The 57671-nt window shown below is 70.2% G+C and carries 37 protein-coding genes (1 of these 37 running past the window's edge); 15 read left to right on the top strand and 22 right to left on the bottom strand.

Annotated features, from left to right (window positions below; all coding sequences use genetic code 11):
* Positions 1-1542, top strand: a 1542-nt coding sequence (locus A5705_RS13215) for a serine/threonine-protein kinase PknH/PknJ (protein ID WP_068277989.1), incomplete at its 5' end; no start/stop codon positions are given.
* Between the two features lie 23 nt (positions 1543-1565).
* Here A5705_RS13215 and A5705_RS13220 read toward each other — a convergent pair.
* From A5705_RS13220 to A5705_RS13230, 3 genes are all read right to left on the bottom strand, one after another.
* Positions 1566-2147: a hypothetical protein gene (locus A5705_RS13220; RefSeq protein ID WP_067882934.1), complete on the bottom strand. Its 582-nt coding sequence runs from the start codon at positions 2145-2147 to the stop codon at positions 1566-1568.
* Between the two features lie 240 nt (positions 2148-2387).
* Positions 2388-3506 carry an adenylate/guanylate cyclase domain-containing protein gene (locus A5705_RS13225; protein WP_068277992.1) on the bottom strand — a complete coding sequence of 373 codons (1119 nt, stop codon included), beginning with the start codon at positions 3504-3506 and terminating at the stop codon, positions 2388-2390.
* 130 nt (positions 3507-3636) lie between these two features.
* Positions 3637-5028: an amidase gene (locus tag A5705_RS13230; RefSeq protein WP_082956453.1), complete on the bottom strand. Its 1392-nt coding sequence runs from the start codon at positions 5026-5028 to the stop codon at positions 3637-3639.
* Positions 5029-5075: 47 nt separating this feature from the next.
* Here A5705_RS13230 and A5705_RS13235 point away from each other — a divergent pair, with 47 nt between their 5' ends.
* The 3 genes from A5705_RS13235 to A5705_RS13245 all read left to right on the top strand — a co-directional run bounded on the left by A5705_RS13235 (position 5076) and on the right by A5705_RS13245 (position 10080).
* The gene (locus A5705_RS13235; protein ID WP_068278059.1) at positions 5076-5510 is read left to right on the top strand and encodes an HIT family protein; all 435 of its coding nucleotides are present in this window, start codon (positions 5076-5078) and stop codon (positions 5508-5510) included.
* Between the two features lie 4 nt (positions 5511-5514).
* The gene (locus A5705_RS13240; protein WP_068277999.1) at positions 5515-5964 is read left to right on the top strand and encodes a nitroreductase family deazaflavin-dependent oxidoreductase; all 450 of its coding nucleotides are present in this window, start codon (positions 5515-5517) and stop codon (positions 5962-5964) included.
* Between the two features lie 126 nt (positions 5965-6090).
* Positions 6091-10080, top strand: a complete 3990-nt coding sequence (locus tag A5705_RS13245; protein WP_082956454.1) for a bifunctional diguanylate cyclase/phosphodiesterase — start codon at positions 6091-6093, stop codon at positions 10078-10080.
* Positions 10081-10084: 4 nt separating this feature from the next.
* On the opposite strand, the gene A5705_RS13250 is transcribed toward A5705_RS13245, so the two are convergent.
* The 3 genes from A5705_RS13250 to A5705_RS13260 all read right to left on the bottom strand — a co-directional run bounded on the left by A5705_RS13250 (position 10085) and on the right by A5705_RS13260 (position 13173).
* Entirely contained in the window at positions 10085-11116 is a 1032-nt protein-coding gene (locus A5705_RS13250; protein ID WP_068278002.1) for an LLM class flavin-dependent oxidoreductase, read from the bottom strand.
* Positions 11117-11230: 114 nt separating this feature from the next.
* The gene (locus tag A5705_RS13255; protein WP_068278005.1) at positions 11231-12349 is read right to left on the bottom strand and encodes an FAD-binding protein; all 1119 of its coding nucleotides are present in this window, start codon (positions 12347-12349) and stop codon (positions 11231-11233) included.
* A complete protein-coding gene (locus A5705_RS13260; protein WP_068278008.1) occupies positions 12346-13173 on the bottom strand; it encodes a uracil-DNA glycosylase in 828 nt (275 codons plus the stop codon). Before A5705_RS13260 ends, A5705_RS13255 begins: the two co-directional genes overlap by 4 nt.
* A gap of 61 nt (positions 13174-13234) precedes the next feature.
* Here A5705_RS13260 and A5705_RS13265 point away from each other — a divergent pair, with 61 nt between their 5' ends.
* The 4 genes from A5705_RS13265 to A5705_RS13280 all read left to right on the top strand — a co-directional run bounded on the left by A5705_RS13265 (position 13235) and on the right by A5705_RS13280 (position 17864).
* Positions 13235-14476, top strand: coding sequence for an MFS transporter (locus A5705_RS13265; protein ID WP_068278075.1), 1242 nt, complete (start codon positions 13235-13237; stop codon positions 14474-14476).
* Between the two features lie 15 nt (positions 14477-14491).
* Entirely contained in the window at positions 14492-15847 is a 1356-nt protein-coding gene (locus tag A5705_RS13270) for an FAD-binding oxidoreductase (protein WP_068278073.1), read from the top strand.
* Positions 15848-16044: 197 nt separating this feature from the next.
* Positions 16045-17286: a cytochrome P450 gene (locus tag A5705_RS13275; protein ID WP_197521266.1), complete on the top strand. Its 1242-nt coding sequence runs from the start codon at positions 16045-16047 to the stop codon at positions 17284-17286.
* On the top strand, positions 17283-17864 hold the full coding sequence (locus tag A5705_RS13280; RefSeq protein ID WP_231982428.1) for a TetR/AcrR family transcriptional regulator: 582 nt from the start codon (positions 17283-17285) through the stop codon (positions 17862-17864). Before A5705_RS13275 ends, A5705_RS13280 begins: the two co-directional genes overlap by 4 nt.
* Here A5705_RS13280 and A5705_RS13285 read toward each other — a convergent pair.
* From A5705_RS13285 to A5705_RS13300, 4 genes are all read right to left on the bottom strand, one after another.
* The gene (locus A5705_RS13285) at positions 17861-18922 is read right to left on the bottom strand and encodes a bifunctional 2-polyprenyl-6-hydroxyphenol methylase/3-demethylubiquinol 3-O-methyltransferase UbiG (protein ID WP_068278016.1); all 1062 of its coding nucleotides are present in this window, start codon (positions 18920-18922) and stop codon (positions 17861-17863) included. The genes A5705_RS13280 and A5705_RS13285 overlap by 4 nt on opposite strands.
* A gap of 215 nt (positions 18923-19137) precedes the next feature.
* Positions 19138-22026, bottom strand: a complete 2889-nt coding sequence (locus A5705_RS28530; RefSeq protein ID WP_068278018.1) for a PE family protein — start codon at positions 22024-22026, stop codon at positions 19138-19140.
* 162 nt (positions 22027-22188) lie between these two features.
* Positions 22189-23328, bottom strand: a complete 1140-nt coding sequence (locus A5705_RS13295; RefSeq protein ID WP_068278021.1) for an acyltransferase — start codon at positions 23326-23328, stop codon at positions 22189-22191.
* Complete coding sequence (locus A5705_RS13300) at positions 23325-25007, bottom strand: DEAD/DEAH box helicase (RefSeq protein WP_068278023.1); 1683 nt, start codon at positions 25005-25007, stop codon at positions 23325-23327. The genes A5705_RS13295 and A5705_RS13300 overlap by 4 nt, the downstream gene beginning before the upstream one ends.
* Before the next feature lie 107 nt (positions 25008-25114).
* Here A5705_RS13300 and A5705_RS13305 point away from each other — a divergent pair, with 107 nt between their 5' ends.
* Positions 25115-25687 carry an LppP/LprE family lipoprotein gene (locus A5705_RS13305; protein ID WP_369829599.1) on the top strand — a complete coding sequence of 191 codons (573 nt, stop codon included), beginning with the start codon at positions 25115-25117 and terminating at the stop codon, positions 25685-25687.
* A 13-nt stretch (positions 25688-25700) separates the two neighbouring features.
* On the opposite strand, the gene A5705_RS28875 is transcribed toward A5705_RS13305, so the two are convergent.
* The 4 genes from A5705_RS28875 to A5705_RS13325 form a co-directional block, all read right to left on the bottom strand.
* Positions 25701-30182: a PE domain-containing protein gene (locus A5705_RS28875; protein ID WP_068278026.1), complete on the bottom strand. Its 4482-nt coding sequence runs from the start codon at positions 30180-30182 to the stop codon at positions 25701-25703.
* Between the two features lie 414 nt (positions 30183-30596).
* Positions 30597-34826 (bottom strand): PE family protein, encoded by a 4230-nt coding sequence (locus A5705_RS13315; protein WP_068278028.1) that lies wholly within the window; start codon positions 34824-34826, stop codon positions 30597-30599.
* A gap of 517 nt (positions 34827-35343) precedes the next feature.
* Positions 35344-36405: a bifunctional 2-polyprenyl-6-hydroxyphenol methylase/3-demethylubiquinol 3-O-methyltransferase UbiG gene (locus tag A5705_RS13320; RefSeq protein ID WP_068278029.1), complete on the bottom strand. Its 1062-nt coding sequence runs from the start codon at positions 36403-36405 to the stop codon at positions 35344-35346.
* Positions 36406-36491: 86 nt separating this feature from the next.
* Positions 36492-36854, bottom strand: a complete 363-nt coding sequence (locus tag A5705_RS13325) for a hypothetical protein (RefSeq protein ID WP_067882918.1) — start codon at positions 36852-36854, stop codon at positions 36492-36494.
* A 110-nt stretch (positions 36855-36964) separates the two neighbouring features.
* Between A5705_RS13325 and A5705_RS13330 the strand changes: the two genes are divergently transcribed.
* Positions 36965-40363 (top strand): TM0106 family RecB-like putative nuclease, encoded by a 3399-nt coding sequence (locus A5705_RS13330; protein ID WP_068278031.1) that lies wholly within the window; start codon positions 36965-36967, stop codon positions 40361-40363.
* Here A5705_RS13330 and A5705_RS13335 read toward each other — a convergent pair.
* Positions 40360-42102 carry an MFS transporter gene (locus tag A5705_RS13335; protein WP_197521267.1) on the bottom strand — a complete coding sequence of 581 codons (1743 nt, stop codon included), beginning with the start codon at positions 42100-42102 and terminating at the stop codon, positions 40360-40362. The genes A5705_RS13330 and A5705_RS13335 overlap by 4 nt on opposite strands.
* A 165-nt stretch (positions 42103-42267) precedes the next feature.
* On the opposite strand from A5705_RS13335, the gene A5705_RS13340 reads away from it, so the two are divergent.
* Both A5705_RS13340 and A5705_RS13345 read left to right on the top strand, forming a co-directional pair.
* Positions 42268-43032, top strand: a complete 765-nt coding sequence (locus tag A5705_RS13340; protein ID WP_068278033.1) for a hypothetical protein — start codon at positions 42268-42270, stop codon at positions 43030-43032.
* A 170-nt stretch (positions 43033-43202) separates the two neighbouring features.
* The gene (locus A5705_RS13345; RefSeq protein WP_068278035.1) at positions 43203-46898 is read left to right on the top strand and encodes a multifunctional oxoglutarate decarboxylase/oxoglutarate dehydrogenase thiamine pyrophosphate-binding subunit/dihydrolipoyllysine-residue succinyltransferase subunit; all 3696 of its coding nucleotides are present in this window, start codon (positions 43203-43205) and stop codon (positions 46896-46898) included.
* Between the two features lie 80 nt (positions 46899-46978).
* Here the strand turns inward: A5705_RS13345 and A5705_RS13350 are convergent, their stop codons facing one another.
* From A5705_RS13350 to A5705_RS13360, 3 genes are all read right to left on the bottom strand, one after another.
* Entirely contained in the window at positions 46979-48199 is a 1221-nt protein-coding gene (locus A5705_RS13350; protein WP_068278038.1) for a bifunctional 2-polyprenyl-6-hydroxyphenol methylase/3-demethylubiquinol 3-O-methyltransferase UbiG, read from the bottom strand.
* 18 nt (positions 48200-48217) lie between these two features.
* Positions 48218-49447: a bifunctional 2-polyprenyl-6-hydroxyphenol methylase/3-demethylubiquinol 3-O-methyltransferase UbiG gene (locus A5705_RS13355; RefSeq protein WP_068278039.1), complete on the bottom strand. Its 1230-nt coding sequence runs from the start codon at positions 49445-49447 to the stop codon at positions 48218-48220.
* Between the two features lie 138 nt (positions 49448-49585).
* The gene (locus tag A5705_RS13360) at positions 49586-50815 is read right to left on the bottom strand and encodes a bifunctional 2-polyprenyl-6-hydroxyphenol methylase/3-demethylubiquinol 3-O-methyltransferase UbiG (RefSeq protein ID WP_068278045.1); all 1230 of its coding nucleotides are present in this window, start codon (positions 50813-50815) and stop codon (positions 49586-49588) included.
* A gap of 162 nt (positions 50816-50977) precedes the next feature.
* Here A5705_RS13360 and A5705_RS13365 point away from each other — a divergent pair, with 162 nt between their 5' ends.
* Positions 50978-51805, top strand: coding sequence for an SDR family oxidoreductase (locus A5705_RS13365; RefSeq protein WP_067882911.1), 828 nt, complete (start codon positions 50978-50980; stop codon positions 51803-51805).
* Positions 51806-51893: 88 nt separating this feature from the next.
* Here A5705_RS13365 and A5705_RS13370 read toward each other — a convergent pair whose 3' ends face one another.
* Genes A5705_RS13370 through A5705_RS13380 form a run of 3 tightly spaced genes read right to left on the bottom strand, consistent with a single transcriptional unit; the run spans position 51894 to position 54947 of the window.
* A complete protein-coding gene (locus A5705_RS13370) occupies positions 51894-52739 on the bottom strand; it encodes a glycine betaine ABC transporter substrate-binding protein (protein ID WP_068278047.1) in 846 nt (281 codons plus the stop codon).
* On the bottom strand, positions 52736-53908 hold the full coding sequence (locus tag A5705_RS13375; protein WP_156763115.1) for an NADP-dependent malic enzyme: 1173 nt from the start codon (positions 53906-53908) through the stop codon (positions 52736-52738). Before A5705_RS13375 ends, A5705_RS13370 begins: the two co-directional genes overlap by 4 nt.
* A 49-nt stretch (positions 53909-53957) precedes the next feature.
* Positions 53958-54947: a malate dehydrogenase gene (locus A5705_RS13380; RefSeq protein ID WP_068278051.1), complete on the bottom strand. Its 990-nt coding sequence runs from the start codon at positions 54945-54947 to the stop codon at positions 53958-53960.
* 176 nt (positions 54948-55123) lie between these two features.
* Here A5705_RS13380 and corA point away from each other — a divergent pair, with 176 nt between their 5' ends.
* Both corA and A5705_RS13390 read left to right on the top strand, forming a co-directional pair.
* Entirely contained in the window at positions 55124-56227 is a 1104-nt protein-coding gene (corA, locus tag A5705_RS13385) for a magnesium/cobalt transporter CorA (RefSeq protein ID WP_068278078.1), read from the top strand.
* Positions 56228-56366: 139 nt separating this feature from the next.
* Entirely contained in the window at positions 56367-57260 is an 894-nt protein-coding gene (locus tag A5705_RS13390) for a hypothetical protein (RefSeq protein WP_156763118.1), read from the top strand.
* A gap of 98 nt (positions 57261-57358) precedes the next feature.
* Here the strand turns inward: A5705_RS13390 and A5705_RS13395 are convergent, their stop codons facing one another.
* On the bottom strand, positions 57359-57671 hold the 3' portion of the coding sequence (locus tag A5705_RS13395; protein WP_156763116.1) for a suppressor of fused domain protein. It continues 272 nt past the right edge of the window; the window shows 313 of its 585 coding nt (coding positions 273-585); its start codon lies off the right edge, out of view; the stop codon is at positions 57359-57361.

The raw sequence follows: 57671 nt of genomic DNA on the forward strand, positions 1-57671 counted from the left end.
GTGGCCATCATCACCCAGATCGCCTCGGCGCTCGACGCCGCCCACGCCGCCGGGGTGATGCACCGCGACGTCAAGCCGCCCAACATCCTGGTCACCCGCGACGACTTCGCCTACCTGGTCGACTTCGGCATCGCCAGCGCGACCACCGACGAGAAGCTCACCCAGCTCGGCACCGCCGTCGGCACCTGGAAATACATGGCGCCCGAACGCTTTTCCAACGACGAGGTCACCTACCGCGCCGACATCTACGCGCTGGCGTGCGTGCTGCACGAGGCCCTGACCGGGTCGCCGCCGTATCGCGCCGACAGCGCGAGCACCCTGGTCACCGCCCACCTGTTGGACCCCATCCCGAAGCCCAGCGAGATGCGTCCGGGCGTGCCCAAGGCCTTCGACGCCGTGGTCGCGCGCGGCATGGCGAAGAAACCGGAAGACCGCTACGCCAGCGCCGGCGATCTCGCGCTGGCCGCCCACGAGGCCCTCAGCGACCCCGATCAGGACCACGCGTCCAACATCGTGCGCCGCAGCCAGGAAGCCACCCTGCCCGCGACCGCCGAGGCCTCCACCGACGACAGCGGTGGCGCCACGCTGGCCGCCAGCGCCGTCGGCGTCCCGCAACATCAGGCCACCGCCCCACCGCCCGCGCCGGTTCCGGGTTCACCGGCGCCCTACCCCACGGCGCCCAGCTCGGGCCCGATGCCACAGGCCCCCCAGACCCCGCGGCCATGGCCACCCGACAGCGGCCCCGTGCCGTCCGCACCTCCGGGCTATGGGGGCGGCGGCGGCAACTGGGGCGGCCCGCCGCCCCAGTTCACCGGCCCGGCGTCCTGGAATCAGCCGCCGGCCAAACCCAAACGCAGCGCGTGGCCCATCGTCGCCGCCGTCGCCGCCGTGGTCGTCCTGGCCGGCGGCGGCGCGGGGATATGGCTGCTGACCCGGCCGGCACCCGCGCCGCCGCCCCCGGATCCCATACCGCCCGGCCGGCTCAACGCCCTGCTGCTGGATCCGTCGGGCATCAACTCGATCATGGGGTCGTCCACCATGACGCCCGGCAAGCCCATCACGTCGATGGACACCTCGTCGGTGACGCTGTCGTCGCCGAACTGCCTGGGCGCGCTCTACACCAGCCAGGACCCGGTCTACGCGGGCACCGGCTACACCGGGATCAGCGGCCTGGTGTCGTCCGAACCCGGCGACGATTACGACCACTGGGTCAACCAGGCCGCGGTGGCCTTCCCGTCGGCCGACAAGGCCAAGGCGTTCGTGCAGACGTCGGCGGACAAGTGGAAGAACTGCGCCGGCAAAACAGTGACCGTGACGAACAAGAACGACAAGGTGTTCAGGTGGTCGTTAGCCCAAGTCGGTGGCGGGCCACCGAAGATCACCATGCTGGAGACGCAGGAGGGCGCCGACGGCTGGGAGTGCGAGCGCGCCATGGGGGTGGCGAACAACGTGGTGGCCGACGTCAACGCCTGCGGTTACCACATCAGCGATCAGGGCGGGCAGGTAGTCGACAAGATCCTCGCCAAGGTTGACAACGAATAACCAACGCGCACTGCGTCATTGGCTTACGACTGGAGGTCGGGCCCCTCGGCGCGCAGGTCGTCGACCGCCGACATCGCGTCGCGCAGCTTGGCCAGCCATTCCTCGGTGTGCTCACCGACAAGCTTGACCGTCCACGCGAGCGCGTCGGCGCGGGACCGGGCGACCCCGGCGTCGACCAGCGTGTCGAGCACCTGGCGCTCGGGTTGCTTCAGGCGCGTCATCACCGGTACGGCGATGTGGGTGAACAGGATTCGCTCTACCCCGTCTTTGGACGGGATCTCCACGCCCCAGGAAACCTTGCGCCCATAGCGATCCTGCGCTTCGTCGGCAATGCGCATCCGCTCCGAGCGGGTCTCCTCGCGGAACCGCGAGATTCGGCCCTCCGCGCGGGCCTCGCTCTCGTCGCCGGAGTTCGCGGGCTCGGCCAGCTTGCCGATGACGGTGATCTCTTCGCGGTCGACGATGACGGTGGGGTCCCCGTCGAACCAGGCTTCGGGTAGGCGTCCGGCGAACCATTCGGCCGCGCCGCTCGCGTCGGGCTGCTGGGCCTGCTGCCAGCCGCCGGGGCGGCCGTACCGCCGGGAGTGGGTGTGGTGTGATTTCATAATTACATGATTACACCGTTACAGCTGTAATGGAATGCCGTTCGCCGCGGGCGAACGATCCCGCGCGGTCGCCGGACGTGGCGGCACCCTCTGCGACCCTTGTTCAGGGCTGTGCAGAGTTGTATTTTTGGTAGCGAAGCAGGCCCGGAAGCGACCGATTCGAAGCGCTGGGAAACGGGGTAGGAAACCAGCCGCGTGCGACCTAAGCGTCAAACGCCCCCTAGAGTCGCCCGGGCCTGCCTATGCGGACCGGCGGATCCGGAAAACCTTGACCTCGTTCTTGATGCCCTTGAGGCGGCGCGCGCCGGCGAAGGACCCCTCGTACTCCCCCGTCCCGTCCAGGGCTTCCCAGACCGAATCGGCGACCAGGACGGTGCCGGGGCGGGCCACGCCGGTGACCCGGCTCGCCACGTTGACCGGGCTGCCGAACCAGTCGCCGGCCCTGCTGACCGCCATGCCGGAGGCCGCTCCCGCGCGCAACCGCGGGAAGTCGTTGTCGGTGTCGACGGTCTCCACGAGCTTCAGCACCACGTCCAGGATGGGTTGCGGCTCGGGACAGACGAGCATCACCGCGTCGCCGATGGTCTTGATGAACCGCACCGGCGGGACGGTCATGTCGCGGGCCAGGTGGGCCAGCCGGTTGGCCAGGTGGCCCAGTTCTTCGGCGGACACCACTTCGCCGAGCCGGGTGAAGCCGACGAGATCGGCGAAGGCGACGGTGATCTGGCGCGCCCCCGGTAGCGGCTTGCCGGCGGCCCGCTCCGCGGCGTTGACCGCTTCGGTCTCCATCATGTGCCGCAAATGCATGAACAGGGTGTCCTGGATCATCGGGCCGAGAATCGGCGCGATCTGGCTTACCAACTCCTTCGAGGCCTTCGCGATGTCCACTTCGGTGGCGCCCGGGCGCATGATCGCCGAGAGCGCGGTGTACCTCATCACCTCCGCGGCGTTCGACAGCCCCTCGGAGAGCACCCGAACCACGAGCAGCACCTGGTCGGGATCCAGGCCCAGCTCGACGAACCGCTGGGCGTAGGCGGCGGCCTCACCGTCGGCGCGCATGTGGACGACCGCATCGGGGTCGTCGACCCGGGCCAGGCCGATGGCGCGCTGGACGCGCTGCAGCAGCGCCAGGTCCATGCCGTAGGTCTCGGCGATCTCCCGGGTGGACACGTAGGTGCCGTCGTCGCCGATGAGGTGGCGGGTGGCCAGCAGCAGCGGCGGGCTGGTGGTGCGGATCTCGTCGGCGGTGACGCCCTGCTCCAGCAACCACCTGACGAGCTCGGCCCGCTCGGTGCGCGCGGCGCCCTCGAGGCCCTCGAGCAGATCGTCGATGTCCCTCTCGGCCGCCCCGTCCTCCACTGGGCCAAGGTACAACGCGCCGATCGCGAGCGCGGCGCAGCCGGGCGAAGCGGGTCGGCGCCAGGCGATCCAGCCGATCGCGAGCGCGGCGCAGCCGGGCGAAGCGGGTCGGCGCCAATCGAACGCGCGGTTAGGACACCGGCGGTTGCCGCTGGGCCCAGGGCCGGGCGGTCTCGATCTGCGCCGACAGCGACAGCAGGGTCGCCTCGTCGTACGGCCGCCCGACGAGCTGGATCCCGAGCGGCAGCCCGTCGCCGTCGAAGTCCCACGGCACGGACGCGGCGGGCTGTCCGGTCAGGTTCCAGACCTGCTGGTAGGGCACCCGTTGCGCCACCGCCAGCAGCGTCCATATCGCGCCGCGGCGCTGGTAGGCGCCGATGCCGGAGGGACCCGTGGCGTTGCCCGGCGTGACGACGACGTCGACGTCGTCGAAGATCGACTGGATCCGGGCGGTCACCGCCGCCTCGGCGTCACGCAGGGCGGTCATCCGCCGGTCCGAGAACAGCGCCCCGGCGCGCGCCAGGTTCCGGGTGCGCGCCTCGAGGCGTTCGGGGTGGGCCAACGAGTCCGCGTCATCGCTGATGCCGCGCAGGTAGCGGGGCAGGTAATTGGTGATGATCGCCGACGGCGGATAGTCGGGGTCACGCGTGATGACGTCGTGGCCCAGGTCGCGCAACAGCGCGCCGGCCTCGTGAACCGCCGCCAGGTACGCGTTGCCGACCCGGACGGGCAGCGGCGTCGGGCCCTTGGTGCTCAAGGCGATTCGCAGCCGGCCGGGGTGGCGCGCGGCGGCGGCCACGAACTCGCCCTCGGGACCGGGGATCGTCGAGGTCGCGTCGAGGAACAGCGCCGCGTCCAGCACCGACCGGGCCAGCGGGCCGTTGACGCTCAGCCCGTACCACGCGTCGTCGTGCGGCTCCAGCGACACCCGATCGCGTTGCGGCTTCAGGCCGAATACGCCGCACCAGGTCGCCGGGATGCGGATCGAGCCGCCGCCGTCGGACCCGAGCGCCAGCGGGGCCAGGCCGGCGGCCACCGCGGCCGCGCTGCCGCCGCTGCTGCCGCCCGGCGTGCGCTTGGGATTCCACGGGTTGCGGGTGGCCCCGAACGTCAGCGACTCGGTGTAGGGAAACATCATCAGCTCGGGCACATTGGTCTTGCCGAGGATCACCGCACCGGCGGCGCGCAGCCGGCGGACCGCCTCCCCGTCGGAGGTCACCGCGGGGCGGTGCCCGCCGCTGCCGTACGTCGTCACCTCGCCGGCGACGTCGACGTCGTCCTTGATCGCGACCGGCACGCCGAGCAGCGGCAGCCGCTCGCCCGCGTCGAGGCGGTCCTGCGCCACGGCCGCCTCGTAACGCGCGCTGTCGGACAGCACCGCGCGGTAGCAGCGCAGCTCGCTGTCCAACCGGGCGATCCGCTCCAAATAGATTTCGAGCAGCTCCGGTGCGCTCAGTTCGCCGTCGGCCAGCATCCGGGCCTGTGCGGCCGCTCCTGCGTAAGCCACGTCGCGAGCGTCCACTGCGGCAGCGTATCCCGCGGCTCGGGGCAGTCAGTACCGTGGGCGACATGCCCTGTGTGTTCTGTGCGATCGTCGCCGGGGAGGCCCCGGCGTGCAAGATCCACGAGGACGACGACTACCTCGCGATCCTCGACATCCGCCCGTTCACCCGGGGCCACACGCTGGTGATCCCCAAGCGGCACACCGTCGACCTGACCGACACCCCGGCCGAGACCCTGGCCGGCATGGTCGCCATCGGCCAGCGGATCGCCCGGGCCGCCCGCGCGACGGAGCTGGCCGACGCGACCAACATCGCCATCAACGACGGCCGCGCCGCCTTTCAGACCGTGTTCCACATCCACCTGCACGTGCTGCCGCGGCGCAACGGCGACAAGCTCTCGGTGGCCAAGGGCATGCTGGTGCGCCGGGATCCCGACCGGGAGGCCACCGCGCGGATCCTGCGCGAGGCCGTGGCACGCATCGACGCGAGCCAGCAAGATTGAGGCCATGAGCAACCTGACCCCGCTGGAACAGTTCGTGCTGATACCGTTCCTGCGCCTGCACGACACGATCTACCGCACGACCGACGGCCGGATCGGTCACCGGATACCGGGCATGCCGCCCAGCCTGCTGCTGCACACGACCGGCGCGAAGACCGGCCGGCAGCGCACCACGACCCTGACCTACGCCAAGGACGGCGACTCCTACCTTGTGGTCGCCTCCAAGGGCGGTGACGACCGCAACCCCGGCTGGTACCACAACCTGCGCAAGCGTCCCGACTGCGAGATCAACGTCGGCCCGAGGCGCACCGCGGTGACGGCGCGCGCGCTCGGCCCCGACGACCCCGACTACCCGCGGCTGTGGGACCTCGTCAACAAGAACAACGGGAACCGCTACACCGGCTACCAGAGCCGTACGTCCCGCGCCATCCCGATCGTCGTACTGACTCCGCGCTGAATCGGCGACACCGCATACCATCGGCACGTCTTCGAGCCCGAGGTCAATGCAGCGGTTTATTCTCCTGTAGCGCACGGTGAAGTTACGATTCGCTCACCGCAAACCGCGGGATCGGCTGGAGCGGCTATGACACGCTGGACGGGGAATCCGTGGCGGCGGTTCGGGCTGTCCGCCCGCGCCGGATGGTTCGTCGTCGGCGGCTATGCCGCCGGAGCGGCGACGATCCTGGCTTCCTCCATCGGGAAGTGGCAGGACGCCCACGGGACCCGACCGGTCGACCAGCTCGTGCAGGTGCTGTGTGTCGGGGTGGCGGCGGCATGTGCCGTCGCCGCGACTCGCCACGCGGTCGGCCGCTTCAGATTCGGCTGGCTGGCGCTGGCAGTGGCACTGCTGGGGGCAGCGGGCGGTCAGGTCATCTGGGCGATCTATCACGTGCATTCGGAACTGAATAACGCCAGTGGCCGGGGCGTCGCTGAGATTGTCTTCAGCTCCTATCCGGCCGGCGCCATGGCGGCTTTGGTGCTGTTGTCGCGGGCCTCGCGCCACAGTCCCCGGCGCCTGGTGCTCGACGGTCTCATCGTGGCGACGTCGCTGTTCGTGGTCTCCTGGGTGTCGGTCATCGACAAACAACTGCGCGAGAACAGCGGCCTGCGGCTGGTGACGCTCGGCCAGGTGCTGGCAGACATCGTCCTGACCACCAGCGCACTCCTGATCCTGTCGCGAGGTCGCCCGGGCGACCGGCCGAGCCGAAGCCTGGTTGCCGGTGGAGTCGCAACGATCGCCGTTGCCGACCTCGCGACCGTGTTCCACGCCGGGGTGGGCAGCTATCAATTCAACGACCTGGCGGACCTCGCCCGCGTCGGCGGATTGGGCATGCTCGCGATGGCCGCCCTGGCCAGTGTCAACGAGCCGCCCACGGAGCCCTCGGGTGACGACCAGTCTTTGTCGCGCACCCGGATGTGGCTGCCTTACCTGCCCTTGCTGGTGGCGGCCGCGGTCGGGCTGGGCAACGCAGTGGGCCCCATGGCCCACCAACCGATGGCTGGCGCGCTTGGGATCCTGGTCGTCGCGGTGCTAGCTCGCCAGTTCGTGGTGCTGCTGGAAAACCGGAGGTTGTTGTCCGAAGTCGCGCGGGAGGCGTTTCGCGACAGCCTCACCGGCCTGGCCAATCGGGCCCATTTTCTGCATCGCCTGGAGCAGGCCATCGCCCGGCAACGTCGCGACAATATTCCTGTCGCGGTGTTGTGCCTCGACCTGGACAATTTCAAAGCGGTCAACGACGCCCTGGGCCATCCGGCCGGCGACGAGCTGCTCGTGCGGGTCGCAGGCCGGCTCACCGCCGCGCTGGGCGACACGGGCACCATCGCGCGCCTCGGGGGCGACGAATTCGCGGTCCTCATCGAGGCTTCGGTCGAGGAATCGCGGGCCGCGGCGGACCGGGTCCTCGACGCGTTCGGCACAGAGATCGTGATCGACGGTGTTCCGATCGACGTCAGGCCCAGCATCGGCTTCACGGTGGCCACCGCCGCGTCGAACAGCACCGTCGACCAGCTGCTCCGAAACGCCGACCTGGCCATGTACGCCGCCAAACGCGAAGGCGGCCAATGCATTCGGGCTTACGTGCCCGATCTGCCCTTCCCCTACACCTTCCCGCAAGTCGCCGAGCCGGCGGAGCCGGCCTCGACCGAAGGACGGGCGGGCGTGGACGCGGATGTCACCTCGGTCCCGGCGGGCGCCTTCGGCACCCAGACCAAGCTGGCGCGGTCACTGCAGCCGATCGCGGCGGCCGCGACGTCGGTGCGGGAACTGACGCGCGAAGCACCGGACGGCATTCGGTGGCCCCCGATCACGATCCGGATTGCCCTGGCGGCGTTGGCAATCGGCGTGGTTACCTACACGATGACAAGCGTCGTCGCCCCCGGCACCGCCCACCACCCGTTCTTCGTCAAGATCGTCTACCCCGCGCTGAACCTGTCGGCCGCGGCGCTGATCGCCGCTCGCGCCTACCGCGTGACCGCCGACCGCCTCGCCTGGGCGTTGATCGCGGTCGGCATGGCGGTCTCGGCAGTCGGGGACATCGTCTATGCCATGTGGGTGCGGGAGGGCCAGTCCCCCTCGGTCGCCGATCCGGAGTACCTGGCGTTCTACCCGTTCGTCTATGCCGGGCTCCTGCTGCTGATGCGGTCGCGGCTGAAGCGGGTGCCGCTGCCGATCCGACTCGATGCACTGGTGTGCGCGTTGGCCGCCGCCGCGGTGGGCGTGGCGCTGCGGGCCGGACCCATCCACGCGGCCGCGGAGCGCGTCCCCGCGACCGTCCTGGTGGGGCTGGTCTACCCGTGGGGCGACCTGATCCTGTTGGCCGTCACCGCCGGCATGCTGCCAATCCTGGGCTGGCGCAACGAATCCCGCTGGGGTCTCCTCGTCGTGGGGTTCCTCGGGTTCGCCGTCGCGGACACGGTGTATCTCTTCGAGACCGCCGAAGGCTCCTACCGGGTGGGCACCACACTCGACGCGCTGTGGCCCGCCGCGTCGCTGCTGGTGGCCATGGCCAGCTGGGCGCCTTCCCGGCCGTCCAACGTGCCCCGGGCCCCGCGCGGACTCGGCTCCTACACCGTGCCGGTGGTGTGCACTGTCGTGGCGCTCGCTGTTGCCGTCGTGGGCCACAACTCAACGCTGGCAACGGCTCTCGCCGCCCTGAGCCTGGTTGCGGTCGCCGCCCGATTCTCGGCGACCTTCCGCGATGTGAGCATGCTGGCCGAGAGCCATAAGCAGGCCATGACCGACGAGCTGACCAACCTGCCCAACCGGCGGTCGCTGGCGACCGCCCTGACGGGGCTGCCGGATTCGGCGCCGGCGGGGCCCCTGTCGGCCGCCGCGGCCCCGTCGCGCCGGGCGCTGCTGTTGCTGCATCTGTACGAGTTCGAGGAGATCAGCGATTCGATCGGCCGCCACTTCGGCGACGACCTGTTGTCCCATGTCGCGAACAGGCTGGCGCACTGCGTGCGCCACGACGACCTCCTTGCGCGCGTGAGCGACGACGAGTTCGCGATCCTGCTCACCGAGGGGTCCGACCTCATCGCCGCCCGCGCCCAGGCGGGCCGGCTGCTCGAGGCCCTGAGCGAACCGTTCGCGCTCGACCCGATCACCGTGCAGGTCGACGCCCGCATCGCCATCGCGCTCTACCCCGACCACTGTGACCATCCGCAGGAACTGTTGACCCGCGCCGAGATGGCGATCCCGCACGCGAAATCGGCCACCAGCAAGATCGCGGTCTACGACTCGGCGTACGAGATGTACCGCGACAACGACCCCAACCTCATCGAGGAACTGCGCGTCGCGCTGCTCGATGACACCCAGCTGACGGTGCATTACCAGCCCAAGATCAACGCGAGCGACGGCAGCGTCCACAGCGTCGAGGCGCTGCTGCGCTGGCGGCATCCCAGCCGCGGGCTGCTGCTCCCGGAGGAGTTCCTGTCCGCCGCCGAACGCGCCGGGCTGATGCGCCAGGTGGCCAACCGCGCCATCAACCTCGCCCTCAAGCAGGCCCGGGCCTGGCGCGATCACGGCATGCCGCTGCCCGTCGCGGTCAACCTGTCGACCACCAACCTGCTCGACCTCGACCTGGTGAGCACCGTGGAGGGGCTGCTCCGCACCCACGGCCTGCCCGCCCACTCGCTCATCGTCGAGATCACCGAGAGCGCTTTGGTCGACTCGGCGCGCTCCCGCAACACCGTCGCGGCGCTGCAGCAGCTCGGCGTGCGCATCTCGCTTGACGACTACGGCACGGGGTGGTCTTCCCTGGCGCGCCTGCAGGACGTCTCGGTCGACGAGCTGAAACTCGACCGGGTATTCGTGTCGCGGCTGGCCCAGGACCCGCGATCGGTCGCGATCGTGCGCTCCACGGTGGCGCTGGCCCGCAGCCTGGGCGCCGATCTGGTCGCCGAGGGGGTCGAAGACGAGGTCACCCTGCGCGCGCTGCGTCGGTACGGCTGCACCATCACCCAGGGATTCGTGCACACCCCGCCGCTGCCGGCGGACGACCTGACCGAGTGGATCGCCGTGCACGCGCCCAGCACGAATGCGCGCCGGTCGCAGCAGGCGGGGGTGAAAGACTGACCGATCAGAACAGCTCTTTGGCCAGCAATTCCAGGGTGTTGACGCGCGCGGGCGCGGTGGCCGGGTCCGTGCCGAGGTGGGCCGACGCTACCGGGTGGACCATCACCTCGTCGACCCCGAAGCGTCCGGCGAGGGCCCGCACCTGCTCGGCGGCCTCGGCGGGCGTGCCCAGGACGGCACGCTTGAGTCCGCTTTCCACGATGCGCTGCTGATCCGGCCCGAGCTGGGCCACCTCGGCCTCCTCGACCAGCGGCACCGGGCCGAGCGGCTGGCCCGTTCTCAGTTTGGCCATCATTTGCAGGTTCGGCAGCATCAAAGCCGTTGCCTCGTCGCGGGTTTCGGCCACCGCGGCGTTGACCGTCAGGAACGTCAGCGGCTCGGGGGTCAGCTTGCTGGGCTTGAACCGGGAGCGGTAGACCTCGAGCGCCTCCTCGGTGCCCTGGCCCGAGAAGTGGTGCGCGAACACGTACGGCAGTCCCTTCGCCGCGGCAAGGTGCGCGGAGTACATCGACGAGCCCAGCAACCACAGCCGCGGTTCGCTCGCCGCGGCCGGGGTGGCCTTGAGCCGGTAGTCCCCGGAGCGCAGCGGCACGATCACGCCGCGCGCGCTCATCAGCGCGGCCACGTCGTCGAGGTAGTCGGGGAAGCGCTCGATGTCTTCGTCACCTCGGCTTCCGCGCATGGCGTACGACGTCACCGGGTCGGAGCCGGGCGCGCGCCCGATGCCCAGGTCGATGCGGCCGGGCGCGGCCGCTTCCAGCAGGGCGAACTGCTCGGCGACGGCCAGCGGCGCGTGATTGGGCAGCATCACGCCGCCCGAGCCCAGCCGTACCTGAGTGGTCTGGGCCGCCAGGTAGGCGATCAGAACCGGCGGGCTGGTGGCCCCGACGGACGGCATGTTGTGGTGTTCGGCGACCCAGTAGCGGGTGAAGCCCAGCCGGTCGGCGGCCTGCGCCAGCTGGACGGTGGCCGCCAGCGCGTCCGCGGTGGTCTGGTCGCTGCGCACCGGGACGAGGTCAAGGACGGAAAGTCGCACGATGGCGTCAACGCCTTTTCGCGGGCGAACGTTCCCTATCTACGGCGAGCAGACGCAAAAGCCCCCGGCGGCTCGGCGTGTCGGGGGCTTTTGCGTCTGCTCGGCGAAAGGCGCTCAGTAGTCCTTCAGGGTGATCGAGTTGACGATGCGGTCGAACACCTCCTGCGGGATCGGCGCACCCCCGGGGATGTTGTCGATCACCAGCCACTGATTGCGCTTGACGTAATCCTGAAATTCCTTCTGGTAGTTGGCGAAACCAGCTTCATGGTCGTCGCCCGCGGCGGCCAGCTCGCCGGCCAGGATGTAGGCGCCCAGCAGCGCGACGCTGGTGCCCTGGCCCGACAACGGCGAACAGCAGTAGCCGGCGTCGCCGACGAGCGCGACCCGTCCCTTCGACCAGCGGTCCATCTTGATCTGCGACATCTCGTCGAAGTAGAAATCGGGCGAGGTCCGCATGTACTCCAGCAGCTGCGGGCGCACCCAGCCGTCGTCGGCCATCCGTCGTTCCAGCTCGGCGAACTGGGCCTCGGTGTCTTGATAATCGATGCGCAGGTCGGCGTCCACGAAGCCGACCATGGCCCGCGCCTCGGTGTTGTTCCGCGCGCTGTAGACGCCGGCCATGGTGTTGTCGCCGTAATGCCAGGTCTGCCAGCGGTCCAGGTCGAGGAAGTTGGGCACGGTGAAGATCGCCGCGTAAGTGCCCAGCCGCTCGATGAACTGCGCCTCCGGGCCGAACACCAGCCGGCGCACGTTGGAGTGCAGGCCGTCGGCGCCGATCACCAGGTCGAAGCTGCGCGCGGCGGAGCTCTCGAACGTCACCTTGACCGAACTGCCGTCGTCCTCCAGCGCGGCGATGCTGTCGTCGAACACGTATTCCGTGTTCAGTTTGGTTGCGTCGTAGAGCAATTCGACGAGGTCATCGCGCAGCAGCTCGATGTCGGGGCTGGCGATGAGCCCGCCGGTGGGCGTCAACGTGGTGTCCTGCGACAGCTCGTTGCCGTCGCGGTCCACCACGGACGCGCCCCGGATCCGGGTCCGCACGTGGTCGGCGGCCGCCCGCAGCATCATGCGCTCCAGCACCGTCAGCGCCGGACCCCGCACGTCGATGGCCTGGCCACCCGGCCGCAGCCCCGGATGGCGCTCCACCACGGTCACCGAATACCCATGGCGGACAAGCCAATACGCGACCGTCGTGCCGGCCACGCTGGCACCGGAAACCAGAATATCGGTCACGCGATTCCTGCCAGCCTCTTTGCGTTGGTGAAGACGTCGTCGAGCATTGCCGGAGTCAACCTACCCGTGAACATATTCTGCTGGCTCGGGTGGTAGCAGCCGAGCAATCGCACGCCGGGGTCCAGGTCGGCCACCACGCCGTGGCCGAACCGCGGCTTGCGCGGGCCGGGCACCCCGGTGAGTCGGAGCGCGATCTGCCAGGCGAACCCGCCCAGGGCCACGATCACGCGGACATGCTCGGACACCAGCCGCCATTCGGCCTCCAGCCAGGGCCAGCAGGTGTCGCGCTCCGCCGGCGTCGGCGCGTTGGCCGGCGGCGCGCAGCGCACCGGCGCGGAGATCCGAATCCCATTGGCGTGCAACCCGTCCGCGGCGTCCACGCTGGTCGGCTGGTTCACCAGCCCGGCCCGGTGCAGCGCCGCGTACAACTGGTCGCCGGAGCGGTCACCGGTGAACATGCGACCGGTCCGGTTGGCGCCGTGCGCGGCGGGCGCCAGCCCGACGATCAGCAGCCACGGCCGCTCGGATCCCCAGCCCGGCACCGGCCGCCCCCAGTAGGGCTGGTCGGCGAAGGCCCGTCGCTTGACCGTCGCCACCTCCTCGCGCCAGGTGACCAGCCGCGGGCAGGCCCGGCAGACGCTGATCAGGGCGTCCAGTTCCGGGATCGACCGGACCTGGCCGCTGAGCGCGACCACGTGGGCGGCGTCGGCGGCCACCGGGGTCCGCGGCGTGGCCGGATCGTCCGGCCACCCGGTGCCGGGGCCGACCGGAGATCCGAACGTCTGACCGGTACGCGGGTGTGCGAGCACATGAACATCGTGCATGAGCGGCGAAATTCGGTGGTTTCGGCCGTCGGTTTGGCGCTACATTCAGCCGCGATATCCCATGAAAAGCGGCGGCCCGGCATTCCTGATCCTGTTCGCCACGTTGACGGCGACCGCCGGTACCGGCATCTCGATAGTCGCTTTCCCGTGGCTGGCCCTGCAGCACCACGACAGCGCCAAGGACGCGTCCCTCGTCGCCGCCGCCATGACGGTGCCGCTGGTGTTCGCCACGCTGGTCGCCGGGACCGCCGTCGACTTCTTCGGGCGCCGCCGGGTATCTCTGGTGTCCGATTCGCTGTCGTGTTCGGCGGTGGCCGCCGTGCCGCTGACCGCCTGGTTCTTCGGGGCGGCCGCGATCAACGTCGCGGAGTTGGCCGCGCTGGCGTGCTGCGCGGCCGCTTTCGACCCGGCCGGGACGACGGCGCGCCAGTCCATGCTGCCGGAGGCGGCCGCCCGCGCGGGCTGGTCGCTGGACCGCACCAACAGCGTCTACGAGGCGGTGCTCAACCTGGCATACATCCTGGGCCCCGGCATCGGCGGGTTGATGATCGCCGCGGTGGGCGGCATCAACACGATGTGGGTCACGGCCGGGCTGTTCGGGTTGTCCTTCCTGGCGATCGGGGCGCTGCGCCTCGAGGGCATCGGCAGGCCGCACCACGCAACCCGGCCCGACGGCTTGGCGTCCGGCATCGCCGAGGGGCTGCGGTTCGTCTGGAACCTGCGGGTGCTGCGCACGCTCGGCCTGATCGACCTGGCCGTCACCGCCCTCTACCTGCCGATGGAAAGCGTGCTGTTCCCCAAGTACTTCTCCGACCACCACCAACCCGCGCAGTTGGGCTGGGCGCTGATGGCGCTCGGGGTCGGCGGCGTGGCGGGGGCACTCGGCTACGCCGTGCTGTCCAAACGCCTGCGGCGGCGGACGGCCCTGCTGGCCGCGACGCTGACCTTCGGGGCGGCGACGGCCGGCATCGCGTTCCTGCCGCCGCTGCCGGTGATCCTGGCGCTGTGCGGGGTGACCGGCCTGGTGTACGGGCCGATCCAGCCGATCTACAACTACGTGATGCAGACCCGGGCGCCGCATCACCTGCGCGGCCGGGTGGTCGGCGTGATGACGGGGCTGATGTACGCCGCGGGCCCGCTGGGCCTGCTGGTGGCCGGACCGCTGGCCGACGCCGCCGGGCTGAGGGTCACGTTCCTGGCGTTGGCCGTTCCCATTGTGGTGATCGGGGCGGTGTCCTGCGGCCTGCCGTCGCTGCGCGAACTGGACCGCGCGCCGGAGTTGGCGGTCGATTCGGGGCCTTAGGATCGGGGGGTGGACATGTTGGCCAGCCTGATCGCCGACCTGCCCGACGGGATGGTGGTCACCGACCCGACCGTCACCGAGGGCTACCGCCAGGACCGCGCCTTCGACCCGTCGGCGGGCAAGCCGATGGCCGTGGTCCGGCCGCGGCGCACCGAGGAGGTGCAGACCGTGCTGCGCTGGGCCAGCGCCCACCGGGTGCCGGTGGTGACCCGCGGCGCCGGTAGCGGGCTGTCGGGCGGGGCGACCGCGCTGGACGACGGCATCGTGCTGTCGACGGAAAAGATGCGCGACATCGCCGTCGACCCGGTCACGCGCACGGCGGTATGCCAGCCGGGCCTGTTCAACGCCGAGGTGAAGAAGGCCGTCGCCGAGTACGGGCTGTGGTATCCGCCCGACCCGTCGTCGTTCGAGATCTGCAGCATCGGGGGCAACATCGCCACCAACGCCGGCGGGTTGTGTTGCGTGAAGTACGGCGTCACAACCGATTACGTGCTGGGCATGCAGGTGGTGCTGGCCGACGGCACCGCGGTGCGGCTGGGCGGCCCGCGGCTGAAGGACGTCGCGGGGCTGTCGCTGACCAAGCTGTTCGTGGGCAGCGAGGGCACGCTGGGGGTCGTCACGGAGGTGACGCTGCGGCTGCTGCCCGCGCAGAACACGTCGAGCGTGGTGGTGGCGTCGTTCGGTTCGGTCCAGGCCGCCGTCGACGCGGTGCTGGGAACCGTTGCGCGGCTGCGCCCTTCGATGCTGGAGTTCATGGATTCGGTGGCGATCAACGCCGTCGAGGACACCCTGCGCATGGACCTGGATCGCTCGGCGGCCGCGATGCTGGTGGCCGGCTCCGACGAGAGGGGCCGGGCGTCCGGGGAGGACGCCGCGGTGATCGCCGAGGTGTTCGCGGAAAACGGTGCGACCGAGGTCTTTTCGACCGACGACCCGGACGAGGGCGAGGCCTTCATCGCCGCCCGGCGGTTCTGCATCCCCGCGGTCGAGGCCAAGGGCTCACTGCTGCTCGAGGACGTCGGGGTGCCGCTGCCCAGGCTGGGCGAGCTGGTCGGCGGGATCGAGCGCATCGCCGCGAAGCGGGATCTCATGATCTCGGTGATCGCCCACGCGGGCGACGGCAACACCCACCCGCTGATCGTGTACGACCCCGCCGACGCCGCCATGACCGAACGCGCGCATCTGGCGTTCGGCGAGATCATGGACCTTGCCGTCGGTCTGGGCGGCACGATCACCGGTGAACACGGCGTCGGCCGGTTGAAGCGGCCCTGGCTGGACGGCTACCTGGGCCCCGAGGTGATGGAGCTGAACCAGCGCATCAAGCGCGCGCTGGACCCGCTCGGGATCCTCAATCCGGGTGCGGCGATCTAGCCCTTTTCGGCTTTGCGCGTCGAGTGTGCGCTGACGGCTTTGGATGGGAGCTGACGGCGCGATTTCCTGCGTTTTCCGCGCCCTGGACGCACACTCGAAGCCGTCAACGCACACTGAATGAAGCCAGGTGTGACGTGGTGTGACCCGCATCTGGCGCGGTCTTGACAACTCACCACCTTATGTCCTACGAATGAGACATGCCTGCGGTGATGTCTCACGACGCGCCGGTCGCGTTCCGGCTCGCCACCGCCGAGACCTGGCCGGATCCCTGGCCGATGTACCGGGCGCTGCGCGACCGCGACCCCGTGCACCACGTCGTCCCCACCGGGAGACCCGACCAGGATTACTACGTGCTGTCCCGGCACGCCGACGTATGGGCGGCGGCGCGCGACCACGAGACCTTCTCCTCCGCGCAGGGCCTGACCGTCAACTACGGCGACCTGGAAATGATTGGGCTGCAGGATAATCCGCCGTTCGTGATGCAGGATCCGCCGGTGCACACCGAGTTTCGCAAGCTGGTGTCCCGCGGTTTCACGCCGCGACAGGTCGAGGCGGTCGAGCCCAAGGTGCGCGAGTTCGTCGTCGAGCGCATCGAGAGGCTGCGCGCCGACGGCGGCGGCGACATCGTCACCGAGCTGTTCAAACCGCTGCCCTCGATGGTGGTGGCGCACTATCTCGGTGTGCCCGAGCAGGACCGGGCGCAGTTCGACGGCTGGACCGAGACGATCGTCGCGGGAAACACCGCGGACGGCGGGATCGGCGCGGCGCTGGAAACCGTCGGCGAAGCCGTCGGGTCGATGATGGCCTACTTCACCGGGCTCATCGAGCGGCGGCGGACCGAGCCCGAGGACGACACCATCTCGCATCTGGTCGCCGCCGGGGTGGGGGCCGACGGCGACATCGCCGGCACCCTATCCGTGCTGGCGTTCACGTTCACGATGGTCACCGGCGGCAACGACACCGTCACCGGAATGCTCGGTGGCTCAATGCCTTTGCTGCACGAGCGCCCCGACCAGCGGCGGCGCCTGGTCGACGATCCGGGCCTGATTCCCGACGCGGTCGAGGAGCTGCTGCGGCTGACGTCGCCGGTGCAGGGACTGGCGCGAGCGACGACTCGCGACGTGACTCTGCACGACACCACCATCCCGGCGGGCCGCAAGGTTTTGCTGCTGTACGGCTCGGGCAACCGGGACGAGCGCCAATACGGCTCGGGCGCGGGCGAACTCGACGTGACCCGCTGCCGCCGCAACATCCTGACGTTCAGCCACGGCGCGCATCACTGCCTGGGCGCGGCGGCGGCCCGCATGCAGTCCCGGGTGGCGCTGACCGAATTGCTCTCCCGCTGCCCGGATTTCGAGGTCGACGAGTCCGGCATCGTGTGGTCGGGCGGCAGCTATGTGCGCCGGCCGCTGTCGGTGCCGATCCGGGTGAACTCCTGATGGCGACCGATTGGCTGGCCGAGCGTCGCACCGAGGTGGCCGCGGACCGGATACTCGACGCGGCCGGGCAGCTGTGGACAGAACGGGACCAGGCTGCCATCGGCATGAACGAAATCGCCAGGGCCGCAGGCTGTTCCCGCGCTACGCTGTACCGGTACTTCGAGAACCGCGACGCGCTGCGGACCGCCTACGTACACCGGGAGGCCCGCCGGCTCGGCCGCGCGATCGGCGAGCGGATCACCGGCATCGACGACCCTCGCGAACGGCTCGTCGCCAGCATGACGGCCGCCCTGCGGATGGTTCGCGAAAGTCCCGCGCTCGCTTCGTGGTTCGCCGTCAACCGCCCCCCGATCGGCGGAGAGGTGGCCGAACACTCGGAGGTGATCACCGCGCTGGCCGCGGCCTTCGTCGGTTCGCTCGGTCCGGAAGATCCGGCCGTCGTCCAGCGCCGGGCCCGCTGGATGGTGCGGGTGCTCACATCGCTGCTGATGTACCCCGGCCGGGACGAGGCCGACGAACGGGCGATGATCGAGGAGTTCGTCGTCCCGATCGTGACGCCGGTTTCCGCTCGCGGCTAGGCGTGTCCGCCGTCCCACGTCGGCTTCTCGTAGACGAGCCAGCGCATCTCGATCGGGCACACGTCGCGTTCGACGTCGAACACGTCGAGGCCGCTGACCCAGTCGGCGTACCAGTACGTCGGCGGCCAGCAGCCCGGAGGCAGATAGGTGCTCTCGTAGTCATAGACCGAGTCGTCGGCGATCAGATTGAGCGGGAGCAGCGCCACGGCATTCGTCATCTCGTACCAGGTGAAGATCGTGCTGCAGCACTGCTGCCCGAGCTCTCGCGTGGCATCGTCGGGGGTGTAGCCATCACGCGCCAGGAAGGCGTTGAACACCAGGCGTCCGCCGGGAGCCAGGCAACGGGCGGCGAGTTCGAACATGCTGCGCAGCTGGCGCGTCGTCCGGAAGTCCGACACCACCTGCGAGAGCACGATCATCTGATAGTCCCAGCGCAGCTCGTCCGTGGCCGCGAAGACGTCGCGCTCGATGACGCGTACGTCGAGCCCCTCCTGTGCGGCGTCGGCGCGAATCGTCTCGGCGAAGCAGGGCGTCATCTCGACCGCGTCCACCGGGTGGCCGCGCCGCGCCAGGGGCAGGGCGTTGCGCCCCGTTCCGGCGCCGACGTCGAGCACCCGATGGGTCCTGGGGTCGGCCACCTCCCAGGACAGCGCCCACACCCGCGCGTCCGGCTCGAAGCCGAACAGGGGCGGTTGCCGGACGGTGGCCAACGCCTCGTAATAGTCGGCGAGCGTTTGCCATTCGGCCCTGACGTTGTAGTTCAGGGACATCCCGACCGGGCGGTCGTAGGAGATGACGATGCTCGACCGCGGCGAGGCCGCGTAGGCGTCGGTCAATTCGCCCTCCAGCACGGTGCGGAGATGGGCCAGATCTGTTGTGTTGAACCGGACGCCGAGGTCGGCGAAGACGGCCTCACACATGCTGACGTACTCGTCGATCATGCTGGGAACGGCCGGCAGCGTGATCTGCCCGGTGGCCATCGCTCGGCGGTACAGGCGCCGCGCCGACGCCTCGTGCAGCAGTGCGGGGGTGATCGATCTGCGGGGCGAATTGTTCATCAGGTCTCCTACGCAAGGCGATTCGCGTTCCCCCGGCGAGCATGCGCAACCACAGACCGACCAGAGCGACTCAGGAAAAAGGCTAGCGGGCAGGGAAGCCTTGTGTCAGCACTTTTGACGCGGCGCAGCCCGCACGCAACAACGGATCCGTGTCACTCCCCGGGGCGGCGATCGAGCAGCCTGTCACCGCGAAATGTGACGCGTTCGGCGCGCGGCTAGCCATTGGCTCCAGGCGTTCCGGGTGTTCCGTCGACGGTGACGCCGGAGGTGTTGGTCACCGTGGCGGGCCCACCGGGTCCGCCGGGGCCGCCCGGGCCCACACCACCGTTGCCGCCGTTGCCTCCGACGCCACCGAAAGCGGTCGAGTTGGCCGAGATGCCGCCGCTTTGGGCGTAGACGGCGCCCTTCGCGCCGGTGCCGCCGTTACCCCCATTGCCGCCGGCACCGTCGACACCGCCGGCACCACCGTTGCCGCCGGTCGCGCTGCCGTTGATCACCTGGCTGCCCAAGGCGCTGGTGTCGTTGTTAACGGCAACCCATCCGTCACCGCCCGCGCCGCCGTTACCGCCGTTGCCCGCACCACCGGTGCCACCGGTCGCGTCGCCCGTAGCGCTGCCCCACAAACCGGTGACCTGCGCTTGGCCGCCCTTCCCGCCCGTAGCGCCGGCAGCACTGGCCGCGCCGCCGTCACCGCCATGGGCGATGCCGGTGGCCGAACCACCAGTCTCGCCCGCCAACACCAGCCCTTGGTTACCGTTCCCGCCTTGGCCGCCCCCAGAGGCGTCACCGCCTGCGCCGCCGATACCGGTGCCGTTTGCCGTGCCGCCTGTGCCGGTGTAGGGCGCGCCGTGGGGATAGCCCTGCTGAACTGATCCCGTCGCTCCGTTGCCGCCGACGCTGTTGGTGCCGGTGGCGGTGCCGCCGTTGCCACCTTGGCCCGTCCCGCTGGCGACGCCGCCGCCATTCGCGATGATGTCCCCCTGGCCGCCATTACCGCCGACACCCCCGTCGATACCGGCGCCACCGTTGCCGCCGTGCACGATGCCACTGGCCTGGCTGTTCGGTCCGAAGGTGACGATGGCGCTCAGCAGCGCGCCGTTGCCGCCCGTGCCGGTACCGGTGGCATTGCCTCCGTCGCCGCCTGTGGCGGTCCCGCTCGCGAAGCTGTTTGACGCCGTGGCCAGGATCTCACCGGCGCCACCGCTGCCGCCCTGGCCTCCGGCCGCGGTGGTGGTGCCGTCACCGCCGTGGCCGCCGGCACCACCGGTGGCCGTGCCGCTGGCGACGCCACCGTTGGAACCCTGGACGACGGCGCCGCCGCCGCCACCGCCACCGCCACCTCCGTAGCCGGCCAGAGCGCTGGTGCCCGCGGCCCCTGCGCCTCCGGCGCCGACGGCGCCGGAGGTCGCGCCGGTACCGATCTGGGCACCGGTCCCGCCGGCGCCGCCATGGCCCCCGGCGCCGAACGCGCCGCCCTGGGTGCCGTTACCGCCCATGCCGCCGGCACCGCCGGCGCCGCCGTTCTGCGCCAACTCGCCGCCGGCCACGAGGCCGTTGCCGGTACCGCCCTGACCGCCGACACCGCCCTGGCCGCCGGCACCGCCATCGATGCCGCCGACGCCGACGCCGCCGTTGCCACCGGTCCCGCCGTCACCACCCTGGGCGGCGTAGAACGCGGTGCCTCCACCGGCGCCGGTTCCGCCCGTGCCGCCGGTGCCGCCGGTGCCGCCGTGCCCGACGCTGCCGCCGCTGCCGCCGGTGCCGGCCGCCGCACCGGCACCGCCGTTACCACCGGTGCCGCCCCCACCGCCAATGCCGTTGTTGACCGCGAACGTTGAATCGCCGGCGCCGCCCTGGCCGCCCTGGCCGCCCTGGCCGCCCTGACCGCCGGAACCGTTGACGCCGCCAGCGCCGGAGTTACCACCCATCCCGCCGTTGCCGCCGTTGCCACCGGTGAAACCGGTGCCGCCCGCCGCGGCCGCCACATCCCCCGTCCCGCCGTTGCCGCCGACGCCGCCGTTACCGCCGTTTCCGGCGGCACCCGCCGCTCCGCCGATGCCGAATAACGCCGCGGCCCCACCGGCGCCGCCATGGCCCGCATTACCACCGGCCGCGCCGTTGCCACCGGTGCCGACGGTCGCTCCGGCGCCGATGCCGCCGGTACCGCCGTCACCGCCCTGCCCGCCGTTGCCGCCCACACCGCCGGCGCCGCCGAAGCCGAAGGCACTGGAGCTGCTACCACCGGCACCGCCGGCACCGCCGACACCGCCCGGCGTGCCGCTGACTCCGGTGACGCCCGGCGCCGGCGCGGCCGCGTCGGTCCCGTTGTAGCCGTTTCCGCCGGTCCCGCCGGCACCACCGTGCCCCGCGGCGAAGCCGAATGCCTGGCTCGCACCGCCGACGCCACCGTCGCCGCCGTGACCGCCCGGCAATGTGGCGGTGCCGGCGCCGCCGAGGCCGCCCATACCGCCGGCCCCACCGAACCCGGCGAACAACCCGCCGGCGCCGCCGTTACCGCCGAGCCCGCCGGTCCCGCCGGGGCCGCCCATCCCGCCGGCCCCACCCATGCCGCCATTGCCGAACAGGCCGGCGGCACCGCCGGCCCCACCGGGCCCTCCGGTCTGCCCGGGCAGGGTGCCGTTAACTCCCGACCCGCCGTTGCCGCCGTTGCCGATCAACAGGCCGCCGGGGCCACCGGCCTGCCCGGTCCCGGGCGCGCCATCGGCGCCGTTACCGATCAGCGGACGCCCGGTCGCCGCGGCGGCGGGGGCGTTGATCGCACCCAGAATGTCCTGCTGCAGCGTCTGCAGCGGCGAGGCGTTGGCGGCCTCGGTGGCCGCATACGCCAGCCCTCCGCCGTTCAGCGCCTGCACGAACTGACTGTGAAACTGCGCCGCCTGCGCGCCCAGCGCCTGGAACTCCTGGCCGACGTTGCCGAACAGCGCCGAAACCGCCGCCGACACCTCATCCTGAGCGGCCGTCGCGATCTGCGTCGTCGAGCCCGCCGCCGCCGCGTGGGCTTGCTGGATCGACGATCCGAGATTGGTCAGGCTCGCGGTCGCCGCGGCCAGGTTTTCAGGAACGGTGAAGACGAAGGACGACATGGGTTGCTCCTGTCACAGACGGCTCGTTCGGCTATCGGTGGTCAGAGGAGACCCGAAGTCCTCAGATCAGCTCGGGACATTACGCCCGGCCCGTTGGGAATGTCGACGAAAATATCCAATCTCGATTGGATCAATTCAGCGGGCCCCGGCCGCGGGCTGAGCTCAGTCGCGCACGCGGGTGAAGCGGTGCAGCAGCCAGGCCAACGGGATGGTGATGACCATCGTCGCGACGAACAGGTACAGCATCGGGCCGGTGTAGACGTGGGCCCGGACGATGTAGACCATCGCGAACTCCATGGTGATGAGATGGATCAGGAAGATCTCGTAGGAGATCTCACCCAGCCACACCATCGGCCGGGTCGCCAGCAGCCGCGAGTACAGCCCCTGGTCGCCCAACGCCAGCGGCGCCACCGCGAGCGTGGCGATCACGGCGTAGAACACCGTCTTGACCACCGCCTCGCTCACCGTGGCGGGCGACGTCGTCGGCGCGCCGGCGATCGGCGTGGAGACGATGAAGTAACAGATGACCGCCAGCGGTATCGCCATGAACGCGTAGCAGCGCACGCCCATCGCCTGCAGCACCGTCAGCGCCATGCCGCCCAGGAACCAGCACAGGTAGGTGGGCAGCCACAGCCGGGCGCCGTCCGGAAACCAATGGTCGACATGCACCAGGACCAGCCATCCCGGGCTGATCAGCGCCATCGCGGCCAGCGCGGCGAGCACCAGTCTTGGCCGCCACTGCCGGCGGGAGATGAGCACCAGCAGCAGGTAGGCAAGCAGCGGCAGCGAGACGTAGAAGGCGGCCTCGACGGCCAGGCTCCACATCTGGGTCAGGCCCTGGTGCAGGTATTTGCCCAGGTAGCCGTTGCAATAGATCTGGGTCAGCGTGAGGTTGCGAATCAGTCCCAGCCAGGTATGCCCGGGGTTGGGTCCGGCCTGGCGGAAGTGGTAGAGCACGTAGGCGAACAGCACGGTGATGACGTATGCGGGCATGATGCGCCGAACCCGGTGGTACGCATAGCGATTCAGCGACGGCGGCGGGCCGCCGGTGGCCGCCGACTTCACCCACGGGCGAAACAGCAGGAACCCCGACAGCACGAAGAAGATCGGCACCCCGATCTCGAGGCGGGCCCCGACCAGCCCCCAGTAGCCGTGCGTGTACTTGCCGGTGGTGTAGGCCGCGTGGGTGCCGACGACGAGCAGGGCGGCGACGGCGCGGATTCCGGTAAGCGACGCGACGCGGTCCACGTGGGAGGTCTGCTCGAGCCCGCCCTGGGCGTCTTGCTCCTCGGACAGCGTCATCCGGCGTGTCTCTTGCGCGGCTTGGCCTTATTCGGTGACCGGTCCGGCCGAAGGTCGATCAGCACGCCCGAGATCCGGGTCTGCTCAAGCTTTTTGAGCGTCGCCCGCGGCAGTTTGGCCGGCAGCTCCACCAGCGAGAAATCCGGCCCGATGGCGATGTGGCCGAAGTCGCTGCGGTGCAGGCCGCCCTCGTTGGCGATGGCGCCGACGATCGCGCCGGGTCCGATCTTGTGCCGCTTGCCCACCGAGATCCGGTAGGTGGCGAAGTTCTTTGGCTGCCTTGATCTTTCGTGAGGCCTTTCGGGACGTTCCCGGCGCTCGCGCCGTTCGGGGAGCGGTTCCGGCGCCATCAGGAACGCCTCACCGTCGCGGGACTGCACCGCCAGCGCCGCGGCGATGTCGGCCATCGGAACGTCGTGCTCGCGTTCGTAGTCCTGCACCAGCTTGCGGAACAGGTCGATTCCCGAGGCACTGAGGGCATCGGTGATGGAATCGGCGAACTTGGCGACGCGTTGGGCGTTGACGTCCTCGACCGTCGGGAGTTCGGCCTCGGTGAGCGTTTGCCGCGTCGCCTTCTCGATCGCCTTGAGCAGGTGGCGCTCGCGCGGGGACACGAACAACACCGCGGTCCCCGAACGTCCGGCCCGGCCGGTGCGCCCGATGCGGTGCACGTAGGACTCGGTGTCGTGCGGGATGTCGTAGTTGAGCACATGCGAGATGCGTTCGACGTCAAGGCCCCTGGCCGCCACGTCGGTGGCGACCAGGATGTCGATGCCGCCGTCCTTGAGCGCCGCGATGGTGCGCTCGCGTTGCGCCTGAGGGATGTCGCCGTTGATGGCGGCCGCGGAAAAGCCTCGGGCCCTCAACTTTTCGGCGACCTCCTCGGTGGCCTGCTTGGTGCGGACGAAGACGATCATCGCCTCGAACGGCTCCACCTCGAGGACCCGGGTGAGCGCGTCCATCTTCCGCGGGCCCGCGACCTGGATGTAGCGCTGCGAAATGTTCTCGGCGGTGGCGGTTTTCGCTTTTGCCGTGATCTCGACGGGATCGTGCAGGTACTTCTTGGTGAGCTTGCGGATCGCCGGCGGCATGGTCGCCGAGAACAGCGCCACCTGTTTGAATTCCGGCGTTTCGGACAGGATGCGCTCGACGTCCTCCGCGAAGCCCATGGTGAGCATCTCGTCGGCCTCGTCGAGCACCAGGTAGTCGACGTGGGACAGGTCTAGGGTGCCTCTCTCGAGGTGGTCGATGACCCGGCCGGGGGTGCCGACCACCACCTGCGCGCCGCGCCGCAGCCCGGCCAGCTGCACGCCGTAGGACGACCCGCCGTAGATCGGCAGCACGTGGATCTGCGGCAGGTGCGCGCCGTAGCGGCTGAACGCCTCGGCCACCTGCAGGGCCAGCTCGCGGGTGGGCGCCAGCACCAGTGCCTGGGTCGCGGTGCTCTTGACGTCGATCTTGGACAGGATCGGGATCGCGAACGCCGCCGTCTTGCCGGTGCCGGTCTGCGCCAGCCCCACGACGTCGGAACCGGCCATCAGCGGCGGGATCGTCGCCGCCTGGATGGCCGTCGGTGACTCGTAGCCGACGTCGGCGGTCGCCCGCAGGACCGCAGGGTGAATCTGCAGGTCGGCGAACGTGGGAGAGGCAGCCTCGGGCGGGCTGTCGGGGAGGGTCATCGCACCTTGGAGTGTAGTGGGTGGCCGCCCACCGAGTGGTGGAGCACGCGGCCACGCCTGCCGCACCCGCGGGCCCGATAACGGTACGGTTTGGCGATGTGTGTTCGCTGACTTATCGCGCGCTGACGGGCGTGGTCGTCGTCGTGTCCGTCTCCTCGGCTTTGACCGCCTGCGGTTCCGGGGATTCCACCGTCGCCAAGACGCCCCAGGCGACGACGACGAGCGAGACGGCGTCGATCACGGCCCCCGCCACACCGAGCCCGGCCGCCGCCCCGCCCGCCACGAGCGCGGCGCCGGCCGACCCGTGCGCGGTCAACCTGGCCTCGCCCACGATCGCGAAGGTGGTCTCGGAGCTGCCGCGCGATCCGCGCAGTCAGCAGTCCTGGAATCCCGAGCCGCTGGCCGGCAACTACAACGAGTGCGCTCAACTGTCGGCGGTGATCATCAAGGCCAACACGAACGCCGGGAATCCCTCCACCCGGGCGGTGCTCTTTCATCTCGGCCAGTTCATCCCGCAGGGAGTCCCAGACACCTACGGGTTCAACGGGATTGACGCCGCACAAACCACCGGCGACACGGTCGCGCTGACCTACCCGAGCGGCATCGGCCTGGCCACCACCGTGAAGTTCCGGTGGAACGGCAACGGGGTCGAGCTGATCGGCAACGCCCCGGGCCGCTGAGGCAACCACGTCGCTAGCCGATGACCCACACCGTGCCGTCGCCGGAATTGGTGACATACACCGCACCGGCGTGGGGTCCGGTGGGGCTGACCGCCACCCCATACGGCTTTGAACCGACGGGGATGGTGCTGACCACGGTGTCGGTGCCGGGGTCGATCACCATCAGCGTGCCCGGTGGGTTGTTGGGGCTGGCATTGGCGAGGTAGACGGCGCCGGTGGGGCCGACCGCCACCGCGGATGGTTCGCTGCCGACGGGCACGGTGGCGATGACGCTGTTGGTGGTCGGGTCGATCACCGACAGCGTGTTGCTGCTTTGATTGCCGACGTAGATGTCGCCGGCCTGGGGGCCGGCCCCGCTGACCGCCACATACTCCGGGTTGGCCCCGACGGGGACGTTGGCGATGACGGTATCGGTAGCTGGGTTGATCACCGACACGGTGTCGCTGCCGCGGTTGGCAACAAAGATATCGCCGGCCTCGGCGCCCGTGGGGCTCACCGCCACCCCGTACGGCTGTGAGCCGACCGGGACGTTGGCGATGACGGTGCCGGTGCTCGGGTCGATGACCGACACCGTGTTGCTGGTTTGATTGGCGACGTAGATGTCGCCGGCATGCGCGCCGGTGGGGCTGACGGCCACCCCGAACGGGTTGGTGCCGACGGGGATGGTGGCGATGACGGCGTTGGTGGAGGGGTCGATCACCGACACACTGTTGCCGTTCACGTTGGCGGCGTAGACATCGCCGGCCTGGGGCCCGGTGGGGCTGACGGCCACCTCGTTCGGCAAGGCGCCCACAGTGATGGTGTGGGTGACGGTGTTCGTGGCGGGGTCGATGACCAGCACCGTGTTGTTGCTTTGGTTGACCACATAGATGTCGCCGGCGTGCGGGCCGGTGGGGCTGACGGCCACCCCGACCGGCGAGCCGCCGACCGGGATCTTGGCGGTGACGCCGGCGGATTGGCCGTCGCTGCCGTTGCCTTTGCCGTTGACGCCATGACCGGCACCGCCGCCCCCTCCTCCGCTGGCGCCGCCGTCGCCTCCGCTATTGCCGAAAGCATTTGCATTGGCCCCCAGACCGCGGGTTTGGCCGACGGCGGGGTTGCCATCGCCGACGAGGCCAGCGCCGGTGGCGGCGTTGGCGCCTCCGCCGCCGCCGCTGCCGTAGTCGGCACCGACATCCGCGTGCAGGCCGCCAGTGCTCGTCACGGCGGGGGTGGTCTCGACGGCGTTACCGCCGTTGCCGCCAGCCCCGCCGTCACCGGTGGAGTGCGCGCCGCCGGCCGCGCCGCCACCTGCGCCGCCGCCGCCGGCCGCGTCGGTGCCTGAGGCGTAACCGCCACCGCCGCCACCGCCGCCACCGCCGCCGATCCCGCCGATCGCGCCAGCGGGTAGGGCGCCTGCACCATGCCCGCCGCCTTGCCCGCCGTATCCGGTGGCCTGGCCGACGCCGGTCGTCTGGGCCGTGCCGCCGTCGGAGCCGTACCCGGCGAGACCGCCGGTCCCGCCGCTACCGCCGGTGCCGATTCCGCTGCCGGCGTTGCCGCCGGTGCCGCCGGCGCCTCCGCCACCTCCTCCGCCGCCATAGACTGCGTCGCCGGAAGCCACGGTTGTCGAGTTATCGCCACCGTTACCGGGATTGCCGCCACCGCCGCCGTTGCCGCCGTTCCCGTTGGTTCCACCGCTCGGGGTGCCACCGCCGGTGCCGCCGTCGCCACCACGGCCACCATTGCCGCCTTGGCCGCCGACGCTGTCATTGAGGCCGCTCCCGGCGCCGCCGGTGGCGCCGTTGCCGCCGGTGCCACCGGTGCCGCCATTACCGGCCAGGGCGCCTGTGCCACCGGCGTTGCCGCCATTGCCGGCGGTGCCGCCGGCGCCGCCAGAGCCACCGCTGCCGCCGCCTGCCGCGCCGGTGGAGGCGTTGCCGCCGGTACCGCCGTTGCCGCCGGTACCGCCATTGGCGTTGGTGCCGACCCCGGTGCCGCCGGCGCCGGCCGCCCCGCCATTACCGCCGGCGCCGCCGGCTCCGGCGTTACCACCAGAGACACCCGTTGCCGCACCAGTGGACGCGTCGTAGCCGGGGCCGCCGGTGCCACCGTTGCCGCCCAGACCGCCAGAGCCGTTGGCCACCAGCGACCCTCCGGCGTTACCGCCGCGACCGCCCGCACCACCGCTGCCCCCGGCGCCACCGTCGTGGCTGGCCGCATCACCGCCGGCGCCGGCACCACCGTTACCGCCGAACCCGGCGTTACCGCCGCTGGCGTTGGTGCCGGGCGTGCCGCCGTTGGCCGCCCCGGCGACCCCGCCGTTACCGCCGTTACCGCCGGCGCCGCCCTTACCGCCGGCGGTGCCCGCCGTTCCAGCGGACTCGTCGAAGCCGTTGGTGCCGTTGCCGCCCACGCCGCCGGAGGCGCCGTTACCGGCATGGGCGCCCACCCCACCTGCCGCACCACCGGTACCACCCGTACCGCCGTTACCGCCGGCGCCGCCGTCCGGAGTGGTGGCGTCACCGGCAACCCCGGTGCCACCGTCACCGCCGGACCCGGCATTACCGCCGCTGCCGTTGGTCCCGACCCCGGTGCCGCCGGTGCCGGCCGCCCCACCATTACCGCCGTTGCCGCCGGCCCCGCCGTTACCGCCCGGGGTGCCCGCGGTCGCGCTGGTGAAGCCCAGGCCACCCCGGGCACCGTTACCGCCGCTACCGCCCGAGCCGTTGGCCAGCCCCGCGCCGCCGGCGTTACCGCCGGTGCCGCCGACACCACCGTTTCCGCCGGCGCCACCATCGTGGCTGGCCGCGGTACCGGGCAGACCGGCTCCGCCATTACCGCCGCTGCCGGCGTTACCGCCGGCCGCCGCGAGGCCGGGGGTGCCGCCGTTGGTCGCCCCGGCCGCCCCGCCGTTGCCGCCGTTGCCGCCGGACCCGCCGTTACCGCCGATCGCGGTCGCGCTGCTGCCACCGGCGCCGCCGTTGGCGCCCACACCACCAGCGGCGCCGTTGCCGGCGTGCGCGCCGACCCCACCGGCCGCACCACCCTTACCGCCGGCACCGCCGTTACCACCGGCCCCGCCCTGCGGGGAGACGACGTTCCCGGCAGCACCACTGCCGCCGTTGCCGCCGGCCCCGGCATTGCCGCCGCTGCCGTTGGTCCCGCCGACGCCGCCGGTGCCGGCCGCCCCACCGTTACCGCCGTTGCCGCCGGCCCCGCCGTTACCACCCGGGGTGCCCGCCGCCGCGCCGCTCGCGTCATTACCGACACCGCCGGAGGCGCCGTTGCCGCCGCTGCCGCCATTGCCGTTGGTCCCGCCGGCACCGGCGTTACCGCCCGCACCACCGTCGCCGCCGTTACCGCCGCTCAACCCGGAGCCGCCGCTGGCACCGGCCGCGCCATTACCGCCGACACCGCCGTTGCCGCCCACACCCGCAACACCCGCGTCACCGCTGGTCCCGAAGAACAACCCGCCAGACCCTCCGGCACCCCCGACCCCGGCGTTCCCACCGGCCCCGGCGTCACCGCCGTTACCGCCCACCACGCCATGCCCCACCCCGGTGCCACCGTCACCGCCATTACCACCGGCCCCGGCGTTGCCGCCGGCACCGCCGTCAGCGCCCTGACCCAACGGCCAGAAGTGCGCGCCACCAACTCCGCCATTGCCGCCATTGCCGCCGGCAAAGCCATTAACACCGTTGCCCGTAGCGGCCCCACCGCCGACAATGCCCGCCCCGCCCGAGGCACCATTACCGGCATTACCGCCGGCACCGCCGTGCCCGGGCGTCCCGAACAGCGGGGCGCGATCGGCACCACCGAAACCACCGCCGCCGCCGGCCCCGCCGATGCCCGTCAGGCTGGTCGCACCGACGCCGCCGGGTCCGCCGGAACCGCCACTGCCCAACAGAAGCCCACCGGCACCACCGTGACCGCCGGCCCCACCGGCCGCCCCGCTGTCGGCGAAGGCGTTCCCACCGGCCGCGCCGGAACCGCCAGTGCCGAACAAGAAGGCCGAGCCACCGGCCCCACCGGCCCCACCCGCGGGGTTGGCGGCCGTACCGGCGGCACCCGACCCGCCACTGCCGCCGTTACCCCACAGCCAGCCGCCCGGACCACCGGCCTGCCCCGTCCCCGGTGCCCCATCGGCGCCGTTGCCGAACAGCGGGCGCCCGAAGATCTCGAACTGCCCCGCGCTCTGGGCGGCGCTCGCCAACGCCGCCAGCGGGCTCGCGTTGGCCGCCTCGGCGGCGGCGTACATCAACCCAGCCGAACTCAACGCCTGCACGAACTGCTCCTGAGCCGCCGACATCTGCGCGCTCAGCGCCTGAAACTCCCGCCCGTAGCCACCGAACAACGCAGAAACCGCCGTCGACACTTCATCCTGGGCCGCGGCCACGATCGACGTCGTAGGGCCTGCGGCCGCCGCATGGGTCGACCTCAAGGCCAACTGGATGCCGGTCAAATCCTGGGCCGCGCCCGCAAAATAATCCGGTACCGCGATCAGATACGACATTGCAGTCCTCCGCCCAGTCGTCATCGACGTAATCGGCGGCAAACTCCAGCATCGCGAGACGACGTTGCGTCCACTAGGGCATTTAGCCCCTATTTCTCGCGTGTCGCTACGGCATCCCTGGCGGCGACCGCGTAGGAGCCCCTGTGCAACTTGCGCGACGAGTTGTGCTCGGTCCAATCCGAGACACCCACGTTTTCAACGGAGTTGACGCCGCGCAGTGCAGCGGGCGACCCCAGCCGCGTTGACATACCCCAGCGGTGTCGACCTGGACACGATGGCGAAATGGCAACAGGGTGGAGCTGACAGCTAACACCCCGGCGTTCGAGCATTCACGCCGCACAGCAAACCAGCTCAATGCCAAACACAAGAGAGGCCCGCCGAAGCGGGCCTCTCCCGTGTTGTTGTTGCCGTGGGCTAGGCAGGCGCCCCGGTGCCGCCGTTGCCACCGCCGCCGCCTCCGCCGCCGTTGCCGCCGGCCGGGCCGACATGCGGGTTGCCCGCCGCCCCGAGGGCTCCAACTTGGCCGGCCTGACCGCCGGTGCCGAGGCCGTTGGCGCCGCCGTTGCCGCCGGCCGCGCCGTTGGCGCCGTTGGCGCCGTTGCCGCCGGTACCGGCCAGGTTCCCGGCGGTGCCACCGTTGCCACCGGTGCCTCCGGTGCCGCCGACGTTCCCGTTGGCGCCGGCCCGGTCGGCCCCGACGCCGGCGCCGCCGTTGGCACCTGCGCTCCCGCCGTTGCCGCCTTGGCCGCCGGCGCCCGCCGCCCCGGCCGCCCCGCCGTTCCCGGAGAGGCCAACCCAGGAGTTGCCGCCGAGGGCACCGTTGCCGCCGTTACCGCCCGTGCCGCCAGCCTGGGCGACGCCGCCTTGGCCGCTAGCGAAGAAGGCAGAGCCCGCACCGCCGGTGCCACCCGAGCCGCCGGTCCCGCCGACGCCACCCGACCCGCCGGCCCCGCCGGCCCCGGCGTTGCCGGTGCCGCCGTTGCCGATGTTGCCACCGACCCCGCCGATGATGCCAGCGCCGGCGTTGCCCGCGGTGCCGCCGTTGCCGCCTTGACCGGCGCCCGCGGTGGTCGAGGCCGCGCCGCCGGCGCCGCCCTTGCCGCCGGACCCGCCGTTAGCGCCGTTGCCACCGGCCCCGCCGGCGCCGCCGTTCCCGGCCCCGCCAGCGGTGTTGTTGCCGCCGGTGCCGGCAACGCCGCCGGTGCCGCCGCCGCCGGCGTTGCCGCCGAGGCCGCCGGCCTGGCCCGCATTGGCCGCGTTGGCAGCGGCACCGGTGCCGCCGGCTCCGCCATTGGCGCCAGCGGTGGCGTTGCCCCCGCTGCCGCCGGCCCCACCGGACCCGGTCGCGGAGGTACCGCCGTTGCCGGCGGCGCCGCCATTGCCGCCCGTGCCGCCCTGGCCACCGATGCCGCCCTGGCCGCCGACGTTTGAGCCAGCGGAGGTCTGGCCGCCGGCGCCGCCGGCGCCGCCGACGCTGGCGGTCCCGGCGTTACCGCCGTTGCCGCCCTGGCCGCCGTTACCCGACCCGGCGGCATTGCCGCCGCCGCCGCCGACGCCGCCCTGGCCGCCGTTGCCGCCGACGCCGCCCTGGCCGCCAGCGGTGCCGTTGACGCCGGGGCCAGCCGGACCGCCGGTGCCACCGGCGCCACCAGCGCTGGCGTTGCCACCCGCACCGGCGTTCGCGCCGGCACCGGCGTTGCCGGTAGACGCGAGGTTGAAGACGTTACCGCCGGCACCACCGTTGCCGCCCAGACCACCACTGGCACCGTTACCGCCGGTGCCGGCGGCCCCGCCGACGCCGCCGTTACCGCCGGTGCCGGCGGTCCCGGCGTTTGCGCCGTTGGTCGCGCTACCACCGGCACCCGCGTCGCCTGCTTTCCCGTTGGTGTTGCCGCCGTTGCCGCCCGTGCCGCCCGCGCCGCCCTGGCCGGCGTTACCGCCGTTACCCGCGGCGAGGTTGCCGGTGGAGTTGCCGCCGTTAGCGCCGTTGCCACCCGCGCTGGCCGCCCCGGCGTTGCCACCCGAGCCTGCGCTGGCCTTGCCCGCGACATTGAGGGCGTTGCCGCCGTTGCCGCCCTGGCCGCCCTGGCCGCCCTGGCCGCCGTTACCGCCGAGGCCGCCGGCGTTGTTGCCCGCGCCGATCGCGTTGGAGCCCAGGCCGCCGTTACCGGCCGCGCCCGCGGCGCCACCGGCGGCGCCGTTACCGGCGGTGCCAAACAGTCCAATTGCGTCGCCACCGTTACCGGCATTACCACCGTTACCGGCAACACCGCCATTGCCGCCCGCAAAGCCCGCGAAGGGCACGTTGCCCGTGGCCTGGAAGCCGGCCGAGCCGTTGCCGGCGTTCCCGCCGGCACCGCCGCCGCCGGCGGCCCCACCGTTACCGCCGAATGCGCCACTGACACCGCCGTTGCCGCCCAGGCCACCCTGGCCACCGTTGCCGCCGAGCTGGCCAGCGCCACCCACCAGGGCAGCCCCGCCGTCGGTGCCGTTGCCTCCGGCGCCACCGGCGCCGGCCGCGCCGCCGTTGCCGATCAAGGCGCCGCCGCCACCGCCGTTACCACCCTGGCCGCCCTGGCCGCCGTTGAAACCCGGAGCCCCGGGGGCGGCGGGTAAGGCGTTGCCGCCGTTACCGCCTACGCCACCGGCGCCGCCGGTGCCGATGTTGCCGGCCGCGCCCGCGGTGGCGCCCGCACCGCCGGCCAGGCCGCCGGCGCCGGCGTTACCGGCGGTGCCGCCGTTACCGCCTACGCCGCCCTGGCCGCCGTTACCGGCGTTGCCGCCGAGGGCGCCGTTGCCGCCGTTACCGCCGACGCCGGCCACCCCGGCGTCGCCGCCGTTACCGCCGTTGCCGTTGGCGCCGACCGCGCCCGTTGTATTGGTGACGGGCACCGCGCCCGCCTGGCCGCCGTTGCCACCGGTGCCGCCGGATCCGGCGTTGCCACCGAGGCCACCGTTGCCGCCGCCGCCCAGGTTGCCATGCGCAAGTACGCCGGCGACGCCAAGACCGCCGTTGCCGCCGTTGCCTCCCGTGCCGCCGGCGCCACCCAGGCCGCCGGCGCCACCGGAGCCGCTGTTGCCGGTCAGCGTGCCGGCCTGGCCGCCGTTGCCACCCAGGCCGCCGGTGCCGCCGTTGCCGCCAGCCGTGCCCGCTATGCCGTCACCGTTGGCGCCAATGGTGCCGTTGATGCCGTTCGCGCCCTGGCCGCCGGTGCCGCCGGTGCCGCCGTTGCCGCCGTTGCCGTGGGCCCCGGCGTTGCCACCGAGACCGCCGGCGCCGCCGTTGCCGCCGAGCCCGCCGGGGCCGACGCCTTGCGCGCCGGTGCCGCCCTGGCCACCCTGGCCGCCGTTGCCGAACGTGCCGCCGGTGCCGCCGACACCACCCTGGCCGCCGTTGCCGGTGCCGCCGTTGGCGAAGGTGCCCGTCGCGCCCTGGCCGCCGGCGCCACCGTTGCCGCCACTGGTCGCCAGCGAGCCGTTGAGGCCGGTCGCGCCGGTGCTACTGCCGGTACCGCCCGTGCCACCCACACCCGCAACCAGGCCGGGGTTGCCACCGTGGCCACCGTCGCCGCCGGCCCCGAGCAGGCCGCCGGAGCCGGCCACGCCGGCCACGCCCGCCGCGCCCTGACCGCCGGTCCCGCCAGCACCCGCGTTGCCGCCGTTGCCGCCGGCCCCGCCGGCACCGGTGGCGCCCGCTCCGCCGAACAGGCCGCCCGAGCCGCCGGCGCCGCCGCTGCCGCCGTGACCACCGTTGGCGCCACTGCCGCCGTCGCCGGCATTGCCGCCGGCACCCAGGTTCACACCGGACACGCCGGGCGCGCCGTCACCACCAGCGCCACCCTGGCCACCGACACCGCCGGCCCCGCCGGCACCGCCGGCGCCGCCGGGCGCGAACAGCTGGTGCGTCACACCACCCGTGCCACCACTACCACCAAGGCCGCCGATCCCGCCGGCACCGCCCGTGGTCCCGAACCCGCCGCTGGTTCCGAGCCCGCCGGCCCCACCGATACCGCCGACACCGCCGGCGCCGCCGACGCCGAGGAGCCAACCACCGGCGCCACCGGCGCCACCGTTACCGCCCGTACCGCCGGCCGCCCCGGCACCGCCGGCCACGCCGGCGCCACCGGCGCCGCCCATACCGCCGTTGCCGAACAGGAATGCCGAGCCACCGGCGCCACCGGCCTGCCCGGGCGCACCCGAGCCACCGTTACCGCCGTTACCCCAGATCCAACCGCCCGGGCCACCCGCCTGCCCCGTGCCCGGCGCGCCGTTGGTGCCATTGCCGATGATCGGCCGTCCCAAGATCTCGAACTGCCCGGCGGTCTGCGCGGCACTCGCCAAGGACTGCAGCGGGTTCGCGTTGGCCGCCTCAGCAGCTGCATACGCCAACCCTCCGCCGTTCAGCGCCTGCACAAACTGCTCGTGGAACTGCGCCACCTGGGCGCTCACCGCCTGGAACTCCGTGCCGTAGTTGCCGAACAACGCGGCAATCGCGGCCGACACCTCGTCTTCGGCCGCGGCCACGACCGATGTCGTCGAACCCGCCGCCGCCGAATGGGCTGACCTGAGCGCTGACCCGATTCCGGTCAAATCCTGCGCCGCCGAGGCGAAGGAGTCGGGCACTGCGAGAACGAATGAGGACATTTCTAGCTCCCATCACTACTAGGGGAAGGCGTGGTCACACGGGAAATCCCAACGACTGATCCGGGACATTACGCGCGTCTTTTCGCGATTTCAGCCCTCTTTTTCAAACTTTATTTGGTCGACTTTTGGGCGTCTGCGCTATTTAGATCGGGTCGATTTTCTGCAACTCCAGAAAACCGACGAGGTCCAGTTTTGACGCCCTATACTGGAGCCGATCCGTTGAATAAAGCCCTCTATGAACAGAATTCGATCCAGTGAATGGCGTGCTAATCGGCGCGGGTCCGCTCACCGCCAAGGAAGCCGCCGGCGAACTGGATCCGATCTACTTTGAGCGCACTCGATTGGACTCGTTCCGGCTTTGGCGGTCCGCTAAATCGACTTAATCCAATGTTGCGGAACTCAAAAAACCGGACACGATCCATTATTAATAGGGCGTGTCGCGAGTGGGCTCAAACACCTCGGGAATGGGACCTCGGGCCGAATGCGGGCAGCCGTACTGCCGCCGGGGCGCCAAGACTTAGGCCGGCCCGCCGCCCCCGCCCGGCTTCTGGTAGACGAGCCAGCGCATGTCAATCGGGCAATCCTCACGCTCGACGTCGAACACGTCGAGGCCGCTGACCCACTCGGCGTACCAGCCCGTGGGCGGCCAGGCGCCAGCGGGCAGATGGGTCTGCTCGTAGTCGTACACCGAGTCGTCGGCGACGAGCTCGAGCGGTAGCCCCGCCACCGCGCTCGTCATGTCGTCCCGGGTGAAGATCATGCTGTAGGTCTGCTGCGCGAGTTCGATCGCTGCCTGGTCGGGCGTGTAGCCCGGCCGCGCCAGGAAGGTGTTGAACACCAGGCGCCCGCCGGGAGCCAGGCAGCGGGCGGCCAGTTGAAACAGGCTGCGAAGCTGCTGCGTCGTCCGGAAGTCGGGCACCACCTCGGAGAGCACGATCAGCTGGTAGTCGCAGCGCAGCGCATCCGTGCTCGCGAACACGTCGCGCTCGATCACACGCACGTCGAGTGACTCCCGTGCGGCCTCCGAGCGGAGGATGTCGGCGAACTTCGAGGTCATCTCGACGGCGTCTACCGGGTGGCCGCGCCGCGCCAGGGCCAGGGCGTTGCGCCCGGTTCCGGCGCCGACGTCGAGCACCCGACAGGCCCCGGGATCGGCCGCTTCCCCGGCCAGCGACCACACGCGCGCGTCCGGCTCGGTGCCGAACAACGGCGGCTGGCGGGTGGCGACCCAGTCGTCGTAGGTCTCCGCAAGCGTCCGCCATTCGGCTTTGACGTGGTAGTTCAGCGTTTTACCGACGGGGCTTTCGTAAGAGATGACGATGTCCGAACGCGAGGAGGCGGCGTAAGCCTCGGCCAACTGACCCTCCAAGATCGCCCTGAGCTGGGCGAGTTCTTCGGCCGTGAACCGCACGCCGACGCCGGCGAAGACGGTGTCGCACATCCTGACGTACTCATCGAGCATGCCCGGAACGGCCGGCAGCCTGATCTGCCCGGTTGCCACCGCTCGGCGATGCAAGCGGCGGGCCATCGGTTCGCGCAGCTGCGCCGGATCGAACGATCTGAGGGTCGGATTCTCCATCAGGCTCTCCTAGGCCAGCCAGTCATGGGGCGAGGGTACGTCGTGCGGCAACCGTGCGGGCATCGTTGCGGATGACCGCGAGCGCGTCAGCCCTCGCTGACCTCCAGCGGAAGCGAGAACGTGCCGGCGCCGCCGGTCACCACGAACACCCAACGGCCGTTGATCGGCAGGCGAACCTCGATATCGAAGTAGGCGAAACCGATTTCGGCACCGGCGGCGGCCTCGGGCAGCTCGTAGTCGATGGTGAGCGACTTGCCGTCCGTCGGGGGCCGGATCTCGAGCTCGATCAGGCGGACCGGGCTGTCGGTCTCGACCTGGGTGAGCACCACAAGGACAAACTGGGCGACCCGGTCGGCGGCGACCCGGAACCCGGCAAGCGCACCGCCGGTGACGGTGAGCTTGTTGTCCACGACCGAAGCTGCTTCGGCGAGGAACGCCCCGGTGATCACCCCGCCGAAGTTAAACCGCTAGGTCGGCCTTCAGCAAGGGCTGAATTTCCGTTGCTCACGTGGCGCGGCGAGCCGCCTTCGTGTCGGACGGCTCGCCTACTGTTGCGGCTGTGTTCGTGGCCGACGGCAGCATCGTCTACAGCGCGTCGGACCTCGCGGCGGCCGCAAATTGCGAATACGCCCTGCTCAGGGACCTCGACGCGCAACTCGGCTGGGCCCCCTCGATCGGCGTCGAGGACGAACTGCTCGCGCGAACCGCCGCCCTCGGCAGCGAGCACGAACGGCGGCGTCTTGACCGATTGCGCGACGAGTTCGGGGACGGGGTCGCCCTCATCGGGAGGCCGGCCTACACCCTCGCCGGGCTGACGGCCGCCGCCGAGGCGACCCGGCGCGCCATCGCCGGGCGCGCGCCCGTGGTGTATCAGGCCGCGATGTTCGACGGCCGCTTCGTCGGCTTCGCCGACTTCCTGGTGCTCGACGGCGAGCACTATCGGGTCACCGACACCAAGCTGGCCCGCTCGGCCAAGGTCACCGCCCTGCTGCAGCTGGCGGCCTACGCCGACACGCTGGCCGGCTCGGGTGTGCCGGTGGCGCCGGAGGCCGAATTGGAACTGGGCGACGGCACCATCGCGCGCTACCGGGTCGGGGACCTGATTCCCGTATACCGTTGGCAGCGAGCGCATTTGCAGCGGCTGCTCGACGAGCATCACGCCGCGGGCAGCCCGGTGCGCTGGGACGACGACGGCGTGGCCGCGTGCTTTCGCTGCCCGTTGTGCGTCGAGCAGCTGCGCGCCACCGACGACCTGCTGCTGGTCGCCGGAATGCGAATCGGCCAGCGCGACAAGCTCATCGACGCCGGCATCGCCACGATCGCCGAACTGGCCGACCACGCCGGCCCGGTGCCCGGGCTGACATCCGGCGTCCAACACAAGCTGACGGCGCAGGCCAACATCCAACTCCGCCAACGTGATACCGGCATCCCGCAATTCGAGATCGTCGACCCGCAGCCGCTGACCCTGCTGCCCGAGCCGGACCCTGGTGACCTCTTCTTCGACTTCGAGGGCGACCCGCTGTGGACGGCCGACGGACGCGACTGGGGACTGGAATATCTCTTCGGCACCCTGGACGCCGGCGGCAACTTTCACCCCCTGTGGGCGCACGACCGGGCCGGCGAACGCAAGGCCCTCACCGACTTTCTGGCGATGGTCAAGAAGCGCCGCAAGCGCCGGCCCAACCTGCACATCTACCACTACGCACCCTACGAGAAGACCGCGCTGCTGCGCCTCGCCGGGCGCTATGGGGTCGGCGAGGACGAGGTGGACGAGTTGCTGCGCAGCGGCACCCTGGTCGACCTGTATCCGTTGGTGCGCAAGAGCATTCGCGTGGGTGCGGAGTCGTTCAGCCTCAAGGCGCTCGAGCCGCTCTACATGGGGGCGCAGCTGCGCGCCGGTGATGTGACGACGGCGGCCGAATCGATCACCTCGTATGCGCGCTACTGCGAACTGCGCGCCGCCGGCGTGCACGGCGACGCCGCGGCGGTGCTGCAGGAGATCGAGGACTACAACCGCTACGACTGCCGATCGACCCGGGAGCTGCGCAACTGGCTGATGCTGCGGGCCTACGAGGCGGGCGTGGTACCCGTTGGCGCTCAAGCGGTTCCGGAGGGCAACACCGTCGAAGACCGCGACCGGCTGGCGATGACGCTGTCGGCGTTCACCGGCGACGCCGGCCTCGGCGACCGCACACCCGAGCAGACGGCCGTGGCACTGCTGGCGGCCGCGCGCGGCTACCACCGGCGCGAGGACAAGCCGTTCTGGTGGGCGCATTTCGACCGGCTGAACTTCCCGGTCGAGGAGTGGGCCGACGACACCGACGTCTTCATCGCCGAGGCGGCGTCGGTGAGCGCGGACTGGCACACCCCGCCCCGCGCCCGCAAGCCGCGCCGGGAAGTGCACCTGCGCGGGCAGCTTTCGCGCGGCGACCTGATGACCGACGTCTTCGCCCTCTACGAGCCGCCGGCCCCGCCGGGCCTGACCGACAGCCCCGATCGGCGCGCGGCCGGCCGCGCCGAGGTCATCGCGGTCGACGACCCGGCGGTGCCCACCGAGGTGGTGATCGTCGAGCGGGCCGGCCGCGACGGCAACACCTTTGACCAACTGCCGTTCGCGCTCGCCCCCGGCCCGCCGATCTCCACCGCGGCGCTGCGGGAGTCGATCGAATCGACCGCCGCCGCGGTGGCCACCGGGCTGCCGCGACTGCCGCGCACGGCCGTGGTCGACATCCTGCTGCGCCGCGCGCCCCGCACGCGCAGCGGCAGCCCACTGCCACGCGGCGCGAACACCATCACCGACATCACCGCCGCCGCACTCGATCTGGACTCGTCGTACCTCGCGGTGCACGGGCCGCCCGGCACCGGCAAGACGCACACCTCCGCGCACGTCGTCACGCGCCTTGTCACGCAACACGGCTGGCGCATCGGCGTCGTCGCGCAATCCCACGCCACGGTGGAGAACCTGTTGGGCTGCGTCCTCGATGCCGGACTGGAACCCGCCCGGGTCGCCAAGAAACGCAACGACCACGCCGCCCCGCGCTGGCAGGAGATCGGCCCCGACGAGTACGCCGCCTTCATCGCGGCCAACGCCGGCTGCGTGATCGGCGGCACCGCATGGGATTTCGCCAACGCCAACCGGGTGCCGCCCGGCAGCCTGGACCTGTTGGTGATCGACGAGGCGGGCCAGTTCTGTCTGGCCAACACCATCGCGGTGGCGCCGGCGGCCGCCAACCTGCTGCTGCTCGGCGACCCCCAGCAGCTTCCCCAGGTCAGCCAGGGCACGCATCCGGAACCGGTCGACACGTCGGCGCTGGACTGGCTGGTGGACGGCGCCCGCACGCTGCCCGACGAGCGCGGATACTTCCTGGACCGCTCCTACCGCATGCATCCGGCGGTGTGCGCCGCGGTCTCCGCGCTGTCCTACGAGGGCAGGCTGCGCGCCCACGAGTGCGCCGCCGCGCGCCACCTCGACGGGTACCCGCCCGGCGTGCACGTGAGCGCCGTTGCCCACCAGGGCAACTCGACCGAGAGCCCCGAGGAGGCCGACGCGATCGCCGACCAGATCGGCCACATCCTGGGCTGTTCGTGGACCGACGAGCGGGGCACCCGGCCGCTGACCGCCTCCGACGTGTTGGTGCTGGCGCCCTACAACGCGCAGGTGACGCAGATCCGCCGGCGGCTAGATTCCGCCGGGCTCGGCGACGTCCGGGTCGGCACCGTCGACAAGTTCCAGGGCGGGCAGGCCCCGGTGGTCTTCGTCTCGATGACGGCCTCGTCGGCCGAACTGGTGCCGCGCGGAATGTCGTTCCTGCTCAACAGGAACCGGCTCAACGTGGCCGTCAGCCGGGCGCAATACGCGGCGGTGATCGTGCGCTCGGAGTCGCTCACCGAGTACCTGCCCGGTACACCGGCCGGCTTGATCGACCTGGGCGCTTTCCTGGCGCTGACGCGAGGCTAGGCGCCGGACGAGTGCCGGCCGTAGCCCGAGGGTTCGTCGTCGAGCTCCGGCAGGTAGCGATGGCTCGGCGCGGCCATCGGGCGCGGTAGCCTTCCACCCTCGACATGAGAGCCGTTGTAGCGCAAGCTGATCAGCTCGGCGGTCGGCGGGGGCGCGTCGTCCGGTTCGCGAAGCAGGATGAATTCGACGTACTCGTCGTCGTCATAGTCGTCGTCGACGACGTCGTCCCCGTCCCAGGCGGCGGCCGCCGAACGCGCAGAGCCGAGCAAAAGCAGCGCGGCGATGATGCCGAACAACGCGATGAACGCCGGCAACAGCACCGATTGCGCCATCGCGGCCGAAAACGGCTCGCGCAGGAACTCGGGCAGTTGCGGGGAGGGCGCGTCGTCGCCGACCGGTGTGGCCGACGGCATCTCGGCACCGATCCGCCAGGTCATGAACGCGGCCATGCCCGCGCTGCCGAGAACCGCGCCGAGCTGCCGCACCGCGTTGTACACGGCGGAGCCCGACCCGGCGAGGTCCGCGGGCAGGTTGCGCGTCGCGGTGGCCGTCAGCGGCGCCCACACGAAAGCGCTCCCGACGCCGATCACGGCGAACGGCAGCAGCAGCCGCCAGATCGGCGTCGACGGGGACATGTCGAACGACAGCCAGGTCAGCCCGATCGCCATCATCGAGAAGCCGAAACCGAGCACCGGCCGGGGGTGGTACCTGTCGACGAGCACGCCAGCGAACGGCGCCAGCACCCCGCCCGCGACCGCCATCGGCGCGATCACCAGGGCCGAGCGCGTCGGCGAGAGCCCGCACCCGGCCTGCAGGAAGAACGGCACCGGCAGCATCATCGCCGTCGTCGCGAACCCGGTGATGGCGACCCCGGCGTTGCACACGGTGAAATCGCGGTCGGCGAACACGCGCAGCGGGATCAACGGCTCGCGGGTGTTGAGGGCCTGCCAGTAGACGAATGCCGACATGCAGCCGACGCCGGCGACGATCATCGCCCACACCCACGGCTGCCAGTGGCCGGCCTGACCCTCCTGCAGGCCGAACACGATCAGGAACATGCCCAAGCCGGACAGCCCGACGCCGACCAGGTCGAACCGATGCGCCTGGGTCGGCAGCGCGGGGACCAGCCACCCGGCCAGCGCCAGGCCGACGACGCCGATGGGGACGTTGACGAAGAAGATCCACTGCCAGCCCAGCCCGTCGACCAGCGCGCCGCCGGCCAACGGCCCGACCAGGGTGGCCACCCCGGCGGTGGCGCCCCACAGGCTCACCGCCACACCGCGCCGCTCGGGCGGAAAGATCTTGGTGATCGTCGACAAGGTCTGCGGGGTGAGCACCCCGGCTCCCACGCCCTGCACCACGCGGGCGGCGATCAGCACGGCGGCGCTGCCCGACAACCCACACCACATCGACGCCGCGGTGAACACCGCGAGCCCGATCAGGTAGAGGTTCTTGGTGCCGAACCGGTCGCCGAGCCGCCCGGCCACCAGCAGCACCACCCCGTATCCCAGCAGGTAGGCGCTGGTCACCCAGACCACGGTGGCGTAATCGGTGTGCAGGTCGGCCTTGAGGGTCGGGTTGGCGATGACGACGATGGTCGAGTCGACCATGATCATGAAGAAGCCGACCATCATCGCCCAGAGCGCGGGCCAGGGGTCCCCAGGGCCGCGCGAGCCCACCGCCATCGCGGAGTTCCAGCGCGTCACGAAGTCGGCGCGTCGTGACCTCGCAATTGTCATGTCGCCTCCCCCTGGAACGAACCGCCGGATCGTCACCTTGCACCGCATTATCGCGCGTGGGGCAAGTCGGCTAACGCCGCGGGTTTTGCGTCCGACCTATCTATTACGCCGGGCGGGTTAGCCTGGAAAGGACGCCACATGGCGGGAGAGGCCAGGAGAGGCGATATGCGGGCCCGACGGAACAGAGCTGCACATATGTCAAAGGCGGACCAGCCGCCGGCCGGCGCTGGCCGGCCCAAGGCATCGGCGCGCGCATTGGCGCAGGTCATCGAGCGCAGCACGCGGGTACACGGCCCGGCGGCCGAGGCCTACGTCGCGCGGCTGCGGCGGGCGCACCCCGGCGCCACCCCCGCCGAGGTCGACGCCAGGCTGGAGAAGCGCTACCTGGCCGCGCTGACGGCCAGCGGCGCCGCCGTCGGTTCGGCCGCGACGTTCCCCGGGGTCGGGACGCTGACCGCGGTGTCCGCGGGCGCCGGGGAAACCGTGTTCTTCGTCGAGGCGACCGCCCTGTTCGTGCTGGCCAAGGCCGCCGTCTACAACATCCCGGCCGACCACCGGGAACGGCGCCGCGCGCTGGTGCTGGCGGTGCTGGTCGGGGACGACAGCCGGCGCGCGATCGGCGAGCTGATCGGCCCCAGCCGCACCCAGGGCGGGTGGCTGGCCGAGGGCATGGCGTCGCTGCCGTTGCCGACGCTGGGGCGGTTGAACACCCGGATGCTCAGCTACTTCGTCAAGCGGTACACGGTGCGCAAGGGCGCCCTGATGTTCGGCAAGATGCTGCCGGTCGGCGTCGGGGCCGTGGTCGGCGGCGCCGGCAACCGGATGGTGGGCAAGAAGATCGTCCGCAACGCCCGGGAGGCGTTCGGCGTCGCACCCACGCGCTGGCCGAGCACGCTGCGGCTGTTGCCCCCGATCCACGAGGCCGGCTAGTTCGCCTCCCCGGTCGCATTCGCGGATTGCCGGCAAAAGGTTAGCCTTTATTGGGGCGGCAACGTTCCAGGACCAACGCGGGTGTGAGGTGCCCCACCATCAGGGGCGCGGAGAGTCGCGGGCGCTGCGCGAGCGCTTGCAGGACACAAGAATTGAGGCGAACAGCGGCCGTGAGCAACATGTCGCCATTCGGGCAAAACGAATGGCTGGTCGAGGAGATGTACCGCAAGTTCCGCGACGACCCCTCTTCGGTCGACCCGAGCTGGCACGAATTCCTGGTCGACTACAACCCCGAACCCACCGCCGACGCGGGTGACGGGCAGGCCACGGAAGCAAAAGCCCCCGCCCGGGAGGCCAAGCCCGCCGCCACCGCTCCGGCACCTCCCAAGCCGGAGCCCGCCGAAGGCAACGGCGCCGCGGTGGCCGCCCCGGCGGCGCCCGCCAGGTCCGCCGCTCCCCCGCCGGCCGAGGGCGACGACGTGCAGGTGCTGCGTGGCGCGGCCGCGGCCGTCGTCAAGAACATGTCCGCTTCGCTGGAGGTGCCGACGGCGACGAGCGTCCGGGCGATCCCGGCCAAGCTGCTGATCGACAACCGGATCGTCATCAACAACCAGCTCAAGCGCACCCGCGGCGGCAAGATCTCCTTCACCCACCTGCTGGGCTACGCGCTGGTGCAGGCCATCAAGCAGTTCCCGAACATGAACCGCCACTACGCGGAGGTCGACGGCAAACCGACCGCGGTCACCCCGGCGCACACCAATCTAGGCCTGGCCATCGACCTGCAGGGCAAGGACGGCAAGCGATCCCTGGTGGTGGCCGGCATCAAGCGCTGCGAGGAACTGCGGTTCGCGCAGTTCGTCACGGCCTACGAGGACATCGTCCGCCGCGCGCGCGACGGCAAACTGACCGCGGAAGACTTTGCGGGCGTGACGATTTCGCTCACCAACCCGGGCACCATCGGCACCGTGCACTCGGTGCCGCGGCTGATGGCCGGCCAGGGCGCGATCATCGGCGTCGGCGCGATGGAGTACCCCGCCGAGTTCCAGGGCGCCAGCGAGGAGCGCATCGCCGAGCTGGGCATCGGCAAGCTGATCACCCTGACCTCGACCTACGACCACCGCATCATCCAGGGCGCCGAATCCGGCGACTTCCTGCGCACCATCCACGAGATGCTGCTGTCGGACGGTTTCTGGGACGAGATCTTCCGCGAGCTGGGCAACCCGTACCTGCCGGTGCGCTGGAGCACCGACAACCCGGACTCGATCGTCGACAAGACCGCCCGGGTGATGGAGCTGATCGCGGCCTACCGCAACCGCGGGCACCTGATGGCCGACATCGATCCGCTGCGCCTGGACAGCGCCAGGTTTCGCAGCCACCCCGATCTCGAGATACTCAATCACGGCCTGACGCTGTGGGACCTCGATCGAGTCTTCAAGGTCAATGGCTTCGCCGGTTGCGAGTACAAGAAGCTGCGCGACGTGCTCGGCCTGCTGCGCGACGCGTATTGCCGCCACATCGGCGTCGAATACACCCACATCCTCGAGCCCGAACAACAGGCCTGGCTGCAGGAGCGGATCGAGACCAAGCACGTCAAACCGACTGTGGCCCAGCAGAAATACATCCTGAGCAAGCTGAACGCCGCCGAGGCCTTCGAAACCTTCCTGCAGACCAAATACGTTGGGCAGAAACGATTCTCGCTCGAAGGCGCCGAAAGCGTGATCCCGATGATGGACGCGGCGATCGACCAGTGCGCCGAGCACGGCCTCGACGAGGTGGTCATCGGGATGCCGCACCGCGGCCGGCTCAACGTGCTGGCCAACATCGTCGGCAAACCCTACTCGCAGATCTTCAGCGAGTTCGAGGGCAACCTCAACCCGTCCCAGGCGCACGGCTCCGGCGACGTCAAGTACCACCTCGGCGCCACCGGCGTGTACCTACAGATGTTCGGCGACAACGACATTCAGGTGTCGCTGACCGCCAACCCGTCGCACCTGGAGGCCGTCGACCCGGTGCTCGAAGGCCTGGTGCGGGCCAAGCAGGACCTGCTGGATCACGGCGCCGACGATGACGGCGACGACAAAGCCTTCTCCGTGGTGCCGATGATGATGCACGGCGACGCCGCCTTCGCCGGCCAGGGCGTGGTGGCCGAGACCCTGAACCTGGCGAACCTGCCCGGTTACCGCGTCGGCGGCACCATCCACATCATCGTCAACAACCAGATCGGGTTCACCACCGCGCCGGAGTACTCCAGGTCCAGCGAGTACTGCACCGACGTCGCGAAGATGATCGGCGCGCCCATCTTTCACGTCAACGGCGATGACCCGGAGGCCTGCGAGTGGGTGGCGCGGCTGGCCGTGGATTTCCGGCAACGGTTCAAGAAGGACGTCGTCATCGACATGCTCTGCTACCGGCGTCGCGGCCACAACGAGGGCGACGACCCGTCGATGACCAACCCGTACATGTACGACGTCGTCGACACCAAGCGCGGCGCCCGCAAGAGCTACACCGAGGCCCTGATCGGCCGCGGCGACATCTCGCTCAAGGAGGCCGAGGACGCGCTGCGTGACTACCAGGGCCAGCTGGAGCGGGTGTTCAACGAGGTCCGCGAGCTGGAGAAGCACGGCGTGCAGCCGAGCGAATCGGTCGAGGCCGACCAGCCCGTTCCCGCGGGGCTGGCCACCGCGGTGGACAAGGCTCTGCTGGCCCGCATCGGCGACGCGTTTCTGGCCGTGCCCGACGGGTTCACCGCGCACCCGCGGGTGCAGCCGGTGCTGGAAAAGCGCCGGGAGATGGCGTACGAGGGGAAGATCGACTGGGCGTTCGGCGAGCTGCTGGCGCTGGGTTCGCTGGTGTCCGAGGGCAAGCTGGTGCGGCTGTCCGGGCAGGACACCCGGCGCGGCACCTTCTCCCAGCGGCATTCGGTGATCATCGACCGCAACACCGGCCAGGAGTTCACGCCGCTGCAGCTGCTGGCGACGAACCCCGACGGCACCCCGACCGGCGGCAAGTTCCTGGTCTACGACTCGCCGCTGTCGGAGTACGCCGCCGTCGGCTTCGAATACGGCTACACCGTGGGCAATCCGGACGCGCTCGTGTTGTGGGAGGCGCAGTTCGGCGACTTCGTCAACGGCGCGCAGTCGATCATCGACGAGTTCATCAGCTCCGGTGAGGCCAAGTGGGGCCAGCTGTCCAACGTGGTGCTGCTGCTGCCGCACGGTCACGAGGGGCAGGGCCCCGACCACACGTCGGCGCGCATCGAACGCTTCCTGCAGCTGTGGGCGGAGGGGTCGATGACCATCGCGGTGCCCTCGACGCCGTCCAACTACTTCCACCTGTTGCGCCGCCACGCGCTCGACGGCATCCAGCGCCCGCTGATCGTGTTCACGCCGAAGTCGATGCTGCGCAACAAGGCCGCGGTCAGCGACATCAAGGACTTCACCGAGATCAAGTTCCGCTCGGTGCTCGAGGAGCCCACCTACGAGGACGGCATCGGCGACCGCGGCAAGGTCAGGCGAATCCTGTTGACCAGCGGCAAGATCTATTACGAGCTGGCGGCCCGCAAGGCCAAGGACAACCGTGACGACGTCGCGATCGTGCGCATCGAACAGCTCGCGCCGCTGCCGAAGCGCCGGCTGAACGAGACGCTTGACCGTTACCCGGCGGTCGAGGAGTTCTTCTGGGTGCAGGAGGAGCCGGCCAACCAGGGCGCCTGGCCGCGCTTCGGCCTCGAGCTGCCGGAGTTGTTGCCCGACAAGCTGATCGGGCTCAAGCGCATCTCGCGCCGCGCGATGTCGGCCCCGTCGTCGGGCTCGTCGAAGGTGCACGCCGTCGAGCAGCAGGAGATCCTCGACACGGCCTTCCGCTGAGCCGTCGAATGTCGACTTGTTGTGCAGAAAAACAACTTTGAGCCACAACAAGTCGACGTTCGCGCACTAATCGACTTCCGCTAGGCCGGATTCAGGCCCATCGCAACGAAATCGAGACGCCACAGCGCCTGGAAGAGCCTGCGGGCGAACTTCTCGCGGTCGTCCGCGCCGGCCCGCCGGGAGTCCCCGCCCTGCGCCACCAGCTCGGCGATCTCGCGCATTGTGCGGCAGCCGTCGACGCCCTGCACGAACGGCAACTGAGCCGAATTCAAGGTCAACCGCCAATCCGGCCGGAAGATCTCGTTGCCGGCCAGGCCGCAGCGGTAGCGCATCATCGGAACGTAATCGAGGGCGCCATCGGTCGAAAAGTCAATCGTGTAGCTGTCTTTCGGGCGCTCGGGGCGACACGCCATGAAGACGTGGCAACCGTTCAGCGTCTGGATGCGTTCCATCACCGACCAGTGCTTGCGCTCGGGCAACTCGTTCACGGCTCGATAGAACTCGTTCGGCGCCGTGAACAACTCGTGCGCGTAGTACGGCGCCTTGAGGAACCACCCCTGAAACACGAGCCCGGCCGATTCGACGAGGTCGACACACTCGTCGACGGTATAGCTGCGCTGGCGACCGTGCAGGAACGTATCGACCAGGGCGGCATCGGAGGTCTGCAGATCATCCGCTATCCGGATGTAGGGCCGGACGGGATGGTCCTGCGGCAGCACGGAGATCGTCTCTTTGACGATGTGGACCGACGCATCATCTTGACGTAGCCCCAGGTCGCGAAAAACCGATTCCAGCAGCTCGACGCCGATCCGGCCGTACTTCGCGTACAGCATGAGAGCAAAGGCGCCGTCCGTGCGCAGGCACTGCGCGAGCGCTTTCGCGCCCGCCAGCGGATCCGCCATGTGATGCAAGACGCCGGTCGACACGATGAGGTCGAAGTCGAGGCCCAGCGACGACACCTCTTCGATCGGCAGCCGATGCAGCTCCAGGTTCCACAGCCCGTGCTTGTCTTTCAGGAACTCCTGATGGTCCAGCGACGGCTGGCTGATGTCGACCGCCACCACCCGCGCTGCCGGATTGCCGAACGCGAACGTTGCGGCCTGATTGGTGCCGCAACCCGCGATCAGAATGTCGAGATCGGGTTTGTATTCCCTGTCCGGCCACAACATCCGGTGCGCATGGGCGGGGTCGAACCACTGCCAGTTGCCGGCGGACCACACCTCGAGGTCCTGGATGGGGTGCGGGTACCGCCACCGCTCGTACTGCCGCGTGACAACATCGGAGCGCGGATCCTCGCCCACTTCAGCCGCCTCCTGTCCCTAACCAGCGGAGTTTGGTTTCAGGCCCATCGCCAGGAAATCGAGGCGCCACAACGCCTCGAAGAGCCTGCGGCCGAACCTCTCCACCTCGGCCGCGCCACCGCGGCGCGCTTCCGGGCCCTGTGCGACGTTCGCGGCGATCTCCCGAATGGTGCGGCGGCCGTCGACCTGCTGCACGAAGGGCAGCTGGGAGCCGTTGAGGGCCATGCCCCAATCCGGCCGGAAAATCTCGTTGCCCGACAAACCGCAGCGGTACCGCATCATCGGGACATAGTCGAGGGAGCCCTCGGTTGAAAAGTCAATGGTGTACGACTCTTTCGGCCGCTCGGGACGACACGCCATGAAGAAATGGCACCCGTTCAACGTCTGGATGCGTTCCATCACGGACCAGAGCTTTCGCTCGGGCAACTCGTTGACGGCACGATAGAACTCGCTCGGCGGTGAAAACAACTCGTGCGCGTAGTAGGGCGCCTTGAGGAACCACCCCTGGAACTCGAGACCTGCCGATTCGACGAGATCGACGCACCCGTCGACGGTGAAACTACGGTCCCGGCCATGCAGGAACGTGTCCACCAGACCGGTATCGAACTGCAAATCGTCCGCCGCTATCTTGAGGTAGCCCTGAACCGGGTGATCGGGCGACAGCACGGTGAGCGCCTCTTTTACCATCTGGACCGACGCCTCGTCCTGATCCAGCCCCATGTCGTGGAAGGCCGACTGCAACAATTCGACCCCGATTCGGCCGTACCTCGCGTACAGCATGACCCCCACCGCGCCGTCCGGCCGCACGCAGTGGGCGAGCGCCTTCATGCCCGCCAGTGGCTCGGCCATGATCATCAGAACGCCGGTCGATACGACGAGATCGAAGTCGAGGTTCAGCGACGGCAGCTCCTCGATCGGCAGCCGGTGCAACTCGAGGTTCCACAGCCCGTGCTTGTCTTTCAGGTATTGCTGATGGTCCAGGGACGGCTGGCTGATGTCGACCGCCACCACCCGCGCGGCGGGATTGGTGTAGGCAAAGATTGCCGCCTGGTTGGTGCCGCAACCGGCGATCAGGATGTCGAGATCGGGTTTGTAGTCCCGGTCCGGCCACAACATCCGGTGCGCATGGACGGGATCGAACCACTGCCAGTTGTCAACGGTCCAGGCGTCGAGGTCCTGGATGGGTTCGGGGTACCTCCACCGCTCGTACTGGCGGGAGACGACGTCGTCTCGCGGATCGACCTTCACTTCAGCTGCCCCCTTCTCGGCTCAGCCCGTCAAACGACGCGGTGGTGAGCTGTCTCACATCCGCCCCTTACCTCGCAGGATTATGGGCGGCGGCTCTCCACCGGCGCAAGGGGCCAAAGACCAACGCGCCGAAATCGCCTAAGGCGTCGGGCTCGCGGGCAGGGTCATCTGGACAAAGTCCAGACGCCACAGCGACTGAAAGAGCTTGCGGCCGAATTTCTCCAGCTCACCCACATCGGCCCGCCGCGATGTCCCGTGTGCCACGCGCGCGGCGATCTCCCGGATCGTGCGTCGACCGTCGACGTGCTCCACGAAGGGCAATTGGGCGGCGTTGAGGGTCATGCTGCCGCCGGGTCTGACGATGTCGGCCCCGGACAGGCCGCACTGCAAACGCATCATCGGGACGTAATCGAGATAGCCGGGCTCCGCGAAATCGATTCTGTAGCTCTGCTTGGGCCGGTCCGGACGGCACGCCATGAAAAAGTGGCAGGCGGAAAATATGTGCATGCGCTCCATGACCGACCAGAGCTCACGCTCGGGCAATGCGTTGAGCGCGTCATAGGTGGCGGTCCCCGGCGTGAACCAGTCATGCGAGTAATAGGGCGAATTCAGGAGCCAGCCCTGGAATTCGAGTCCGGCATTGGTGACCAGGTCGATGCAGCCGTCGACGTCGAAGCTGCGGTCGCGGCCATGCAGGAACGTGTCCACCACGGCGGCGTCGTACTGCAATTCCCAGTCGCCTTCCGCCCTGAAATAGGTTCGCAGGGGGTGCTCGGCCGGCAACGCCGAGATCATCTCCTTGACGATGTGCACCGATTTGTCGTCTTGGCGCAGCCCCATGTCGCGGAAGACCGATTGCAGCATTTCGACACCGGTCCGGCCGTACTTCGCATACAGCGTGAGACCGATCGCGCCCTCCCGGCGCAGGCAGGCGCCGACCGCTTTCATGCCGACCAGCGGATCCGCCATGTGATGCAAAACGCCCGTCGACACGATCAGATCGAAATCCCTGTTGAGCGTGGGCAGTTCCTCGATCGGCAGCAGGTGCACTTCCAGATTCGACAGCCCGTGCTTGTCTTTCAGATATTGCTGATGGTCCAGTGACGGTTGACTGATATCGACCCCCACCACCTTGGCGCCGGGATTGCGATAGGCAAAAACCGCCGCCTGGTTGGTGCCGCAACCGGCGATCAGAATGTCGAGGTCGGGTTTGTAGTCCCGGTCGGGCCATAACATCCGGTGAAAGCGGGAAGGGTCGAACCAATGCCAGGTGCCGTCGCCCAATGAGTCGAGGTCCTGGATGGGCCGCGGGTACCTCCACCGCTCATACTGGCGCGAGACGACATCGGAGCGCGGATCGGCTGTCATGTCAGCGGTTCCCCCTTCGCGGTCGGTTCCACGCAGGATTATGGGCCGTCATGCCACACGCGCACCAGAGGCCAAAGACCACGCCGTGCCGCTTGGGCCCGTGTACGCCGTACCGCGGGTACCGGCTAGCCTCGACGCAGACTGAGTGACGGGAGAAGGCTCATGAAGGGATTCGCCGGCAAGGTCGCCGTGGTCACCGGCGCGGGTTCGGGCATCGGGCAGGCGCTGGCCATCGAGCTGGCCCGCTCCGGCGCCAAGGTGGCGATCAGCGACGTCGACACCGAAGGCCTGGCGCAGACCGAGGAGCGGGTGAAGGCGATCGGGGCGGAGGTCAAGGCCGACCGGCTCGACGTCACCGAGCGCGAGGCCTTCCTGGCCTACGCCGACGCCGTCGCCGAGCACTTCGGCAAGGTCAACCAGATCTACAACAACGCCGGCATCGCCTACACCGGCGACATCGAGGTCAGCCAGTTCAAGGACATCGAACGGGTGATGGACGTCGACTTCTGGGGCGTCGTGAACGGCACCAAGGCGTTCCTCCCGCACGTCATCGCCTCCGGGGACGGCCACATCATCAACATTTCGAGCGTGTTCGGGCTGTTCTCGGTGCCGGGGCAGGCGGCCTACAACTCGGCCAAGTTCGCCGTCCGGGGCTTCACGGAGGCGCTGCGGCAGGAAATGATCCTGGCCCGCCACCCGGTCGCGGTGACCACCGTGCACCCCGGCGGCATCAAGACCGGGATCGCCCGCAACGCCACCGTCGCCGAGGGACTCGACCGCGACCAGCTGGCCAAGATGTTCGACAAGCGGCTCGCCAAGACCAGCCCGGAACAAGCCGCCCGCGTCATCCTGGACGCGGTCCGCAAGAAGAGGGCCCGGGTGCTGGTCGGGATGGACGCCAAGGTCCTGGACGTGATGGTGAGGTTGGCCGGTCCGTACTACCAGCAGCTGTTCGGGCCCGTCATGGGCCGCTTGATGCCCAAGCCCTAACGCCTTCACCGCCGAGACTGCGCTCAGCGCGCCCGATCATGACCGAACCACGCGCTGAGCGCAGGCTCGATGGTCGCGCAATCAAGCCCTAACGCCCCAGCGGGTGTTCGGCCAGCCAGCCGCCGGCCACCGCCTGCGGGTCGGCGCCGCCGGCCACCTGCCGGCGCATGTCGGCCAGGGCCGCGGTGTCCAGCACCCCGGCCACCTCGTTGATCGCGAGCAGCTGCCGATCGCTCAGCGCGTTGCGCCGATACAGCGGCACCACGTTCTCGGCCCGGATGAGTGCGGGTTTGCCGTCGGCCAGCGCGACCAGGTCGGCGGGGCTGGCCGGGTCGGCGGCCGTCGTCCATCCCGCGGTCAGCTGACCGTTGCGCACCGCCGCGAAAAGCGCATCCTCCGAAGGGAATTGGCGCGCCGCGGCCAACCGGCAGGAACCGACCGCCAAGGGCGCCTGAAAGCCGTCGACGGCCCCGACGCTCAGCCCGTCGCAGTGCTTGGGCAGGCTGCTCAGGTCCGCGGTGAGGTCGTGGCCGCCCCAGGCCCCGGCGGTGGCCTGGGTGACCAGCAGCACCGGCTTGTCGTCGGCGGCGGTGGTGTAGTCGCCGGCCAGCACGCCCTCGGGCAACGCCGCGATCATCGCGCGGTAGACCTGCGCGTCGGACATCGCCGCCGCCCCGGGCTGTAACCGCTGCAACGTCTGGCCGGTGAACGCGGGGACGACGGTGAAGGCGCCCGAGTCCAGCTTCGCCATCGGGTCGGCGTCGGTTTCGGCCCGCGCCCCGAAGCCGTATGACCGCAGCGCCGCCACGTAGATGGCGGCCAAGAGCGTCGACCCCGGCCGCGAGCCGACCACCAATTCCGGTGCCGGTCGGCGTTCGCCGCAGCCGGCCAGCGCAAGCAGCGCCGCCAGCAGCAGCGCGGCCAGCCTGGTCACACGAACGTGTCTGCGGCGATCGCGACGGCGGCGGCGACGGCTTCCCCGACGCGCGAGTCCAGCGGGCTCGGGACGATCCGGTCCACCGCGAGGTCGTCGCTGACGACGGAGAAGATCGCCTCGGCCGCGGCCACCATCATCTTCTCGGTGATCCGGCGCGCGCCGGCGTCCAGCGCGCCGCGGAACACCCCCGGGAACGCGAGCACGTTGTTGATCTGGTTGGGGAAGTCGCTGCGGCCGGTGGCCACCACCGTGGCGTACTTGGCCGCGATCTCGGGATGGATCTCCGGGTCCGGGTTGGACAGCGCGAACACGATCCCGCCGGGCGCCATCGTGGCGATCAGCTCCTCGGGCACCACGCCGCCCGACAGCCCGAGGAAGACGTCCGCACCCTCGAGCGCCTCGACGAGCCCGCCGGACAGGCCGTCGGGGTTGGTCCGCCGCGCGAGGTCGACCTTGACGCTGTTCATGTCGTCGCGACCGGTGTGCAGGATGCCGCGCGAGTCGAGGACGGTGATGTCCGAAAGACCCATCGTCAGAAGGAGATTCGTGCACGCCACCCCGGCGGCGCCGGCACCCGAGACCACAGCCCGCAACGACGACATGTCGCGGCCGAGCAGCTTGCTGGCGCCCATCATGGCCGCCAGCACGACGATCGCGGTGCCGTGCTGGTCGTCGTGCATCACCGGGCAGTCCAGCGTCTCGATCACCCGCCGTTCGATCTCGAAGCAGCGCGGGGCGGCGATGTCCTCGAGGTTGACGGCGCCGAACGTCGGCCGCAGCCGCACCAGGGTTTCGACGATCTCGTCGGGGTCCTTGGTGTCGAGCACGATCGGGATCGCGTTCAGCCCGCCGTAGGCCTTGAACAGCGCGCACTTGCCCTCCATCACCGGCAGCGAAGCCTCGGGGCCGATGTCACCAAGGCCCAGCACCGCGCTGCCGTCGCTGACGACCGCGACCAACCGGTTCGACCAGGTGTAGCGGGCGGCCAGGGTGCGGTCGGCGGCGATGGCGCGGCTGACCTGCGCGACGCCCGGGGTGTAGGCGATCGACAGGGCGCGCTGGGTGTCCAGTGGTGCGCTGAGGGCTACCGAAAGCTTCCCGCCCACATGCGCGTCGAAGATCTCGTCGTCTCCGATGGGCATCGGCGGATGCGCGGTTTCCGGCATCGCATCAGGGTAAGGGCTACCCATTAGTAGACCTAATTTCTGCTCGGGATCAGATCAGGCCCAGCTCCGTGACCGCGTTGCGCTCGTCGGCCAGCTCCGCGGTCGACTTGTCGATGCGGCCACGGGAGAAGTCGTCGATCTCCAGGCCCTGCACGATCGACCAGTCGCCGCCCTTGGTAGTCACCGGGAACGACGAGATCAGGCCCTCGGGCACGCCGTAGGAGCCGTCGGAGACGACCGCCATCGACACCCAGTTGCCCTCCGGGCTGCCGACCAGCCAGTCGCGCGCGGCGTCGATGGTCGCCGAGGCGGCGGACGCGGCCGACGACGCGCCGCGGGCGTCGATGATCGCCGCGCCGCGCTTGGCGACGGTCGGGATGAAGTCGTTCTCGATCCACGCCTGGTCGCCGACGACCTCGGCCGCGTTCTTGCCCTTGACCTCGGCGTGGAAGATGTCGGGGTACTGGGTGGCCGAGTGGTTGCCCCAGATCGTCATCTTCTTGATGTCGGTGACGGCGGCGCCGGTTTTGCGGGCCAGCTGGGTGATCGCGCGGTTGTGGTCGAGGCGGGTGAGCGCCGAGAACCGCTCCTTGGGAATGTCGGGGGCATTGCTCATCGCGATCAGCGCGTTGGTGTTGGCGGGATTACCGGTCACGCCGATGCGCACGTCGTCCGCGGCGACCGAGTTGAGCGCCTTGCCCTGGGCGGTGAAGATCGCGCCGTTGGCCTCCAGCAGGTCGCCGCGCTCCATGCCCGGGCCGCGCGGCCGGGCGCCGACGAGCAGAGCCAGGTTCACGCCGTCGAAAATCTTGTTCGGGTCCGCGCCGATCTCGACGCCCGCAAGCAACGGGAAGGCGCAGTCGTCGAGCTCCATCACGACGCCCTCGAGCGCCTTGAGCGCGGGCTCGATCTCCAGCAGCCGCAGCTCGATCGGGCGGTCGGGCCCCAGCAGCGCGCCGCTGGCGAGGCGGAACAACAGGCTGTAGCCGATCTGGCCGGCGGCGCCGGTGACGGCGACCTTGACTGGACTTGCGCTCACGTCGAAGTGCTCCTTATGGAGAAGATCGGGATTGTGTGTCGTGCTCGAAACTAGCGCACCCCCGTCCGCGCGAAACCTCCGGTCCACGGCCGCCGCGGAGTTTTCACGTCGTGTTTCACCAGGACGCGTAGCATTGAGCACCGCTTATCGGCCATGCGCTGCGATCGGAGGTGGGGGTGTTTCCCGGACCTGACGCATTGCCCGAGGTGCTGCGACCGCTCGCGCGCGAGCCGCACGAGCCGCAGGCCGAGCGCGTCGAACAGCCGCCGCACGAGACCTTGGTCGACTGCGCCGTCTACGCCGAAGGCCACCGGCTGCCGGGGAAGTTCAGCTACGCCGCCGCCGTCAACCGGGTGCGGCAGATCGAGATGCTCGGGCACCAGGCGTTCGTCTGGGTCGGGCTGCGGGAGCCCAACCTCACCGAGATGCAGGACGTGGCCGACGTGTTCGGGCTGCACTCGCTGGCCGTCGAGGACGCCGTCTGCGCGCACCAGCGGCCCAAGCTGGAGCGCTACGACGAGACGCTGTTCCTCGTGCTGAAGACGGTCAATTACGTGCCGCACGAATCGGTGACGCTGGCCCGCCAGATCGTCGAGACCGGCGAGGTGATGATCTTCGTCGGTAAGGACTTCCTGGTCACGGTCCGCCACGGCGAGCACGGCGGGCTCTCCGAGGTGCGCAAGCGGATGGAGGCCGACCCCGAGCAGCTGCGCCTGGGGCCGTACGCGGTGATGCACGCGATCGCCCACGAGGTGGTGAACCACTATCTCGAAGTGAGCCATTCCGTCGAAGCCGACATCGACAGCATCGAGGAGGTGGCGTTCGCGCCCGGCCGCAAGCTCGACGTCGAGCCGATCTACCTGCTCAAGCGCGAGGTCGTCGAACTGCGCCGCTGCGTCAACCCGCTGTCCGGGGCGTTCCTGCGGATCCAGCAGGAGAACAAGGACCTGATCGCCAAGGAGGTGCGCCGCTACCTGCGCGACCTCGCCGACCACCATTCCGAGGCCGCCGAGCACATCGCCAGCTACGACGACATGCTCAACTCGCTGATCCAGGCGGCGCTGGCCCGTGTCGGCATGCAGCAGAACAACGACATGCGCAAGATGGCGGCCTGGGCCGGCATCCTGGCTTTCCCGACGATGGTCGCCGCGATCTACGGCATGAACTTTCATTTCATGCCCGAGCTGAACTGGACGTGGGGCTACCCGGGCATCATGGCGCTGATGGTGGTCGTCTGCCTGGTGCTGTACTTCCAGTTCCGCCGCAACAACTGGCTATAGCTTTTTCCTCGCGAGCAGACACAAAAGCCCCCAATTCGTCGGCGTGTCGGGGGCTTTTGCGTCTGCTCGGCGCAATGCGCGGTCGTGGCTTTTCCACATTACGCAGCCAGCTGACTACTCGGGTAGCTTGCCGCGCAGCATCGTTAGGGGTGTGGACATCGAACGCGCGCTCTTCGAGTGCGGCGGGCAGGCGACTACTTCCCAACTGTTGACTGTGATCTCGCGTAAGCGATTGGCCGGACTTGTCAAGTCCGGCAGGCTTATTCGGATATGCCACGGTGTTTATGCGGCGAATGAGCCCGACGCAATCGGCGCGCTGGCGGCGCTGCAACTAAAGGTCGGCCGACCGGTAGTCGCGTGCATGGGCACCGCTGCGGCGCTGTATGGCTTCGACACGGAGGCCACGTCCCAGCTTCATGTTCTTGATCCAGGGATACGGATGCGCCCGTCGCTGGGGCTGACGGTGCACCAGCGAATTGGTGCTCCGCTGCGACGAGTCCAGGGTCGCCTGGCGACAGCGCCGGCATGGACCGCAATCGAATTGGCCCGGACGCTTCGGCGCCCGCGCGCCCTGGCGACGCTTGATGCCGCCCTGCACGTCGGCGCCTGCACCCGCGCGGAATTGGACTCGGCGATTCGCGAGCAGCGGGGTCGGCGCGGGATCGTCAAGGTCCGGGAACTGTCTGGCTATGCCGACGGCCGCGCCGAATCCCCGATGGAGAGTGAGGCGCGACTCGTTTTCATCGATCATGCACTGCCGAAGCCCGAGTTGCAGTACAGCGTCCTCGATCGCCACGGCAAACTCTGGCGGGTCGACTTCGCCTGGCCGGAAGCAATGGTCAGCGCGGAATACGACAGCGTGGAGTGGCATGTCGGTCGCGATGCCCTATTGCATGACCGACTGAAAACCGCTCGACTGCAGGAATGCGGTTGGACCACAATTCCGATGACGGTTGACGACATCCGGCGGGATCCACTCAGCCTGGTGGCGCGCATCAACGGCCACCTGACGAGGCCCCGCCTGGCCGGCTGACGGCCCTCACCTTCACCTCGCGAGCAGACACAAAAGCCCCCCATTCGTCGGCGTGTCGGGGGCTTTTGCGTCTGCTCGGCGATCCAGGCGCCACGCCGTCAACGCGGTTGCGCCGCAGGCCGTTTCGGGTCGAGCACGTCGACGCCGTCGCTGCGCCACGCCTGCCGCATCGCCTCGGCGCCCTTGAGCCGCACCCACGCGGCCTCGGTCGCGGTGATCGGAGTCGCCGACAGGAACTGCACCGGGTCGCGGGGCGCCTCCAACGGCAGCTGCGGAATGTCGCTGTGGCCCAGCAACACCGCGGTGAACGGCACCCGCCCCGACGGCCACGCCCACAGCGGAGAGCCGAGGTCGATCAGGGCGTCGGCGACCAGCACCACGCCGTCGACGGCCGGGGTGGCCGCCAGGACT

This window comes from Mycobacterium sp. E787, assembly GCF_001668725.1.
In the GTDB taxonomy this organism is placed as follows: Bacteria; Actinomycetota; Actinomycetes; order Mycobacteriales; family Mycobacteriaceae; genus Mycobacterium.

Excerpts from the sequence above, each read along its gene's own strand:
- A5705_RS13220 (WP_067882934.1), bottom strand. The coding sequence starts at position 2,147 with ATGAAATCACACCACACCCACTCCCGGCGGTACGGCCGCCCCGGCGGC.
- A5705_RS13235 (WP_068278059.1), top strand. The coding sequence starts at position 5,076 with ATGCCCTGTGTGTTCTGTGCGATCGTCGCCGGGGAGGCCCCGGCGTGC.
- A5705_RS13240 (WP_068277999.1), top strand. The coding sequence starts at position 5,515 with ATGAGCAACCTGACCCCGCTGGAACAGTTCGTGCTGATACCGTTCCTG.
- A5705_RS13245 (WP_082956454.1), top strand. The coding sequence starts at position 6,091 with ATGACACGCTGGACGGGGAATCCGTGGCGGCGGTTCGGGCTGTCCGCC.
- A5705_RS13260 (WP_068278008.1), bottom strand. The coding sequence starts at position 13,173 with ATGCACGATGTTCATGTGCTCGCACACCCGCGTACCGGTCAGACGTTC.
- A5705_RS13265 (WP_068278075.1), top strand. The coding sequence starts at position 13,235 with ATGAAAAGCGGCGGCCCGGCATTCCTGATCCTGTTCGCCACGTTGACG.
- A5705_RS13270 (WP_068278073.1), top strand. The coding sequence starts at position 14,492 with ATGTTGGCCAGCCTGATCGCCGACCTGCCCGACGGGATGGTGGTCACC.
- A5705_RS13275 (WP_197521266.1), top strand. The coding sequence starts at position 16,045 with ATGCCTGCGGTGATGTCTCACGACGCGCCGGTCGCGTTCCGGCTCGCC.
- A5705_RS13285 (WP_068278016.1), bottom strand. The coding sequence starts at position 18,922 with ATGAACAATTCGCCCCGCAGATCGATCACCCCCGCACTGCTGCACGAG.
- A5705_RS28530 (WP_068278018.1), bottom strand. The coding sequence starts at position 22,026 with ATGTCGTCCTTCGTCTTCACCGTTCCTGAAAACCTGGCCGCGGCGACC.
- A5705_RS13295 (WP_068278021.1), bottom strand. The coding sequence starts at position 23,328 with ATGACGCTGTCCGAGGAGCAAGACGCCCAGGGCGGGCTCGAGCAGACC.
- A5705_RS13300 (WP_068278023.1), bottom strand. The coding sequence starts at position 25,007 with ATGACCCTCCCCGACAGCCCGCCCGAGGCTGCCTCTCCCACGTTCGCC.
- A5705_RS28875 (WP_068278026.1), bottom strand. The coding sequence starts at position 30,182 with ATGTCGTATCTGATCGCGGTACCGGATTATTTTGCGGGCGCGGCCCAG.
- A5705_RS13315 (WP_068278028.1), bottom strand. The coding sequence starts at position 34,826 with ATGTCCTCATTCGTTCTCGCAGTGCCCGACTCCTTCGCCTCGGCGGCG.
- A5705_RS13320 (WP_068278029.1), bottom strand. The coding sequence starts at position 36,405 with ATGGAGAATCCGACCCTCAGATCGTTCGATCCGGCGCAGCTGCGCGAA.
- A5705_RS13335 (WP_197521267.1), bottom strand. The coding sequence starts at position 42,102 with ATGACAATTGCGAGGTCACGACGCGCCGACTTCGTGACGCGCTGGAAC.
- A5705_RS13340 (WP_068278033.1), top strand. The coding sequence starts at position 42,268 with ATGCGGGCCCGACGGAACAGAGCTGCACATATGTCAAAGGCGGACCAG.
- A5705_RS13360 (WP_068278045.1), bottom strand. The coding sequence starts at position 50,815 with ATGACAGCCGATCCGCGCTCCGATGTCGTCTCGCGCCAGTATGAGCGG.
- A5705_RS13365 (WP_067882911.1), top strand. The coding sequence starts at position 50,978 with ATGAAGGGATTCGCCGGCAAGGTCGCCGTGGTCACCGGCGCGGGTTCG.
- A5705_RS13375 (WP_156763115.1), bottom strand. The coding sequence starts at position 53,908 with ATGCCGGAAACCGCGCATCCGCCGATGCCCATCGGAGACGACGAGATC.